Origin of the sequence: Paenibacillus lautus NBRC 15380 (genome assembly GCF_004000945.1) — a bacterium.
Taxonomy (GTDB): Bacteria; Bacillota; Bacilli; order Paenibacillales; family Paenibacillaceae; genus Paenibacillus_AQ; species Paenibacillus_AQ lautus.
On the sequence record NZ_BIMF01000003.1, the window covers coordinates 57672 to 113689 of the forward strand.

Annotated in this window: 69 protein-coding genes and 1 pseudogene (2 of these 70 cut by a window edge); 10 read left to right on the forward strand and 60 right to left on the reverse strand. The window is 47.2% G+C overall.

What is annotated here, in order from left to right:
- The 10 genes from PLA01S_RS07260 to PLA01S_RS07300 all read right to left on the reverse strand — a co-directional run.
- A protein-coding gene (locus tag PLA01S_RS07260; protein WP_127591205.1) for a class I SAM-dependent methyltransferase crosses the window boundary here: on the reverse strand, positions 1-467 show its 5' portion. 220 nt of this gene lie to the left of the window's left edge; the window shows 467 of its 687 coding nt (coding positions 1-467); it begins with the start codon at positions 465-467; its stop codon lies beyond the left edge, outside the window.
- Between the two features lie 21 nt (positions 468-488).
- A complete protein-coding gene (locus PLA01S_RS07265) occupies positions 489-995 on the reverse strand; it encodes a hypothetical protein (protein ID WP_246059403.1) in 507 nt (168 codons plus the stop codon).
- 23 nt (positions 996-1018) lie between these two features.
- Positions 1019-1456, reverse strand: coding sequence for an alpha/beta fold hydrolase (locus PLA01S_RS32455; protein ID WP_246059376.1), 438 nt, complete (start codon positions 1454-1456; stop codon positions 1019-1021).
- Between the two features lie 27 nt (positions 1457-1483).
- Positions 1484-1900, reverse strand: coding sequence for an alpha/beta fold hydrolase (locus PLA01S_RS32460; RefSeq protein ID WP_246059377.1), 417 nt, complete (start codon positions 1898-1900; stop codon positions 1484-1486).
- 36 nt (positions 1901-1936) lie between these two features.
- Complete coding sequence (locus PLA01S_RS07275) at positions 1937-2623, reverse strand: HAD family hydrolase (RefSeq protein WP_127591209.1); 687 nt, start codon at positions 2621-2623, stop codon at positions 1937-1939.
- Positions 2624-2640: 17 nt separating this feature from the next.
- The gene (locus PLA01S_RS07280) at positions 2641-3108 is read right to left on the reverse strand and encodes an NUDIX domain-containing protein (RefSeq protein WP_127591211.1); all 468 of its coding nucleotides are present in this window, start codon (positions 3106-3108) and stop codon (positions 2641-2643) included.
- Positions 3109-3147: 39 nt separating this feature from the next.
- Positions 3148-3588: an NUDIX hydrolase gene (locus tag PLA01S_RS07285; RefSeq protein ID WP_127591213.1), complete on the reverse strand. Its 441-nt coding sequence runs from the start codon at positions 3586-3588 to the stop codon at positions 3148-3150.
- A gap of 6 nt (positions 3589-3594) precedes the next feature.
- Complete coding sequence (locus PLA01S_RS07290) at positions 3595-4134, reverse strand: YfiT family bacillithiol transferase (protein WP_246059378.1); 540 nt, start codon at positions 4132-4134, stop codon at positions 3595-3597.
- Between the two features lie 249 nt (positions 4135-4383).
- Entirely contained in the window at positions 4384-4764 is a 381-nt protein-coding gene (locus tag PLA01S_RS07295; RefSeq protein ID WP_246059379.1) for an NUDIX domain-containing protein, read from the reverse strand.
- 160 nt (positions 4765-4924) lie between these two features.
- Entirely contained in the window at positions 4925-5326 is a 402-nt protein-coding gene (locus PLA01S_RS07300) for a hypothetical protein (RefSeq protein WP_246059380.1), read from the reverse strand.
- A 178-nt stretch (positions 5327-5504) separates the two neighbouring features.
- Between PLA01S_RS07300 and PLA01S_RS07305 the strand changes: the two genes are divergently transcribed.
- Positions 5505-6989, forward strand: a complete 1485-nt coding sequence (locus PLA01S_RS07305) for an endonuclease/exonuclease/phosphatase family protein (protein ID WP_127591217.1) — start codon at positions 5505-5507, stop codon at positions 6987-6989.
- A gap of 54 nt (positions 6990-7043) precedes the next feature.
- Here the strand turns inward: PLA01S_RS07305 and PLA01S_RS07310 are convergent, their stop codons facing one another.
- Both PLA01S_RS07310 and PLA01S_RS07315 read right to left on the reverse strand, forming a co-directional pair.
- Positions 7044-7517, reverse strand: a complete 474-nt coding sequence (locus PLA01S_RS07310) for a DinB family protein (RefSeq protein WP_127591219.1) — start codon at positions 7515-7517, stop codon at positions 7044-7046.
- Between the two features lie 40 nt (positions 7518-7557).
- On the reverse strand, positions 7558-8235 hold the full coding sequence (locus tag PLA01S_RS07315; protein WP_127591221.1) for a class I SAM-dependent methyltransferase: 678 nt from the start codon (positions 8233-8235) through the stop codon (positions 7558-7560).
- 303 nt (positions 8236-8538) lie between these two features.
- Here PLA01S_RS07315 and PLA01S_RS07320 point away from each other — a divergent pair, with 303 nt between their 5' ends.
- Entirely contained in the window at positions 8539-9747 is a 1209-nt protein-coding gene (locus PLA01S_RS07320) for an S-layer homology domain-containing protein (RefSeq protein ID WP_127591223.1), read from the forward strand.
- A 71-nt stretch (positions 9748-9818) separates the two neighbouring features.
- On the opposite strand, the gene PLA01S_RS07325 is transcribed toward PLA01S_RS07320, so the two are convergent.
- From PLA01S_RS07325 to PLA01S_RS07345, 5 genes and pseudogenes are all read right to left on the reverse strand, one after another.
- Positions 9819-10277 (reverse strand): NUDIX domain-containing protein, encoded by a 459-nt coding sequence (locus PLA01S_RS07325; protein ID WP_127591225.1) that lies wholly within the window; start codon positions 10275-10277, stop codon positions 9819-9821.
- A gap of 39 nt (positions 10278-10316) precedes the next feature.
- The gene (locus PLA01S_RS07330) at positions 10317-10760 is read right to left on the reverse strand and encodes a GNAT family N-acetyltransferase (RefSeq protein ID WP_127591228.1); all 444 of its coding nucleotides are present in this window, start codon (positions 10758-10760) and stop codon (positions 10317-10319) included.
- Positions 10761-10799: 39 nt separating this feature from the next.
- Positions 10800-11225, reverse strand: coding sequence for a GNAT family N-acetyltransferase (locus tag PLA01S_RS07335; RefSeq protein ID WP_127591720.1), 426 nt, complete (start codon positions 11223-11225; stop codon positions 10800-10802).
- Positions 11226-11261: 36 nt separating this feature from the next.
- Positions 11262-11720: pseudogene (locus tag PLA01S_RS07340) on the reverse strand (GNAT family N-acetyltransferase); the annotation flags it as partial.
- A 113-nt stretch (positions 11721-11833) separates the two neighbouring features.
- A complete protein-coding gene (locus tag PLA01S_RS07345; RefSeq protein ID WP_246059381.1) occupies positions 11834-12217 on the reverse strand; it encodes a nuclear transport factor 2 family protein in 384 nt (127 codons plus the stop codon).
- A 131-nt stretch (positions 12218-12348) separates the two neighbouring features.
- Here PLA01S_RS07345 and PLA01S_RS07350 point away from each other — a divergent pair, with 131 nt between their 5' ends.
- A complete protein-coding gene (locus tag PLA01S_RS07350; RefSeq protein WP_100538343.1) occupies positions 12349-12612 on the forward strand; it encodes a hypothetical protein in 264 nt (87 codons plus the stop codon).
- A gap of 53 nt (positions 12613-12665) precedes the next feature.
- On the opposite strand, the gene PLA01S_RS07355 is transcribed toward PLA01S_RS07350, so the two are convergent.
- The 5 genes from PLA01S_RS07355 to PLA01S_RS07375 all read right to left on the reverse strand — a co-directional run bounded on the left by PLA01S_RS07355 (position 12666) and on the right by PLA01S_RS07375 (position 18237).
- Positions 12666-13565: a phosphotransferase family protein gene (locus PLA01S_RS07355; protein ID WP_127591230.1), complete on the reverse strand. Its 900-nt coding sequence runs from the start codon at positions 13563-13565 to the stop codon at positions 12666-12668.
- 299 nt (positions 13566-13864) lie between these two features.
- Positions 13865-14554, reverse strand: a complete 690-nt coding sequence (locus PLA01S_RS07360; RefSeq protein ID WP_127591232.1) for a stalk domain-containing protein — start codon at positions 14552-14554, stop codon at positions 13865-13867.
- 72 nt (positions 14555-14626) lie between these two features.
- Positions 14627-15835 carry a WD40 repeat domain-containing protein gene (locus PLA01S_RS07365; RefSeq protein WP_127591234.1) on the reverse strand — a complete coding sequence of 403 codons (1209 nt, stop codon included), beginning with the start codon at positions 15833-15835 and terminating at the stop codon, positions 14627-14629.
- A gap of 174 nt (positions 15836-16009) precedes the next feature.
- A complete protein-coding gene (locus PLA01S_RS07370) occupies positions 16010-17545 on the reverse strand; it encodes a sensor histidine kinase (protein WP_127591236.1) in 1536 nt (511 codons plus the stop codon).
- Entirely contained in the window at positions 17542-18237 is a 696-nt protein-coding gene (locus PLA01S_RS07375) for a response regulator transcription factor (protein WP_127591238.1), read from the reverse strand. Before PLA01S_RS07375 ends, PLA01S_RS07370 begins: the two co-directional genes overlap by 4 nt.
- Before the next feature lie 175 nt (positions 18238-18412).
- Here PLA01S_RS07375 and PLA01S_RS07380 point away from each other — a divergent pair, with 175 nt between their 5' ends.
- The 5 genes from PLA01S_RS07380 to PLA01S_RS07400 are packed head-to-tail and all read left to right on the forward strand — an operon-like array spanning position 18413 to position 22539.
- A complete protein-coding gene (locus PLA01S_RS07380) occupies positions 18413-19357 on the forward strand; it encodes an ABC transporter ATP-binding protein (RefSeq protein WP_127591240.1) in 945 nt (314 codons plus the stop codon).
- A 1-nt stretch (position 19358) separates the two neighbouring features.
- Positions 19359-20093, forward strand: coding sequence for an ABC transporter permease (locus tag PLA01S_RS07385; RefSeq protein ID WP_127591242.1), 735 nt, complete (start codon positions 19359-19361; stop codon positions 20091-20093).
- Positions 20090-20776 (forward strand): ABC transporter permease, encoded by a 687-nt coding sequence (locus PLA01S_RS07390; protein WP_127591244.1) that lies wholly within the window; start codon positions 20090-20092, stop codon positions 20774-20776. The genes PLA01S_RS07385 and PLA01S_RS07390 overlap by 4 nt, the downstream gene beginning before the upstream one ends.
- A 51-nt stretch (positions 20777-20827) precedes the next feature.
- Positions 20828-21934 (forward strand): sensor histidine kinase, encoded by a 1107-nt coding sequence (locus tag PLA01S_RS07395; protein WP_127591246.1) that lies wholly within the window; start codon positions 20828-20830, stop codon positions 21932-21934.
- Positions 21931-22539 carry a response regulator transcription factor gene (locus PLA01S_RS07400; RefSeq protein WP_127591248.1) on the forward strand — a complete coding sequence of 203 codons (609 nt, stop codon included), beginning with the start codon at positions 21931-21933 and terminating at the stop codon, positions 22537-22539. The genes PLA01S_RS07395 and PLA01S_RS07400 overlap by 4 nt, the downstream gene beginning before the upstream one ends.
- A gap of 60 nt (positions 22540-22599) precedes the next feature.
- Here the strand turns inward: PLA01S_RS07400 and PLA01S_RS07405 are convergent, their stop codons facing one another.
- From PLA01S_RS07405 to PLA01S_RS07435, 7 genes are all read right to left on the reverse strand, one after another.
- The gene (locus tag PLA01S_RS07405) at positions 22600-23142 is read right to left on the reverse strand and encodes a histidine phosphatase family protein (RefSeq protein ID WP_127591250.1); all 543 of its coding nucleotides are present in this window, start codon (positions 23140-23142) and stop codon (positions 22600-22602) included.
- Positions 23143-23150: 8 nt separating this feature from the next.
- Entirely contained in the window at positions 23151-24074 is a 924-nt protein-coding gene (locus tag PLA01S_RS07410) for an alpha/beta fold hydrolase (protein ID WP_127591252.1), read from the reverse strand.
- Positions 24075-24128: 54 nt separating this feature from the next.
- On the reverse strand, positions 24129-25016 hold the full coding sequence (locus PLA01S_RS07415) for a class I SAM-dependent methyltransferase (RefSeq protein WP_127591722.1): 888 nt from the start codon (positions 25014-25016) through the stop codon (positions 24129-24131).
- Between the two features lie 21 nt (positions 25017-25037).
- On the reverse strand, positions 25038-25562 hold the full coding sequence (locus PLA01S_RS07420) for a GrpB family protein (protein ID WP_127591254.1): 525 nt from the start codon (positions 25560-25562) through the stop codon (positions 25038-25040).
- A gap of 42 nt (positions 25563-25604) precedes the next feature.
- A complete protein-coding gene (locus PLA01S_RS07425) occupies positions 25605-26084 on the reverse strand; it encodes an NUDIX hydrolase (protein ID WP_127591256.1) in 480 nt (159 codons plus the stop codon).
- Between the two features lie 49 nt (positions 26085-26133).
- Complete coding sequence (locus PLA01S_RS32465; RefSeq protein WP_246059382.1) at positions 26134-26397, reverse strand: Rossmann-fold NAD(P)-binding domain-containing protein; 264 nt, start codon at positions 26395-26397, stop codon at positions 26134-26136.
- A 232-nt stretch (positions 26398-26629) separates the two neighbouring features.
- On the reverse strand, positions 26630-27109 hold the full coding sequence (locus PLA01S_RS07435; RefSeq protein ID WP_127591258.1) for a GNAT family N-acetyltransferase: 480 nt from the start codon (positions 27107-27109) through the stop codon (positions 26630-26632).
- Between the two features lie 224 nt (positions 27110-27333).
- On the opposite strand from PLA01S_RS07435, the gene PLA01S_RS07440 reads away from it, so the two are divergent.
- On the forward strand, positions 27334-27837 hold the full coding sequence (locus PLA01S_RS07440) for a VOC family protein (RefSeq protein WP_127591260.1): 504 nt from the start codon (positions 27334-27336) through the stop codon (positions 27835-27837).
- Between the two features lie 77 nt (positions 27838-27914).
- Here the strand turns inward: PLA01S_RS07440 and PLA01S_RS07445 are convergent, their stop codons facing one another.
- The 17 genes from PLA01S_RS07445 to PLA01S_RS07525 form a co-directional block, all read right to left on the reverse strand.
- A complete protein-coding gene (locus tag PLA01S_RS07445) occupies positions 27915-28358 on the reverse strand; it encodes a GNAT family N-acetyltransferase (RefSeq protein WP_246059383.1) in 444 nt (147 codons plus the stop codon).
- A gap of 65 nt (positions 28359-28423) precedes the next feature.
- Positions 28424-28726: a hypothetical protein gene (locus PLA01S_RS07450; RefSeq protein ID WP_127591262.1), complete on the reverse strand. Its 303-nt coding sequence runs from the start codon at positions 28724-28726 to the stop codon at positions 28424-28426.
- Positions 28727-28948: 222 nt separating this feature from the next.
- Positions 28949-29761, reverse strand: coding sequence for a class I SAM-dependent methyltransferase (locus PLA01S_RS07460; RefSeq protein WP_127591264.1), 813 nt, complete (start codon positions 29759-29761; stop codon positions 28949-28951).
- Between the two features lie 64 nt (positions 29762-29825).
- Entirely contained in the window at positions 29826-30221 is a 396-nt protein-coding gene (locus PLA01S_RS07465; protein ID WP_127591266.1) for a DUF1801 domain-containing protein, read from the reverse strand.
- A 52-nt stretch (positions 30222-30273) separates the two neighbouring features.
- Positions 30274-31047, reverse strand: a complete 774-nt coding sequence (locus tag PLA01S_RS07470) for a class I SAM-dependent methyltransferase (protein ID WP_127591268.1) — start codon at positions 31045-31047, stop codon at positions 30274-30276.
- Between the two features lie 91 nt (positions 31048-31138).
- A complete protein-coding gene (locus tag PLA01S_RS07475) occupies positions 31139-31939 on the reverse strand; it encodes a transglutaminase domain-containing protein (protein ID WP_164817352.1) in 801 nt (266 codons plus the stop codon).
- 237 nt (positions 31940-32176) lie between these two features.
- On the reverse strand, positions 32177-33070 hold the full coding sequence (locus PLA01S_RS07480) for an aminoglycoside phosphotransferase family protein (RefSeq protein WP_127591724.1): 894 nt from the start codon (positions 33068-33070) through the stop codon (positions 32177-32179).
- Between the two features lie 160 nt (positions 33071-33230).
- Entirely contained in the window at positions 33231-33776 is a 546-nt protein-coding gene (locus tag PLA01S_RS07485) for an NUDIX hydrolase (protein ID WP_127591272.1), read from the reverse strand.
- Positions 33777-33809: 33 nt separating this feature from the next.
- Positions 33810-34292 carry an 8-oxo-dGTP diphosphatase gene (locus PLA01S_RS07490; RefSeq protein ID WP_127591274.1) on the reverse strand — a complete coding sequence of 161 codons (483 nt, stop codon included), beginning with the start codon at positions 34290-34292 and terminating at the stop codon, positions 33810-33812.
- A 71-nt stretch (positions 34293-34363) separates the two neighbouring features.
- Positions 34364-34936 (reverse strand): hypothetical protein, encoded by a 573-nt coding sequence (locus PLA01S_RS07495; protein WP_127591276.1) that lies wholly within the window; start codon positions 34934-34936, stop codon positions 34364-34366.
- Between the two features lie 93 nt (positions 34937-35029).
- Entirely contained in the window at positions 35030-35182 is a 153-nt protein-coding gene (locus tag PLA01S_RS31890) for a hypothetical protein (protein WP_164817354.1), read from the reverse strand.
- A gap of 32 nt (positions 35183-35214) precedes the next feature.
- Positions 35215-35526 carry a hypothetical protein gene (locus PLA01S_RS07500; protein WP_127591278.1) on the reverse strand — a complete coding sequence of 104 codons (312 nt, stop codon included), beginning with the start codon at positions 35524-35526 and terminating at the stop codon, positions 35215-35217.
- A 58-nt stretch (positions 35527-35584) separates the two neighbouring features.
- A complete protein-coding gene (locus PLA01S_RS07505) occupies positions 35585-36016 on the reverse strand; it encodes a DUF4830 domain-containing protein (RefSeq protein ID WP_127591725.1) in 432 nt (143 codons plus the stop codon).
- A gap of 125 nt (positions 36017-36141) precedes the next feature.
- A complete protein-coding gene (locus PLA01S_RS07510) occupies positions 36142-37233 on the reverse strand; it encodes a Gfo/Idh/MocA family protein (RefSeq protein ID WP_164817356.1) in 1092 nt (363 codons plus the stop codon).
- Between the two features lie 114 nt (positions 37234-37347).
- Positions 37348-38238 carry a serine hydrolase domain-containing protein gene (locus tag PLA01S_RS07515; RefSeq protein WP_127591282.1) on the reverse strand — a complete coding sequence of 297 codons (891 nt, stop codon included), beginning with the start codon at positions 38236-38238 and terminating at the stop codon, positions 37348-37350.
- Positions 38239-38382: 144 nt separating this feature from the next.
- On the reverse strand, positions 38383-39159 hold the full coding sequence (murI, locus tag PLA01S_RS07520; protein WP_127591284.1) for a glutamate racemase: 777 nt from the start codon (positions 39157-39159) through the stop codon (positions 38383-38385).
- A gap of 244 nt (positions 39160-39403) precedes the next feature.
- Positions 39404-40954, reverse strand: a complete 1551-nt coding sequence (locus PLA01S_RS07525) for a tetratricopeptide repeat protein (RefSeq protein ID WP_127591286.1) — start codon at positions 40952-40954, stop codon at positions 39404-39406.
- Between the two features lie 255 nt (positions 40955-41209).
- Between PLA01S_RS07525 and PLA01S_RS07530 the strand changes: the two genes are divergently transcribed.
- Complete coding sequence (locus PLA01S_RS07530) at positions 41210-42004, forward strand: lipase family protein (protein ID WP_246059384.1); 795 nt, start codon at positions 41210-41212, stop codon at positions 42002-42004.
- 81 nt (positions 42005-42085) lie between these two features.
- On the opposite strand, the gene PLA01S_RS07535 is transcribed toward PLA01S_RS07530, so the two are convergent.
- The 14 genes from PLA01S_RS07535 to PLA01S_RS07600 form a co-directional block, all read right to left on the reverse strand.
- Positions 42086-42922 (reverse strand): PIG-L deacetylase family protein, encoded by an 837-nt coding sequence (locus PLA01S_RS07535; protein WP_127591290.1) that lies wholly within the window; start codon positions 42920-42922, stop codon positions 42086-42088.
- Positions 42923-42970: 48 nt separating this feature from the next.
- Positions 42971-43393 carry a VOC family protein gene (locus PLA01S_RS07540; protein ID WP_127591292.1) on the reverse strand — a complete coding sequence of 141 codons (423 nt, stop codon included), beginning with the start codon at positions 43391-43393 and terminating at the stop codon, positions 42971-42973.
- 196 nt (positions 43394-43589) lie between these two features.
- Positions 43590-44129 (reverse strand): hypothetical protein, encoded by a 540-nt coding sequence (locus tag PLA01S_RS07545; RefSeq protein WP_127591294.1) that lies wholly within the window; start codon positions 44127-44129, stop codon positions 43590-43592.
- Positions 44130-44190: 61 nt separating this feature from the next.
- Complete coding sequence (locus PLA01S_RS07550) at positions 44191-44667, reverse strand: hypothetical protein (protein ID WP_127591296.1); 477 nt, start codon at positions 44665-44667, stop codon at positions 44191-44193.
- Between the two features lie 97 nt (positions 44668-44764).
- Positions 44765-45436 carry an HAD family hydrolase gene (locus PLA01S_RS07555; protein ID WP_127591298.1) on the reverse strand — a complete coding sequence of 224 codons (672 nt, stop codon included), beginning with the start codon at positions 45434-45436 and terminating at the stop codon, positions 44765-44767.
- A 92-nt stretch (positions 45437-45528) separates the two neighbouring features.
- Positions 45529-45924 (reverse strand): DUF6508 domain-containing protein, encoded by a 396-nt coding sequence (locus tag PLA01S_RS07560; protein WP_127591301.1) that lies wholly within the window; start codon positions 45922-45924, stop codon positions 45529-45531.
- 14 nt (positions 45925-45938) lie between these two features.
- On the reverse strand, positions 45939-46868 hold the full coding sequence (locus PLA01S_RS07565; protein WP_127591303.1) for a DUF7638 domain-containing protein: 930 nt from the start codon (positions 46866-46868) through the stop codon (positions 45939-45941).
- A 180-nt stretch (positions 46869-47048) separates the two neighbouring features.
- A complete protein-coding gene (locus PLA01S_RS07570) occupies positions 47049-47525 on the reverse strand; it encodes a DinB family protein (RefSeq protein ID WP_127591305.1) in 477 nt (158 codons plus the stop codon).
- 151 nt (positions 47526-47676) lie between these two features.
- Positions 47677-48558 (reverse strand): carbohydrate ABC transporter permease, encoded by an 882-nt coding sequence (locus PLA01S_RS07575; RefSeq protein ID WP_127591307.1) that lies wholly within the window; start codon positions 48556-48558, stop codon positions 47677-47679.
- A 17-nt stretch (positions 48559-48575) separates the two neighbouring features.
- Entirely contained in the window at positions 48576-49475 is a 900-nt protein-coding gene (locus PLA01S_RS07580) for an ABC transporter permease (protein WP_127591309.1), read from the reverse strand.
- A gap of 112 nt (positions 49476-49587) precedes the next feature.
- Entirely contained in the window at positions 49588-51270 is a 1683-nt protein-coding gene (locus PLA01S_RS07585) for an extracellular solute-binding protein (RefSeq protein WP_127591311.1), read from the reverse strand.
- Positions 51271-51364: 94 nt separating this feature from the next.
- On the reverse strand, positions 51365-53056 hold the full coding sequence (locus PLA01S_RS07590) for a response regulator transcription factor (RefSeq protein WP_127591312.1): 1692 nt from the start codon (positions 53054-53056) through the stop codon (positions 51365-51367).
- Positions 53022-54827 carry a sensor histidine kinase gene (locus tag PLA01S_RS07595; protein WP_246059385.1) on the reverse strand — a complete coding sequence of 602 codons (1806 nt, stop codon included), beginning with the start codon at positions 54825-54827 and terminating at the stop codon, positions 53022-53024. The genes PLA01S_RS07590 and PLA01S_RS07595 overlap by 35 nt, the downstream gene beginning before the upstream one ends.
- A gap of 171 nt (positions 54828-54998) precedes the next feature.
- Positions 54999-56018 carry the 3' portion of a glycoside hydrolase family 3 N-terminal domain-containing protein gene (locus PLA01S_RS07600; protein WP_127591314.1) on the reverse strand. It continues 1272 nt past the right edge of the window, so only the last 1020 of its 2292 coding nucleotides appear in the window; the start codon falls outside the window, past its right edge — the gene reads right to left on this strand; its stop codon occupies positions 54999-55001.

Genomic DNA, 56018 nt, shown 5'->3' on the forward strand with positions numbered 1-56018 from the left:
GTCTCCGTTCCTGTTCCCTTCGTTTCTAGAATCAAGATCGTCCCGCCTGGTCTCAAAACTCGCTGCAGCTCTGTCATGACAAGTTCAAGATTCTCACGCCAATCGTCATGACTCGAATCGGCCAGATAACTAATGCTCCAGCCCGATACGATCAGATCTACACTCGATGAATCAATCGGCAGGCTGCGATGATCAGCGACTACGGTCGTCCAATTACGAGAATCATAGGCTTCAGAACATTTATCATCCAAAATATCCAGCATCGGCTGCGCTATGTCAGTACATATCAAAGATCTGGCGTCTCCGGCTAGCAGCATGGATAATCGTCCTGATCCTGCCCCCAAGTCAAGTACATCCAGCCCCTCGAATGGTCTTTTTTCATAAATAACTCCCGATAAATCAGGCTGCTTGCTAATCATGGCCTCATAAGCTTCGGCCTGCTTATCGTAAATCCCGTTTGTCGACATAACATGCTCCTCCTATCTGAGCTAATTCTTCGCAGAGGTTCCTTGACTTCTGTTCATGAGTCCTTGGATCAACTTGTACCCGAAACACAATAGAAGCGAGAAGGCCACCATCATGAAGTACGTGTTTACATTAAAGAATTGATTATTCATATGGATCGATAAAATACCGGACGTGATGGATTCGATATGAGCCCAATCGACTTTACCATATTCCGATTCGAATGCTTCCGCTTGAATTTGTCTATAGATTTCGAGTCTTCGGAGCTGATATACATAACCCGCTATGATATAGCCAGCCAGGGTAAAGATCAACAAACTTAACGAGCTGAGGGACATCTTCACATCTTTGAAGACACGAATCCATTGATTGACCAGAACAAGAAAAAGTATGCTCAGAGGGATGAACAGCAGGATGGCAGGATTGCCATTACCCGAACTGGTGCCGAGTTTAGGTGTCATCGCATTCCCGAATAGAACCACGAGCAGACAGATTAATGCACTTATAAACAGCCAGGTGAATCGTTTCATCTTCAATGATCATCCCCCTCCCCTCAAGCTTCCCTGCAAAAGCCTGTAATCTCTTCATGAACGAGCTCCGGCATCTCATGATTGATCGCGTGACCCGCGCCATTAACGATGCGGTAACGCATCCCATTCGCCTCCAGTCTGGCAACCGCCTTCGGATAATAACTGAGCAAATCTTGCTCGCCAATAACGAACAAGGACTTGCTGCGAATAACCTGAATGTCGGCAGACGAATGGATGGTAATGGTATGCTTCATCATGGACCGATTATTGAAATACTTCAACAGATAGAACCAGTGTTGCAACAGCTCCGGGTTGTTCTCAAATGCATCTACATTCGTGCCGCACAGCTTGCGTAGCAGTTTACGCACACTCCGTTCTGAAGGGAACAGGGCTTCCGGCAGAAAAGCCCGCATCATTTTGCCCATCAGCTCAGATTGACTTCCGGCAATGCCGCCAGCCAAGCATACAATCTTTTTGACCCGATCCGGTCACGCGATGGCGTAGTGGTAGGCCAAATAAGCTCCATAGGATACGCCGGCGATATAGACTGCATCTACATTCATAGCTTCAAGGATCTCGTCCAACCATTTTGCCTGATTAAAGTCATGTGCATACCGATCGTTCGGCTCGCTTTTCCCCGAACCTCCGATATTATCCACGGCGACGATATGGAATTTCCGGGATAACTCCGCCACATTATATATCCACATCATGGCGACGTTATCGCCCGTTCCATGCAATAACAGCAGCGGGGGGAGGTCCGATGAACCTGCCGTTATTACGTGAGTTATCCCGTACGAGGTGGTTATTTTATGCTGCTGGTAAGGTACCGTCCATCCCGCCATCAGGCGGTCATAGGATTCATAGACGAGCTTTTGTCCATTATCACTTTTAAATCGCTTCAATAGATGCACCTCCGACACAGGACTCTACCTTCATTGCTAGCTTTTATGGTGTTCGGTATAAATACGAATCAATTCTTCCAGCTTATGTATGGACCTATACGGCTTTACTCCTTCGGAGTAGTCCCAGCTTCCATCTCGCGTAAACCATATGGGTTTGATACCGCATTGCGCTGCTCCGATGATATCGTTATGCGGATGGTCGCCGACGAACCACGTCTCTGATGGCAGTACGTTAAGCAGATCTAAAGCCCTCATATAGATTCTTGGATCCGGTTTTTTGACGCCAACCTCTTCGGAAATCACGATGGAATTGAAGTACTTGCGTATACCCAGTTGACGGATCTTCCCCTCTTGAACTTGGACGGTTCCATTGGTGATGATCCCAAGCCTCAGCCCCTTAGACTTCAAATGACGCAGTACGGGAAACAGCTGATCCATCGGCTGGATGCAAAGCGGGATTTCTTCCCTGAAAAATGTCAGGTATTCATCGGCCGTCGGCGGATTCACCCACTGAAGATGCTCGACCAGCATCTCATACACCTCCCGCTTATCCCGGTAGCCGTTATGATCCGCTTCCTTAAATCGCTTGGCTATCCTAAGCTGAGTATCTTCATCGGAATCCGGGAAATATCGGGCAATTAATCGCAGAATGAACGAGTCAATGGCAGCCCTTCTGTCCGTCAACGTCTCATCCAGATCAAAGATTATCGCTTTTAACGTCATAGGGGACCTGCTTTCTGTCAGAAATGAGCCCGCTCTCCATTCGCTTTGATGAAAATATGCTCGGGATATTTTAAAGCCGTGGGCGGAAGTTGATGCTCTGGAAAGAATACGAGTTCGGCAAACTCGTCATTCTCACGATCCAACTCACCCGAAATGATGCGGCACTCGAACACAATCGTGAGGTACTCCACTTGATGTCCGTTGCTGTACGTATATCGGCGTTCTTTTCCACCATATACCCCAAGGATTCGTTCAGGTACGATATCTAGCCCGGTTTCTTCCTTCGCTTCGCGAACCATTGCCTCTGCAGGGGATTCTCCCAGCTCGATGGCACCGGCCACTAGTCCCCATACATCTTCGCGATGCTTTCTTCCAAATAAAATAAAATCCTGATCATTGCGGATAATGCCAGCAACGGACGGCATAAATATTAACTGGTCTCCGATCTTTTCTCTTAGATCCTTATAGTAATCTGACATTCCCATATTTGAAAACTCCTTTGGATTCCAAGCAAAATGGATGATTTAGAACCTGTTCTCTATGATCAATGCCCTCATCGTATGTATCGCGCTGATTAAAGCATCTGTATCGCGCTGCCTACCTTTTGGGCTTGATGTTAATTCTATCATTTCAAGGGCCTGCTCCACGCTGACCCACTTGATTTCCTGCGTTTCCCCATCATAATGGGCGCTCCACACATCCGGCCTCATCAAAAAATACTTCGTCACGCATGTACCCGATTCATATTCACCCGGAATGGCTGCGATAATGCTGCATGTATAACCTGTCTCCTCTAACACTTCCCGGATTGCGGTTTCTTCCGGGGAGCTATCGCTTAATTCAGCACCGCCTTTGGCGAAGGTCCAAACATAGCCGCCCCAATGGCCGCTCGGACTTCTCATGAGGACCTCTTGATTCTGATTGAACACAATGCCTCCATAAGCATACTTGGATCTCCAGCTCAATTGGGCTCACTCCTTATGTAACTTCGCGTTTTCACGGTTTAATATGGATGTAATCTGCGCGATATGATGCTGGTTGTGCCACACAAATCGCTGCAGCGCGATATCCAGGGTAATGCTGCCGAGCACTTGAGTTCTCATGGTTCTTTTGAAATCCTCGGGCTGTAAGTCCTTAAGCAGGATAAGAAAACGAAAATGAAGTGTTTCCAGAAGCGTAAGCGAGTTCTCAATGGGAACCTCCGTGTAATCACTCAATTCAGCCCATAAATCCTCCCGGTACGAGTTTGCCGCCGGCTCCTCCTCGGTCAATGCACGTTTAAATCGCAAGTATGCGTTCATGTCGTTATCAGCCAGATGGTGCACGATTTGCTGAATGCTCCACCCTTGTTCACGATAAGGCATATGCAGCTGGGAAAGGGGGCATTTCATTATGATTTGCCGGAGCGTCGGTACGATTGAAGGTATCTGTTGTATAAACCTCTGCCTCTCCTCCAATGTCGGCTCCACCTTCGGCTCAAAGGAACCCAGGGGAAAACGGATACTGGCCACTTCCTTACCTCCTCGATACATCATCGTATTCTACAAATCCAGACAACAAACGATCTGTGTTTCTATTAAAACTCCGAAAAGGAATCCCGATAGGCTCATCCCTCTTTCACTCCTTTATTCAGAAAAAATACAAAATGACACGCTAAGAAATATGATTATGCGATTCGCTTGAAGTTAGAAGCAAAGACGGATGAAACAATTCAAGCGAGTGCTGAACGCCATTCTTGAGATTCTCCACAATCTGTCTCATCACGGCAGCATCCCGGAATTCCATGCTGTCATCCGCCAGGATATCGGGCAGCTTAACCCACCGGCTATCCTTAATCTCGCCAGCTCCCAATTGAAGCGAGCCCCCACCACTTCTCCGGTAAAATGAAACATAATAACAGGGTGATTCAAGCTGCTGATAAATGGATACACGCCTGTAGTGCTTGTCAACTGGACGTCATAACCCGTCTCTTCCTTCACTTCTCTTATAGCCGCCTCAAACATAGCTTCCCCAGGCTCGATGCGCCCTCCCGGGAAGGTCCAGGTATCCCGCACCGAAGGTTTATTTTCTTGGATGATGAGCACTTGATCCCCTTGAAAAAGGGTAACGCTGACCACAAGAACATTTCCATTTTCCGTCATATCCACATTCCTTTGCACATGATCATAAACAAACAGAACCCACCTTTGGCGTAAACACGAGGAGGGTTCTTGTATGAAATATTGGCTGATTAACATCATTCTACCGTTAACACACACAACGTGCAATCCGGCAGGGCCTTAGATCGTAATGATCGCAATATCAATATACCCTTCTTTCCCGTGTAGCCTCTTCAAGCCATGAGACAAGCCCCATTTTGCTAATATAGATTTCGTTTTGCACCACAATATAAGGAAACGGCGAACCCGCAGCAGCCCCCTGCCCTCTTTGCGCATTATCGGAGGAGATGATATTCTTCACCTGGTGCTCGGTAAGATCCAAGAATTCAGCGGTTTGTTCAAGAGTCATTAACGGACTTTCAGATTGCACCAAGTTGGCTTCATCCGTAACAGCTGGCACAGACTTTGAACCCTCAGTCCCCTGAAGTATAAAACTCGCCGCAACGATGGAAATCCCGATAATCAAAGAGCTGAAAATTGAACTGTAATTCAATGTCTTCAAACCATAATCACCTCGATTCATAATGGTATATTCCTGATACACTCAACCATTTCCTCCACGAATATCCAAAAGGAAAGCAAAAACCTAAAATATTGTAAATACGCAACCCGCTAAAAATAAGATATGATATGGGCAAATCAGGAAGGGAGGACAGGATAAACCTACTTAACACCCGCTTTAGAAGAAACATCATCTTGCACATGACGAAGGAGGAACTTTAATGAGAATCCCCAAAATCACCAGCCTGTTCATGATGCTTACATTTTTGACGTCGGCGTCGCTATCCGCTTCCGGCGAACTGGCAAGCACGGCCGAAGCATCGTCAGGACCTTTGCGCGTGATGAGCTTCAATCTGCGTTATGCCGCCAATGACAGTCAACCTTGGGAGAAGCGCCGCCCTGTCACGAAGAACCTGATTCTGGAGCATAAACCGGATGTCATCGGGACGCAGGAAGGACTTCACCGGCAAATCGTTGATATAGAGAACGATCTGCCGGGATATGACCGAATTGGAATCGGACGTGAAGGCGGGAACTTAGGGGAGTACATGGCGATTTTTTATAATACGGAGCGATTGAAGCCCTTGGAGCAGTCTCACTTCTGGCTGTCCGATACGCCGCAGACGATCAGCTCCGCCAGTTGGGGTAACCAGATTCCGCGGATGGCAACCTGGGTTCGCTTTCAGGATCTTCAGAACGGCAAAACCTTTTATATGGTCAACACGCATCTGGATCACCAATCCGAGGTTTCCCGGCAGAAGAGCGCCGCACTCATTGTCGACAAAATGAAGGCCTTTGCCTCGGATATCCCTGTGGTCGTGACCGGCGATTTCAATACCGTTCCGGGAAGCGATACGTATTCGATTTTTACAAGCAACGGGTTGTCGGACGGACATGTCACCGCCAAGAAACGCACCAACGATGACCTGGGAACCTTCCATAATTATAAGGACCCTACGGGCGGCGGCAGCGGAAACCGGATTGACTGGATTCTGCATAACCAAGACTGGAATGTCCTGCACAGCGAGATTATCAACTACAATGAAGACGGCCAATATCCGAGCGATCATTATCCCGTCATGATGGAAGGCATGCTGCAAAAGGCAAACAAAACCACCGAAGAAACCGTGCCCAAGCTGCCCTTGACCACGGCTCTGCACATCACTGAGATCGTCGCTAACTCGAACGAGCAAGGGAATTACAATTATGTGGAGATCTACAACCCGAATGACCGGGAAATCGACCTGGAAGGATATCAAATCTACTACTATTACGACCCTGCGCTTCCGTTCGATAAATCGAAGTCCAATCGCTGGACCATTACGAAGGATCGCTTCAGCACCGACACCATCATCCGCCCTAATGAAGCCAAGGTGATCTGGATCAAGAAGCAGCCTTGCTGTTATGACCTGAGTTTGGAGCAGTTCCTTGCCAACTATAGCGCCTCCGGAGATGAGCTCTCGCCTTCTCAACTGCTGGCCGTCTTCACGCCGGGGAACAATCAGGGGCTGAACGGAACCTCCACCAATGGACGCTCCTTGGGCATTTCGTCGCCATCCGGCACGCATCTTGTGGGCGTCCAGTTCAATAACGGTCAGCTGGATGCCGGAGTCAACGAATCGATCACGTATCTGGAGCCCGAACCGCTGACGAGCATTATGCAGAAAAAAGAGACCAACCAGGTCCCTTCTCCAGGTCAACCGTAAAATAAAAATCCCCCCTTGATCGCTGAAAGCGCCATCTAAGGGGGAATTACTTTATTAAATCGATGTGGATTTATATTGAACAGCCAAACACTGCTTCGCGATGTAAAAAATTTGACCCATATGCTCGGAATAATGCGTGGCGCATTGATGCAGGATGTCGAGATTGCTTCGTTCTTTACCGCGTACCGGTTGAACTTGTTCAAAGTCCTCGCTCGACATGGATTTTACCGTATCGATCAGGAATTGAAACCGGTTCTTCACGATCTGAATCAGATCATCCCGGCTGACAAATACCTGCGTCAACTCTTCCTCCCGGTTCCGCGTAACGTCTTGATGTAGAATCCCATTCATGACCCGCTCTTGAATGTTACCTTCAATGTGCCTGATCAACGTCGATATGCTCAGACTGGAATGGTTAGGCCGCCAATTGACTTGCTCATCGTTTAACTGCACCAACACTTTTAAGGTACGGCTGCGGATGTTTTCAAATTTGTCCTCCAGCCACTTCCGGTTGAACTCATGATCCATAACGCAACACTCCTTTTTCGGTATGATAAACGATTTGATGTCACACCTTCATCGCTTTCCAGATGTATTTGTGTTCACGGACTCCAAGCTGCCCGTCGATCTGATTCTCCCGCATCTTGGCCTCGAGTTCACCCTTCAATTCCGGCAAGGTGAAATCGGGATTTCCCGGCGCATCCGACAGAAACAATGCAAATTCTCGGGCATTCGGGAAGTACGTAATCGCTTCATTATACTCCTCAATCTCGACATTCATGTAGCCATTCTCCGACAATCGCCTTCGAACGGCAGTCACATCATTATGTATGCCGATAATGATGCCGCCTGAAGCTAATATCCTGGGATGTTCCAGGATCGAGGTGGGCCCTCTGCGGTCATAGATGAGATCAAACTGTCCGTCTTGAAAGGGCAACTCGGTTTTCGTTGTGGCATACACAAATTCCACATTCCCGATTCCGCTGCTCTCGAGCAAGGATTGGGAGATTCGGATCATCTCAGCGGAATTGTCAAAACCGATGATGTTCTCAGCATGCCTGGACATCCGGAGCGTGAACTCGCCATGCCCGCAGCCTGCGTCCAGCGCCGAATGAAACTGCGGCAGCATCTCCACTAACCGCTCCTCAAACACCTCTTCTGCCGACCTTCCGACTACGGTACACACCGCTCTTCCTTTGTAGCCACCATTCCTTCGTGCGATCATGTCATACCAAGCTATTCCCATACTTACCTCCTCCGCTGATAGGCTGCATTACATTCATCATCCAAGATAACAGAAACCTGTTGTTACATGATCCTCTATGGAAGCCGACAGGTACCCATTCAACCGATATATCTAATGACTTAAAATATTACCATTTTGTTCCGTAATGTCAACGGTTACATTGAAAAAAAATCCATCAAAATCATACCTTTATCTTTCAAAGTTCCCGATAGCATTCAGAAAAAACAATTGCTTTTGTCATAATTTGTCGTCTACAATGATGGGATATAAATCCAATACATAACTACATACAGGGGGATTCAAATGTTTCTAAGAAGGTGGAGTCGTTTATTATCTTTAACTCTTATTCTATCGTTGTGCATGACAACCATGGCAAGCGCGGCGGGATCCAGCCAAGCCAAATATGCCTGGGCCAATGAATCCGTTGATTTCCTGAGATCTCATGGGGTTTTTGAGAATATGGAGTATCGGACAAAAACGTTAGGCAAGATGGTGACCAAATCCGATCTTACCCTTATGGTTCACCGGTTGTTTACCGATTTCCGGGTCGAAGCCGATAAGAATATCAACATTCCCGGCGTCCCTGATGGGCACCCATCCTACCAGATCTTTAAGGATGTATACGGCAGTATACCTTCAGCGCCGAACGGATTAATCGGAGCCGCCGACAAAATCAATTATGGCAATGAAACCTTCAAGTATATACCGGAGAAAGTGCTGACTCGCTGGGACTTATTGATCACGCTGAATGCGCTGTTTGAAGATATTGGATATTCCTTGGAGTTATCGGACGGTGAGGAGGTTGCGAGACTGCGGGCGATTAAAGATCTCCCCAAGAGATATTTCAATTCCTACAAGCAATATGAACAATGGAAGTATGCCTATCAGCCGTTGGCACCCGAAATCGGATTGATGCAAGACAAAAAATGGGGGCCTTCCTTAGCCTCCGATCTCGATTACGTCAAAGCTTATGCCCTGCTCGGCTTTGCCGAGGCCGGCATCATGAAACCCGACGCGAAAGGGTATTTTCGTCCGAATCAAAAGGTAACGTTAGCCGAAACCGCAGTCGTCCTGCATCGTATTTACGATTATTATGAGGACAGCGACTATGTCCAGGAACCATCGGCAGATGATCTCATTCCGAATGGCACAAGAAACTTTATCTATGCGGGTTCCCCATCAGGGCACGGAGAAAGTCCGGTTGCTGACTTTGCTTTAGTGAATCCCGATTCCGTACCGGAATTCTATCTGGCCGTGAAGGCTTCAGAGAAAATCGACTTGCAGATCAACGTGAACGGGGAGCCTTCCTTTTATACTTACGAACAATTAAGCAACCCTAAGCAGCCTGTTCGTATAACCTTGAATGGCGCATCCTATGCGGAGTTCATTCCCATCATCCGAAGCAAGGGTCAGAAAGCCACCGATGAGAATAATAACATTAAAGTTATGTATTATTACGCTGATACATTTCAAGACTTTACTCAATTATTAGGGTATGAGACTGATCTCTAGTTAGGCTAATAAAGGGAGTGCACAACTGTTGGATACAGTTTGCACTCCCTTTTGTCATGGCACTAGTTACTTCAAGTTCTTAAAATGCTTGTCGTCCCGCTGCGCAGATCCTCAAATACCGGCCTTTGAACGGAGCTAATATCCTCTACATCAATCTCATGCAATGCCTTGAATTCCAACTGCAACGACTCGTTGTTCACATCGTGATGTATAAGTACTCTGCCTTGCTCCTCCGTCTTCCCTTCCAAATCCACCGTTACATTAAAAATAAACATGACAAACACGACTTCGTTTCCGTCCGGATATCGATACTGCATTCTTGGCCCGCTATAGACCGCATAGAGTTCATAATCGCGGACGACCAGCCCCGTTTCTTCGAGCACTTCCCGTCTCATCGTCTCTTCAACGGACTCTCCGGCCTCCATACCGCCGCCGGGAAGACCCCAGTTTCCATAGTCCGATCGTCTCTGAAGCAAAATGCGCCCTTGATGATCCCGGATGATGGCGCCGCCAGTCACGATGATTTTCATATCAGCATAATCCTCTCCACATACATATAGGCTGAGGGTTTACAGCATCAGCTTCGCTACGGATTCCCCCATAGACCACGGCATCACGCCGATTTCCTCAAAACCCGCTTTGACGTAAAGCTGTCTTGCCAGCTCGTTCTTCGGATCAAAACTTAGCATGAGGACATCCGTCCGGTCATGCTTGTTCCGGATTTCTTCGATTATGATTCGAAGTGCTTCTTTACCATATCCCTTCCCTTGATAATGCCCGTCGATCATGAAACGGTATATCCAATAGTTCCCGTCATCGGAGTCCAAGCCATACAACGCGAATCCGATCATCGTCTGACCATCATAAATCGCCATCGCTACAAAATGTTCAAGAAATTGAAACTGGGCAATCGAATATAGATTAGAGGCAATAAAGCCTTCTTGCTCCGGTTTCGCTTTCAGTTTAATGCATTCGGTCCAATTATCCTTATCAACGGGTTGCAGTCTAATCATGTCAAGCTCCTTCGGATGGTTGTTGGTTTTAACACTCGCCTACTCCAAATACTTAATAAAGTAATAATGCTGATGTCCCCTTGGGGCATCGTCAATACGAGTTATCTCTTGAAATCCATGTTTACGGTAGAATACCGGCGCTTGAAAGCTGAAGGTATTGAGCTTGATGAATGTGCACTGCTTTTCTCTTGCGATCCTCTCGATCTCCTGTAGCATTCTTGAGCCGTATCCCCGCCCCCGGAATCGATCATCGACCCATAGAATATCGACCTCAATCCAATTCCAGCAAAATACACTGTTGATACCGCCTGCGATTTCATCATTCTCATCTTTTATATGTAAGTTGATCTCCTTGTAATTCTGCTGCAAATCTTCTGCGATAAACTGTGCATTAAATTTAATCAAATTCGTCCGTACCGTTTGCGCTTCTTCAGAACTGCTTCGATGGATGTTGATCTGCGACATTTCGTCACGCTCCCTTCTCTTAACTTCTTGATTTGATAGAACATCCAGCTTCAGAACTTCCTCATCGCCAAACCAGTTTCCCGTTTCCGCAAAACCTAGATTGCTGTACAAGGTTTTCGCTATCCGGTTATCCTTATGTACGGTCAGGCGTATTTCTTCACATTGTGGAAATTGGCTTTGGATCCATGTAATCATCTGGAGTATAGCTGCTCTGCCATATCCTTTGCCCTGTTCTTTTGCATCTATTAAAAAGCCGTTGATCCAATAACCATCGGTTGTATTCACTTCATAAGCATGCATGATAAATCCGACCATTCGGTTCCCGTCATATATCGCAAAAGGAATGTATTCGACTTGTTCACCATCCGGCTTGATGTAGATCTTGGCTAGAGATACAGCTACCGCTGGCACAAACCCCTGCTGTGGGTCCAAAACCTGCAGTGCCAATGCTTCTTCCCAGTTCTTTCGATTGACCGGCTTTAACTCTATGTCCATATCATCGTCCTCCCAAGCGAGCGTACATTAAACCAAATAATACCATATGGAGTTGCGATATTCCTGGAATTAAACGACTTTATATAAACTCTTCCAAAATACATCCAGCCCAATCAACTATAATCCTCTATCACTGCTACCTTATCGTCTCTAAACGCAAATACGGAATTTCCCTTCATTTGAATTCTATCGCCGGCCTTCATACCGTTGGGCAGATCCTTAGCGAGAATACCCTCGTAGTCAATCTCAACCTGAGCTTTGTCATCTTCAAACGAATAACCAACGATAGTCTGACAGCGATAGGAGAATAACGACTTGGACTGTTCGGCTATTTCTCGAAATTTCCCGATTCCTTTTGTCTCCACATCCACCGATCCGCTAGAACTATTTCTGAATTCAATATCCTTATGCAGAAGAGCTACCATCCCCTCGACATCAAAAGAATTGTAGAGCCTCACATACTCTTCGATCATGTCCTTCATTTTTATAGGATTCACATTACATATCCCCTTTTGTCCGTTTTAGGTTACAACTCTAATTTTGTAAAACTCCGCTTTTTGCTTTGCACACTTCTCATCAACTTGTCATTTAATATACTGACTCTACTATAGTAAAAGAGGTGAATCGAATGGGGCGTGTCCGCGCTGTTCCTCAACCGGATTTAGTATTAATCAGCTGGTCAAGAAACCCTCTTGTTGCGGGCTCCGCGCGTAGAATCGTTGCTGCCCGTGTCATTGGCGATGCTTCTCCTTGCCGAGCTGATTTGACGCCGAATGCATTGCTAAGAACTGCCTTAGCCTGCTTATTAGATAATGATGTAGGTTTCAAAATCGTATTCCGCCAAAGAACATCCAATATTAGCGGATATCTGTTATTACAGCGTAATGCATAACCTATGATTAAGAGCAGCATTATCGCTGCTCTTTTTTGTCTCTTTTCTCGGGGTCATCTTATATATTCATCTAGTGAGTTTGTTATGCTCTTTAATTCATCGAGATTTTCATTTAAAAACGCCTTGTGTTTATCAATCCCTCGTTTGGCACACCATGCCACCCCACAAAATGAATCATATAATGAATAAAAGGGCAGTGTTCGCTTAAGATCAATTAACGTTTTAATGCTGTTATAACCTTCTTCAAATATTTCTCTTGTAGCTGGATTCCTCGCCCAGATATATCGATTCACTTTCGTGAAATCAATCTCTGATGACCCTCCTCTGGAGCTCTCAAAATCAATAATGCCTGTAATCTTATGATCTTGAACCAATAGGTTTCCCGGTCTAAAATCTAAATGCACAACACATGGAGGATCCGGTTCTGGAAGACTTGAATATGCTTTATCAAAATATGCGACACATCTCTCATATAGCCCCTGCTCCAATATGTCCAGGCATATTGGTTTACAATTTTCAAAATTCCTACGTATATAGGAACGCCAATTATTATCGGGTAAACCATAAAATCCGTCTGGCGTATCGTAACCGTACCCCGGCATGTTTACTGAATGCATTTGCGCTTGCAAAATTCCGATTTCATAGGCAAGTTTATCCGGGATAACGCCTGTTATGGGTAGGCCGGGAATGGATTCTAACAGCAATGCGCCGGTGACTTCATCATCTCCTTCCCAATAATGATGGACTCTTGGAACAGGCAGCTTCCCAGCCAATCGTTGCAACATAGCAAATTCACGATATAACTTCACCTTATTGAATGGGATCTTTAAATATACTTGTTGTTGATTCGACAGGGTTAACCGGTAGACCTCCGAGCTATAAGACTCCGGAACACCATCCATATGAATCACATTCAATTTAAATTTTTTAATGAATTTTTGTATGTTATTCATGGCGGCTCCCCTTTTCATATCATCCCATATTTCATATAACATCGAAATGGTAAGCCAATTCGAGTAAACCTATCATAATAAGATTTATTGATTACGTACATCCCTAATTTTCACTCCCTTCCGATTCCCCAGCTTTTTGCCAGATTAGATTGCCCAGGAAATATCTTTTCTCGAATAGCCTTTCATAATGAAAAAAGCTTGCAGGGTATCCATTCCCCTGCAAGCTTCCTCGTAAGAACCGCGATTTTCCTTTTTCATATCTAAGCCATATCTCTATTCCTTTTGGTTTGTCTCTATACTTATTTCAATTGGGCAACGCTTACTGCAACCTTCTCCAGCTGTGCTTTGCTTAAAGAATGATCCGGAGAGCTGATCGTCACGAACCGGTCATTGATCTGAAATCCCAACATGTCCGTATCATCCGGTGTATACCATTTTGCTTTGGTCCCATTGGACAGAGTTACCGGTTTGCTGTCATATCCATGAGAGTAGTCTCTTGGGGAGATATATACCGTCATGTGTTTGAACAGCATGTTAACGCCATCTGCCGATGCGCCCGTCTTCTGATACACATCGCCTTTTACCATCTGACTTGGTGCATACGGTGTTTGGAAACCATCAAATTTCGCGAATGCGCTTTTGATTTCTTTTAGTTGGGCATCGCTATATTTAACGGTGGTGAGCTCGATCGTCTGACCGTTTCCAGGATTACTTCCAATCAGCACCTGGTTATTCTTCGCATCGTATTGCACGGGTACATCCAGTACATCGGCAATCGCGCGAACCGGCAAGTACGTCGTATTCTGATACGTGATCGGAGTCAATTTCTTGCCCGTATTATACACGGTACCGTCCACTTTGAAGCCGATGCTGTGATTCAGGTAAGCCGAGATTTTCTCCAGGTTTGCTCCAGCATAGACACCAGCGGCTCCCGTTAACGTCATTCCCAGCACGGCAACTGCCACGATTGATTTTTTTAATTGTTTCATTTCATCCATTCCTCTCGTTGTCTCATCAACATCTCTAAGTCGATGAGTAATAGTATGAAGTACGATATACCCCTATTGAAAATCAATGACATGCGTCGCAATTAAATCTTCTTTATCGTCAATCGTAATTCCCAGTCTTTTTCCAGATGGACTCCAAGTCAGCGGATAGACCGGATGGGCCGCAGGATGCACCGCTGAATAATAAGGCGCCATCCAGCTTACTTTCCCGGAAGCCGTATCGAACACATACACGCCGTTCATCCCGCTCTCATTCTCTGAATACACATCGAAGGCTAATCTTGCGGAATCCGGCGACCAGGACAAGTATGAGATCAAATTGCCTTTTCCAATAAGAGATCCTTGCAAACTGCCGGCTGCGTCATAGATCAGCAGTTCGCTGCTCTGGTCCCCTCCTGTGTTGGTAGCTGTCGAGACGGCAATGTACTCGCTGTCCGGCGAGATGGTGAAGCTCCAAACATTTTCAATGAGATGTACCGGCTTCGACTGCCCCGGTTCAACGACCTTAAGCACCTGATTCACATCGGTATAATAGATCCGGCCTTTACTCGCTCCGAATTGGTTGTAAACTTCAACGTCCTCGTCCTCAATGGCGGTGGTGGTGTAAGTACCGTCCGTGGAAATGAGACGAATCTCCCCCTTGCCGCTCATGGAGCCTGCCGCGAGAACATAGGTGTCCGCATCGAGCCAACCGCCAATCTCCATGTAGTTGTCCCCTTTTACCGGTATGCTCTTGCCGGTACTCAAATCCTTCATGAAATTGTCTGCCGTGTACTTATCCCTCCATTTCTGTATAAAGCTATATTTACCGTCTGGCGAGATCTCTTCTTTGACAAGATGTTCGCCTGGATGCGTCTCTTCATGATTCGTCAGCTCACGCCGCTCACCTGTGCTTACATTCACTGCTTCGGAGGTATAATCATACTGCGGTTCTTCCGTTTCGGTCGCTTCCTTGATCAGCTTGGTTGTAAGCACCTTGACCTCATTCTCCGACAGCCATGCCTCAATGTTGGACGAGGCAATCCGGTGGGTCTGATTCACGACCACTTCCCGACCTGCCTGCCCGCTCGCCCCGTCAACGACCGTGAGCTTGCGTTCTCCCGGTGTCTTGCCCCCGGCATTCGATACAGGCGGCTGGCTGGCTTGACTGTTCCCCGGTTCCACAATCGTCAACCGATCCTGGGACTGGCAGGCCGTCAGGGCTGCAGCAACAGCAACAACAGACAGCAACTTGAACCCATACTTCCCAAATCTATTTTTCATAACAGGTTCCTCCTATGCATATCCCCCAAGGAGCTTCGGCAGCTGCAGCTAATGTGTCTAAGTATGCCGCCTCTTTCCCTGTTGAACTCAGTATAGAATGCAAATATCTCGATACGATATCGAGCTTGTAACGAACTTGTAAACAAAGATGCACATTTTAAAAAAAGCCCAGACCTATTCAAAGTCTGAGCTTTCTTCTGTCGAAATAACCTCTGACGATTGTGGCCGATTCATCGGCAAGACAATCACAAACGTAGAACCGCTGGGACCGGATTCCGCAAGCTGAACGGACCCATGCTGCTTCTCCGCCAAATTGCGTACCAGGGCTAGCCCCAGCCCAGTCCCTCCGTGAACCCTGGAGCGGTCGCTGCTCACCGTATAAAACGGATCAAAGATCCGTTCTCTGGCATCATCCGGGATTCCGATCCCGGTATCGCTTACCTTAATGACCATCCGATCATGGCCATGCTCATCCTGCTTCACTTCGTTCGAGAGCGTGACGGTCCCGCCGGGCCTATTGTATTTAATTCCGTTATCCAGCAGATTCAGAACCATGTGCATCAGATTCTCCGGATCGGCCCATACCTTACCCTCCGTTAGGGAGGATTGGATCGTAATGCCAGTTTGCTCTGCCTTGGCCTCTAACCGGGCTGCCGCCTCTTGCAGAATCGGCATGAGGTCTATGTGTTCTGCATGGGTTTCGAATTCATAAATATCCATGGACGATAACTGAAGCGCCTTCTCTACCAGGCGGTGTAGACGCTGTGCTTCCTTGCTGATCTGTCCTCTGGCTTCCTCGAGCAGCGCGGGATCGTCACGATACATTTCAAGCAGATCCGCATAAGCCAGTATCGAAGTCAGCGGCGTCTTTAACTCATGGCTGATATTCCCGATAAACTGCTTCTGCTGTTGTTCCAGCTCCTGCAGCCGTTCGATGGCATCCAGCAGCTTCAGCTTCTCCTCCGTCAGCTGGCTCACTGACGAGGAAATTCGCCCGCTCATTTCATATATGCCTTGTGCCAGCTCGCCGAGCTCATCGCTTCGCTTAACCGTCGGCTCGCTAAGATAGACGCCTTCGCCAATCTTCTGCGCAGCCTGGTTCAGCCTGCTGATGACATGCACCTGCCGCCAGACGTATAGAAAACCGATCAGGAAGCCGGCGGCCAGCACCGCAAGGCCTGTCACGATAAACAGGTTCTGGATTCGGTCATAGAAAGCGTGCTGCTCAGTTAGGGAAGCGTGGAATTGAATCGTTCCGATCGGCTTATCCATATTCCGAAGCGGGGCAAGATAGAGCAGCTGGTCACCATCGGTAATATAGGCGGAACGCCCTTGCGCCGTGTGTGCAAGCGCGTCTTGTACATCCATTTTCGGCTGAAACGGAAGAGAAGTCCCTGTAAATGTACCATCCAGCTTATACAGGGTCACCGGCATGCCGCTCTGGGTTCCAAGATCGACCGCTAGCCGTTGACCGACATTTTCCATAAAATCATCCGGCTGCGTTTGAGGATTCGTCAGTAATTCCTGATGAACCCTGAGATTGGCTGCTTCTGCTTCATGGGCGAAGGATTGCTCCAGGCGCACCCGCTGATCCTCCCGTATCCCGGCAAGAACCAATGCGCTTAGAACAACAACAACGGCGATCAGCAGCAAGGCCAGAAGAAGTGCGACTTTCCACTTTAAGCCGAAACGCACTTTTCTTTTGCTCATGATGGAATCTCCGTGCTTTTATAACCGATGCCATACACGGTCTGGATTACTTCATGCTGGTTCCCCAGCTTCTTGCGCAATCTCTGGACGTGAATATCTACCGTACGCGTACCGCCGGCAAAATCCATATCCCATACCTGTTCAAGCAAAGCCTCGCGCGAATATACCCGCTCCGGATTTCGCGCCAGGAGAGCCATAAGGTCAAACTCCTTCGGCGTCAGCTCAAGGGGCTTTCCTTCCGCGTGAATGGTGCGATTTAACAGGTTCATGGTAAGTCCGGCTATCCGGATCACATGCTGTTCCGGGGCTTGCTTCCCGACTGCTTCAGGAGTACGGTTTCTTCGGGACAATGCTTTTACCCTGGCGATGATTTCCCGCATATCAAAGGGCTTCGTCATATAATCATCGGCACCAAGCTCCAACCCAAGCACCTTATCCACAATATCGTCCTTCACCGTCAACAGCAGAATGGCGGGGCGCTGCCGATCCTCGAGCTTGCGACAAACATCGTACCCGCTAAGCTTCGGCATCATGACATCGAGCACCATCACGTCAGGATCAAACGACACCACACGCTCCAGCGCTTCCTGCCCATCCCCCGCCGTCTCAACCGTATATCCTTCCCTTCGCAGCGCATAAGCGACTGCGCTTGAGATACTGATCTCATCATCTACTACAAGTACCTTGGTCATCGCAGATACGACTCCTTTGTTGGCCGATTACACATTTGCTAATTCCATGATGGTAACGTATCCGGCATCATATTTCAACACGCGGTCCCCTGCCGATTTCATTACAATTGTAACTATGAACGCTTTCCCCCGGTTGCGATAATAAAACTAAGCACTCAAGCAAAGGAGGATTCGGATGACAATCGCTACCATGAACCATATCATTAAGCGCTATGGGCATCAGCTTGTCTTGGACCATGTCAATCTAGAAATCAGGCAAGGCGAAATACTCGGCCTTCTTGGACCGAATGGTGCAGGTAAAACCACATTAATCCATGCGTTATCCGGTTTAATTGGCATCGATTCCGGAAGCATCGAGCTGTTTGGTAAACGGCTAAGCGGCCCTATGCTGGAGGTCAAACGAAAAATTGGACTGGTCACGCAGGATGTCACCGTTTTTGAGGATCTTACCGCGCAAGAGAATCTCGCCTTTTTCGGTGGAATATATGGGTTAAGAGGCACTGAACTGAAAAGACAAATCACCGAAACGCTCCAGTTCGTTGGATTAACGGATCAAGCCCATAAACGCCCTTCCAAATTTTCCGGGGGAATGAAGCGGAGGCTGAATATCGCCTGCTCTATCATTCACAGGCCCAGGCTCCTGATCATGGACGAACCCACGGTTGGAATCGACCCCCAATCCAGAAATCACATCCTGGAATCGGTACGCGAACTGAAAAAAAGGGGGACGACCATTCTCTATACAACCCATTACATGGAAGAGGTACAGTCCCTCGCGTCCCGCGTCGTGATTTTGGACCAAGGCCACGTCATCGCACAGGGGACGATCGATGAGTTGGTAAAGAACATCCACCATGAAGAGAAGATCAAGCTGGAAGTCGTGGAGCTGACAGAGGATCTCATAAACAGCATTAAACAGCTAGACGGAGTCAAGCAAGTGATTTTGACAGGGACGCAAATTCAGATCTTATCTCGAGCAGGCGCCGGGAATCTGGATCGTATCCTGTCGTTGGCCAAAAGCGCGGGTGGCGTCATATCCATCCATGCAGAGAAACCCACGCTTGAAGACGTATTCCTTACGCTTACCGGTAAGCAATTACGTGACACGGAGGGGACTTAACATGCTTCTATTCAGGATGACGTACTTCTCCTTGCTTCGCCTGATTCGCGAACCCATCGGGCAGCTGCTTCTGGTGGTCCTTCCACTGGTCGTCATTACCGTGCTGGGTGTCGTCATTGGACCCTATGAAGGCATGAAGGGTGTTCCTCCGCTGGACTTGACAGTCGTTACGACCATTATGGGCGTTCAGTTTTTTGGCGGCACGTATTTGATGAGCTATTTGGATATGGATTTACTTAAAACCCGGAAATGGAGAATGTATTCGCTCCCTATTAACGTAACGGTCTATTCAAGCTCTCTTATTCTTGCCTGCACGCTCTTCAGTACCTTGCAAGGATTGGTCTTGGTGTTATTCACAACCTGGGTGTTCGGCGTCGCGTGGGGATCGCTCGGCTGGGTCTTGCTGGTTTTTATTATTTTTTCCTTGTTTGCACAGTCCGTACATCTGCTGCTGACATTATCCATCCATAACGTAAAATTGGCTGAAAGGGTATCTGAAATCCTCGGAATCGGCTTCATCCTCTTGACCGGATTCATGTTCCCTCTTCCGGATCATCGTCTCTTTGAGTTCATGTCGTCCTATGGAAATCCGGTAACCCTCGGAAAGATGGCCATCCTGGAGATGCTTGCCGATGGCGGGCAAGGGAAAGCGTATCTTAGCATCCTATTGCTGTTAGCCTTAACCGTGATATGCATGATGATCAGCGCATGGCTTGGGAGGAGGAAGCTCGCTTGACGATATTTAACTTTGCGCTCATTCGGAGCGTTCGCAGCCTGCCCAATCTTATTTTGCTGTTAGGCCTTCCCGCAGGCGTCGTTGTCCTCCCGGTGGGCGGTTGGCATGGCTTACCGCTAGGGTATCACTTCTATGGAGTACTGCTGTTATTCTCTGCCTCCAAACTAGTTCATATGATCATGGAGGATCGGAAGAATAAAATTCTGACCCGGATCGGCGTTGCACCGGTGACCCACTTCAAGTATTTATCGCTGAATCTGCTTGCTTTCGCTCTGCTGCTCGTAGGACAAAGTGCCGTGGTCACGATCGGCGCCTGGTTGCTGCATGCCGATATTTTTGGTAGTCTGATTCAACTCTTCAGTATGTTCAGTGTGTTCTCGGTCACCGCTATTAGCTTCTCTCTCGCTTGGTGCTCCATGTTCCGCCAGCCTGAATCCTCTACGGCCGTCATGCTGGGAATCATCATGGTCATGGCGTTGCTCGGAGGAACCTTATTTCCCATTCAGGCTATGCCTGCATTATTGCAGAAAATCGCCATGTTATCCCCGACCTATTGGCTCCATGAGGGAATCATGCTGGCTAGGAACGGGGGCTTGTTCGCGGAACAACTCACTCCGCTCGGGATCCTGCTGTTGTTTGCGATCGCTTTTATGCTGATTGGCAGCAGAAGGAAACTGGCTTGAAGAATATGTTACGATATGGGGAGTAGAGAACGTGTGCCATGGGAGGTTTTCATGAAAAGCTATACCGATTCGTGGTCCCCGAGCATAGCCGTAGTGATTTGGAGAATATTTGCCCTACTGCTTCTGGCCGCTCTTTGGTTTATGGGAGATGCCGGGACCGAAGGGTTCATCCTGATCTTTGCCTTAGTGATCCTGGCGTTAGCCCGATGGCGGTTTTCCCTTCCTTCATGGACAACACTGGTCGACCAGATTCTATGCATGTCCATCATTCCTTTCTGGCCGGAGGCTGGCTTCGGACTGGCTCTGCCGCTATTTGAGACCATGCTTGCCGGTCAACCGCTATTTTCCCTGCCTATTCTGGCAGCGCTTGTTATCGGCTATGTCGATCCTGACCTTCCGCTTCTTCTCATGCTCGTTCAAGCTTCATTTGCGGGATGGATCGTTTTATGCTGGTCTAAACAAATCCATCATTATCGGTTGAAGGCAGATCAGGAGCGTCGCGATCGCTACGAGTTGGAAATATTGAAGGGTGAGCTGCTTATGGCCAATGTGCAAGCGGCTCAGCTTGCAGAGCTGAGAGAGCGCCATCGTATCTCTCAGAAGCTGCATGATGAAGTCGGCCATGAATTAACAGCCGCGATGTTGGCCTTTCAAGCTTTCGAAACATTATGGAGAGAGAATGACCCGCAAGCGGAAGACATGTTTGCTCAAGCACAAATGCGATTGTCGAGCAGCGCCCTGGAGCTGCGGGAAACGGTCCACAATATGCAGCCTGTCCAAGCGACCGGTATCCGGAGTCTGGAGGAGATCTGCCGTAATTTCAAAGCTTTGCCCGTTCAGCTTCAAATCTATGGAGATACATCCCGTATAGCCGCACATCTGTGGGTCATCCTGAATTCTTGTCTGAAGGAAGCCTTGACCAATGCGGTTCGTCATTCCAAAACCAAACACGTTGAAGTATCGTTGGACGTCAATGAACATATCGTGCGGTTAAGCGTCCGGAACGATGGCGCTTTGGATTCATCCTCGCAGCCTGGAACGGGTCTCCGCAACCTAAGACAAAGAGCCCAGGCGGCAGGCGGCAATATATCCACAAATACTTCCAACGGCTTTCAATTGGTCTGCGTACTACCTATGGGAAAGGAAGGCATTCGATGAACATACTCATTGTGGATGATGATCCATTGGTATGCCAGAGTCTCCGGCTGCTTCTAACCAGAGAACCGGATATGGAAGTGACCGCCACCGCTAATGACGGTGCCGCAGCCATTCAATGCTGTGAAGAGGTCCTGCCGGATATTATCCTAATGGATATTCGGATGCCTGGTATGGACGGAATCCAAGCGGTGCGGCAAATTAAGCAGAAATGGCCCCAAGTGCGGATTATGATGCTGACCACGTTTCAAGATGAGCATAGTATCCGTTTGGCGCTGCTGGCCGGAGCCGAAGGGTACATGCTGAAATCGACGCAGGTCACCAGTATGGCACAACAGCTGCGTGCATTGGCTTCCGGCACTTCCGTTGTGGACGCCAATGTGCTGAAAACCTTGATGCTGCCCGAAAAAGAGAATCGTGCCGACCTTACCCCACGGGAAAACGATATTCTGGGGTTGGTTGCCTTAGGCTGCTCGAATCGAGAGATTGCCGAGCAATTATTTATCAGTGAGGGAACCGTTCGCAATACGCTCTCGATTATACTGGATAAGCTGGAGCTCCGGGACAGGACCCAATTGGCGATCTATTATTGGAGGCAATCGTTGTAGGCCTGTTCTTTTTCGTAAAGATTGATCATTCATTCTGGGTCTCATCAACGTTCTACCCGCTTATTTTTCAAAAATATACATGGCACCATTCCTAGGTTTTACAAATCCCTTGCCTCGATAACCTCTTCTGGACAATTCCTGAGTCAGCACTTTCATGAATGCGCCATGGCTAACCACTAATACGTTGCGATTGCGGTAACGTTCTTCAATCCAATCTAAAATCTCCTTAGCTCGATCCAAGGTCTCGGATCTCCTCTCCACTTGTGAGCTATGAGAAAAATACCAAGCCAAACGCCCCATCAGCAACCACATGTAGTAATGCAGCTTTAGATTTCCCAAAGGATGAATCGATTGAACCTCAATCTCTCTTAATCGATTCGTTGCGATGATAGGGCCTGGATATATCGTTTCCGCTGTCTGAATGGCTCGGGATAAATCACTGGATATGCAGACATTCCATTCCGAGAAGCTATCGTTAAGGTCTGCTTGTTCTATTTCAGCGTTGTTATAAGCCTCCACCCAAGAATTGAACTGGTCCGACGACACCCAATTCCTATCGAGTTGATGTATAACTTTAAAATGTCTTACCAATCCAATTTTCATAGGGCTCCTTAAATTCGATCATTGTTCACGTCATCTTTATCTGTAATAAATTTCAAAACCTCATATGTATATTTATCTGGCTCCTCTAATCTTGGGAAGTGTCCACTTCCTTCAAAAACAGCAACCTTACCGTTCTTAACTCTGTCACGATAAGCTTGTTGCTGTTCAGCACAACAAACAAAATCAAAAACACCTGTAATCAGAAGAGAAGGCTGAGTCAGTTTGGACAGATCAGGAATCAAGCTCTGCAAAAAACTCCCCTCTTCCTCTAATTTTGCTGCATGCCGATGATTCTTATCCCACATGCTTTCATCGGAGATCATATTATGAATGATCTCATTATATGTATCAGGGCGAATTCCATGGAAATACAACTCATCTCTTTTGTCCCCTAATCCTTTTCCGATACTACTCCATGCGCTCCATAGCTCACTTGCCGAATATGGGCCTTCAAGATATTGCTTACATTGCTTCACCCCTACCGAATCTTCTAACGAATGATAGAGTTTTAGTGCTCCCGAGATTAAGGCTCTCATCGAGCTTTGAGCATCAAAGCAAGGTGATTCAAAAATCACTTTATGAACGGAGTGAGGATACTGCAGTGCGTATCTCAATGCAACTAACCCTCCAAAAGAATGTCCTAACACCGTCCATTTTTTAATACCTAGCTGAATTCGCAAGGCTTCGCAATCTTCAATGATATCCTGTAGTTGAAAGGGTTCATCCGTTGCTAACGGATCAGAGCGGAGAACACCTCTTTGATCAAAAGCGACCACCCGAACATGAGATGCTAATGCCTCGGCTTGGTGATAGCAAAAATCAACACAGCTTGCACCCGGTCCTCCATGTAAATACAGCAATACTTTTTCATTGGAATCATTGTAATCCTCAACGTAAAGTTGAGTCCCACGCACCTGTAATCTCCTATTCATTCGTTGACCCCCATGATCATATCAGTGTTCACGCAACTCTCTCCTTATACGAAATCAATTCATTTCTCGACTAACCGTGCCAAAAGAAATCTTCATATTCGGCGCGTAAGTTAACCACGAGTCGCTAACAAACTCCTGAAACAACCTCTGTTCAGCTGCGTATTGCTCCTGCGCTTCCTCCGCTGTTAAACCTCTCTGTACCAGCTGCTCCATTATCATTGAAGGTTCATCGGGCTCTTGGCCGATCCCCTCTTCTCTTAGGGATTGATACAGCCGTTCTTTGCTGGCTGCATCCATATTCTGATCCAAAAAGTTCACCTTGTCACTTACTCGGCATTCCACATTCCGTAATCCCAGCTGACTTAGAAGAATAGGGAGCCTCATGCCGATGTTCCCGTTTTTGCCGCTGCGGCTGGCGTCCACTTCATACAGCTTCTGTAATATGCCGAGACGGACAACTTCAGAATGCTGGACCTCATCGAAGCCGTAATTCGCCGCATTGGCGATCCAATGGGGCTCAAAACAAATGATTCTGCCGCCGTCCAGTACACTGTCGATCATTTTCTGAAGGATATCCCGGGGACTCTTCATATGTAATAAAAACGCGTGACAGAACGCAATGTCATACTGACGGTGCACCTTGATTTCCTCTATATCTCCTTGAATAAACTCAACGGAATATGGCAGCTTGTCAAAAACCTCCCTTGCTTCCTTGATCAAATCTTCACCTTTGTCTATACCTGTGTAGGTTGACCCATCGGGTAAAAGCGGGAGCAGCTTCAGTCCAAGATACCCGTAACCACAACCGTAATCCACAATGTTAACGGGAGCATGCATTTTCCAGACCTTCTTAATCAAAAACTCCAGGTAGTCGTCATTGTAATATAACCATCTGGTATTCCTCAGGTAATCGATTTTGGAATCCCAGTAATATTCGGACATCATCTTTACTCCCTTTCAGCATCAAGATTCTAACTGTCTATCCAACCTTGCCTTTTGGATCACTTCACGAATGAAATCAGCCTTGCCGTTGGTATAGGCCACGCGGTCATGTTTATATTGGCTTTCCAGAACTTTTTTTAAGGCATAGTACTGATCCCTGGTGTCCGGATGGTTCTTTAAATATTCTCTGAATAAAATTTGGTCATTCCACTGCGGACCCTTGTATTTGTAAATATGTAGATGATGCGTCCCCGCCCGCCATGGCCCTCTTCGAAAGAAGAGTCGCTCCGGAAACTCCGGTTTAAACACGTATTCATACCCGAGTCTGGCCAGATTCTCTATATAATGTTCATTTACTGATGTTAAACTCAAAACACCAGCCATGATGTCAATGGTCGGTTTCGATCCTAAGCCCATCACTGACGTACTCCCGATATGTTCGATGTGTACGTCAAGCCCCTTCAAAGCCAACCTAATTTTATCTTGTTCCCGTTCAAACTCATTCTTCCAGTCCGGATTGTATGGTGTTACAATGACTTCTTCCATGCAAGTTTTCCTTTCGATACATGATTGACCATTACAAAGCCCTTATATATTCCGTCTCAGCTTAATTTCAAACTCCGGTTTCGTAATATATTCCATATAGACGACCTCTCGATTAAAATCCAAGTAAGCCTGAAATCGCGTTCGAATGGCCGGGGCCGTAATGTATTGGAGTACTTCATCCTTAGCGATCCAACGACTGTCCGTCGTTTCATCCGAAATGCTCAGTTCTCCCCCTGTAGGCTTACACACAAAATCCATCATCACTTTCGTTGGAACCACAGCGACGCCGCTATGTCCCGGATAGGTTGATGTATTGGAATAGACGCCGATCAGATGAGAAACGATGGTATCCATGCCGCTCTCCTCTTTGATTTCTCTTATCAATGCATCCACTAGATTTTCTCCGGCTTCCACCTGTCCACCTGGAAAAACCCAGCCGCTACGGTCCTTCACCAACAAAATTTCACCGCATTCATTCTCAACCACGCCGCCTACAGCGACGATATGGGTTGGCATCATCATGACAACAGCCTCCAATAGATAAGATATACCTCAACTTTCACAAGGTCCCTTAGATTTCGTCATAATTCACAATGCTTCCGGGTTCAAAATCCTTGTCGATGATATGTAACAGATGCATCCCGACTTCCTCTGTAGATAGGAGCTGTCCTGACTCAAACGCATGAGCGAAAGCCTTGGCCATTTCAAACTCCTGTTCATTTTTTCCTCTGGCCAGTCTTTGCATTTCCGTATCCACCATTCCAGGGTTGACCGCAATGATCTCCACCGGGTTCTGCCGGTTCTTTTGCTCGGCTCCAACACTCTGCGTAAACATGTTGATTCCGGCCTTCGCCGTGCAGTAGACACAAGCCCTGATGTCTCGCTCAGATTATACACATGGTGTCGGTAATTAGGGTAGCTGCTCAATCTCCCGGTCGTTCCTCTCGCTATCCCGTGCACGACATGGCCCTTCTCTAGAAGCATGTGGGCCAGCTGCTCGCCGATTCCTTTTGAAGTTCCCGTGATTATGAAATGACTTCCACTCATTGTTTTAACCTCCGTTATTCTTAAAAAGAAAGCTTGAGAATATATTCTTCCACTTCTTTACCACGAGCATGGGCATAACCCTTATCTTCCCCCCAGATGATGAAGCCGTTTTTTCCCAAAATCCGAATAGAGGCGGTATGATCTTTTACTGCACGTGCGTATAATGGACGTGTTTTGATATCTTTGAGAAATAACGAAAGGGCTCTAGTCGCTATGCCTCTTCCCCAGTATTCGCGCCCTATCCAGTAGCTGACCTCGGGCTGACCCATATGTTCGAAGAATACAATCTGCCCGGCTACTTGTCCCTCATATTGAACCGTCTTCTTGATGATGCTCTCATCCCCTAAGATTTTGGCCCAATGCGCATCAAAGGCTGCCTTATCCGAAGGATCTTTTGCTGTAAAAGCCGCCATGTAGTTCGCCTCCGGGTCCCGTTGTTGCTCGAAAAATATAGCAAGATCATCATCTTCGAATACATCTCGCAATAGCACCTCAATCATCACTAGTCACCCCAGTCGCCTATTGGTATTCATATATCGTCTATACCTAATGGATTTCACATGAGACTTCCGTTATCCTGCAACATTCACACAATTTCCTAAATGAATTGTTAAGTGAAATTCATAAGCAGCAGGAATAAATCGCAATCGGCAAGAAATCATGATAAGAAGGGTATGATACGATTGCATTACATTCTATTATCTGTGATGAAGGAGTTGGAATTATGAAGAATAGAGTCCAAAAGATTTCGCCAAACTTGTGGTTTGATCACCACGCCGAGGAAGCAGCCCAGCATTACGTCTCTATTTTTAAAGATTCGCAGATCGAACGTATCACGCGCTATGGTGCAGCGAAGAATGACAATCATGAATTTGCCGAAGGTGCAATAATGACTGTGGAATTCCTGTTGGAGGGACAACACTTCGTTGCACTCAACGGCGGTCCACATTTCAAATTCAACGAAGCCATATCGTTTATTGTGCATTGCGAGACACAAGAAGAACTGGATTATTATTGGGAGAAGCTGTCTGAGGGCGGGGACGAAAAAGCACAAGTATGCGGCTGGTTGAAGGACAAGTTCGGTGTATCGTGGCAGATTGTCCCGGCTAACTTAAGTGAAATGATAACCGATCCCGATCCGGCAAAATCGGAACGAGTTATGAAAGCTTTACTCCAGACGAGATCAAAAATCGACATGCAGACGTTACAGCAAGCATATGAGGGGTAAGGAAGGCTGCCTTCATGGCAGTCTTTCTTACCGTTGAAAGCTCTCTATCAGATCGCGGCGGGACATCAGTGATACCATCATAAATCAAGTTCATGCGTGACTAGTTCATCATCCGCAATTCCCTTAAAACCTAGATTCTTATAAAATTCAGCCGCCTTGGGATTGTCCGTTTTCAACACGAGTTTAGTGTAATGGCTGCTGGCCTTATGAATTACCGCTTCCACCAACCTTCTCCCGGCTCCAAGACGCCGAAATTCCTTTAACACATACAGTCTGCGAATCCTGCCTATGCTTCCGCCAGAATACGGATCACGATTTAACCCGCAAATGCCGATGACTCTATGACCAACCCGACATTCAAACAAGGCTTCATCTTCATGCTGAAACGTATTCATACCCTCATTATATTCATTCACTAGCCTATGGATATTCCTGAATCCTTCTTCCTTACTTTCAGTCAAGAGCTCGGTAATGTCTACTGCACCCAGGTCGGCAACTTCGTGAACGATCATGTTGTTCATGGTGTACGTCCCTTCCTTGTGCAAGATCACACCTCAAAATCTGGACTTGTAAAAATCGCATTGAATTAATGGGTGTGCTCATTTGCACTTTTCTCTATGTCGCTTCGTCGTTTGCTGTACTTGTAAAGTCTTATCAGTTCTTCCTCAAAAGCTCCCCATAAAATCACGACTACACCACTAATTATTAGAATAATAGATCCATTGATTGTTGCTACTGCTCCCATTTCTGCTAAGGCTGTACCTAGCCTACCAGGAGGAGTTGTCCAGCTGCCTAATTTAGAAGCGAATAATGCTGCCGGTATATGCACACTTAAGTAAAGTATAATTCCACTTATTAATAAAAACCCACCTGCAACTACCTTTTTCATCAACTATCCTCCTGAGTCATTCAACTAATATTCAAAAAAAGTATCAGGGACTTCGAGTACTCTGACACTCTATTCTTTAAAACTTCAATGACTTCTTCATCCATAAACGTGTACTCATCAGGAATATCAAGTCGAATAATTCTCTTACTGTTAAGCTCGCTGCTATATTTTTCTCGAAGTCTTCGCTCATGCTTCTTTTCCATTACAAATATTAAATCAGTCTTATCGTTTCTTCCCAATATACAATAAATGTGACGAGACTCCCAAAATGCTTGGATTCTCCGCTTCCTGGTAGATCAGGTTCATTACTTCTTGGAATTCCTCTTCCCCACGAGACCGCCAATAATCGAACTGCTCTACTTTGAAGGAACCTGCTATACTTGACGAACCTATCAATTTAATCGTCTCGAAGCCATGCGATTCCATGAACGGCTTAATGTCCTCCAAGTTGTAATAATACGCACCGGTAAATCTTCCTTCATCCCTATGATTGAATATCCCGGTCCTAACAAATTCTTTAATGCTGCTGATATTATCATTCGGTTTCCAATGTTCCGGAAATGATAATGAGGTCATCAGATGCCGAATTCGAGTCATGAATGCCACAAAGACGTAGCCTCCCGCTTGTGTAACGCGATACAATTCCCGGACAGCCGTAGACCGATCCTGTTCTGTCTGCAAATGATATAAAGGTCCCATCATGAGTGCGGCGTCAAACAACCCATCTTGAAATAGGCTAAGATCGTTGGCATTGGCACGGTGAAACCCTTTGAACTTGTCGGTTAACCTAAGTTCCTCGGCTTTTGCAGCCGCAATCTCGACTAATCTTGGTGTAAGGTCTGTTAAGGTCACATCGTAACCGTTCTTCGCTAATTCCATGGAATACTTCCCTGGTCCCGCACCGTTATCCAGCACATGCCCTTTCTCAGGCAACATACTGAGGATATGATGCAAATTGACAACAAACTCAATGGGCTCCCTATCCAAGCGCCCCCATTCATCAAAGGCATTATAATAATCTATCACTTTATTCAACGGAATCACCCCTTCACTTAAAAGCATCTTATAGCGTTAAAACGACAACCCCATAAATCCCTGCTTAATTACTCGTCGCTTCAATCCATCTAACGATGACTTTTCTTAATTGCTCTTTCTTCTCCTCCAGATCGTCTAAATTGAATATTTTCACGATTGCCCGATCATTAGAGGCCCATTCCAATAGAGTATCCTCAGGCATGGATCCCTTGATGTCATGATTTTGAACTTTTGGCCCACAATGAAAAATGATGCGAAAGAAGCCTTTCCCCTGCAAATTCAAAGTGATCCTGTCTTCTCCCTGAACGCAGAAGCTGGGTGCATTCCATTTGATCTGCTCGGATATGTGATCATCGACGCTTAATATGAAGCTTCTTACTTCCTCAATTTCAGCCTTGAGTGGATGCTCAAGATCGTGAAGATACTCCACGACTTGTTCGGGACCTGATAATTTAGCCATCCATAACTCCTCCTCATATATTGGAAACTCATTTTACCCAGGTGGGCTTCGTTCATGATTTCCTAGCCGTCACAATCGGTTGATAGAAACCTGATTCCGAAGGCATATGCCACCTGATATCGGCAAATCCCGCTTCCTCCAATATTGCACTTAATTCCGTTCTCAATAAAGCTCTATAGGATGTGCTGCTAACTTCAGTCCTCCATGAACCGTCAATCTCTTGCATAATAAATTGGTTGGTTATATAGTGATTCCCACCTTCAGCCCAATCCCACACTTGAAAAACGATACGTTTTCCTTTGTCCATGACTCTAGGGACGGTTGCACGCTGTTTGTTTTGAATGATGTCGTCATAGTCCCTAATGGACAATACAAGCAAGCCCTTGTTTCCAAGTTTGGCATACAGATTGCGGCATGCTTCTCTTAAATCCTCATCAGTCAATAGATGGGGAATCGCATTGTCAGCAGACAGAACAACATCAAATTGCCCAGAGATATCTTGCTCCAGCGAGCGGAAATCCGCGACGCCAAAATGAACATGAACCCCCAACTTGTCTGCTTCCTTTTTGGCTCGTTCAATGGATTTGGGACTAATATCCGTAGCCGTTACGGTAAAATCGTGCTGCGCTAATCCCAAAGCCTGTGTTCCTATCCCACATGATGCATCCAGGATATGAATCGGACCTTCCTGTTCCTCTGCGTATAACGAACGAATAAACTTATCGAAGAAAGCACCCTGCCATTGAACCGTCTCATGCCAATTCTTAAATATCAAATGATATGTATCCGCTAGCCCATCGTAAAATTCCAAGCTGGTATCTTTCAACCTTATCCCCTCCGATTTACGCAGCATGTTAGTATACGGTAATTGTTACGTTCATGTATCTAATGAACCAAGCCGTACCTTACCTCATATATCATCCATTATGTTGGTTAGGAATACTCCAAAAATTTTCCGGGTTTCTACTAATTTGTACGCTTTGCTTATCGGGTATTTCCCTCGTCAGTTCAATAGGAAGAAAGTGCTCCGGTAATAAGGCACCATATTTTTTCTCCAACCGAGCTTCATAATTATATTCACTATCCACAGGGCTATAAAACCAAAACATATTTTTGGCCATATAACCTTTGTAAAAAATACTCCAGTCCGTTTCAATCGATTCCCCATTAACCCAAACGGGTAGATTGGAAGAAAGGCGTTCCCGAAACTCCTCTAAACTAAGAAGAATACCTCTTTCATCGGTAAGATAACAATTCCACGAACCATCCATGCAGACCCATTTGTTAAGCGTATTTGAAAAAACAAGTGTTACCACATGGCTATCCAAATCATATGCATCATATGCTCTGCAGTGAACTCTGCGCGAATGGAAACCTAAACTCAAGAATACTTCATTCAATACAGTAGCAATAACATAGCAATTCATCTGGATGGGCTCTGAATCTGAAAGCGCTAAAACATATAGCGCATCAACGTGTTCTGGCGGCCTTACATTCCCATGCGGAAGGCGTTCATTCACCCATTGCGTTAGATTTTTAATTTGAGATAGCTCATCTCCCGTCCCTGCTACCTTTTCCAAATGATATTTTTCTCTCAAATGAATCAAATTCTCGTGTGAGCTAGATTGATAGCCAAACTCTATACGCTTCTCGTTAACTTCAACTTCGTATTCTGTCAATTGTAAGAGCTTCAGATAATATTCATTAAATTCCTTCATATAACCAAACAAGAACATCGCCTCATCTCTAAATAGAAAAAATTCCCTTTACCATATCATAGATGATTCGCACCAAAGAAGGAATCAAAAAAACCTCCGAATTAGGAGGTTCTTTTAGGTGTATACAATTGGATTTAGAGTCCATAGGATATGGGGACTAATACCCTTACAATAAATTTGCCCATTATGCTGATAATCTCCTTGGATTTCAGAATCCTTAACCAAGCTTCGTCTGACTTAAGGCCCCTTACAAATATGTTCCACACGATGGATGAACTCACATGCAAGTTCCAATTGTGAACAAGCGAAATCTATATCACCATGACCTAAAACGGCGTAATCGAAGTTACCTAATGTAGACATCAATATGCGTGCGGTCAACGCTAATCCAAAAGCTTTCCGGTCCGACACAACGTCAGAACGGTTGATCATAAACTGGAGCGTTGGCTCCTGCTCCCCTTTGAATAAAGCCAGGTTTGCCACAAATGAAGCCAGATCCCAATAACGAGGCATTAAGGATACGTCTTCAAAATCCGTCCAGAGCCAGCCCCTTGGGCTCGGTATTAAATTGTGGGCATGCGCATCCCCGTGGCTGGGAAATAACTGCTGGGATTCTGAACGCATCACTTGATCTATTTCATAAAATTTGTGGATTAATCGTTGTATCCGATCATCTGGATGATCGCTTAATCGCATAACCGATTGTTGAGTCCTGTCCCATGCACCCAGAATAGGGAGTTCTCCGGTATATTGCCCCATGGCAAGGGTCATTGTATTTACCATATTGACCGCTTCGCTCGGTGAAGGGAATGGAAGTGCTGTATGAGGAACGTACTCCCAGAACGTCATCCAGTGCCCATCCAGCTCAAATGGACCTTCATGCGAGAGATACACAGGCAGCAGCACTGGAACTCCCTCCTTGTGAAGATGAGAAGCTACGCGCAGCTCTTGTTCAAGTTTCTTGCCTATATGGGGATCTGGGTCGGGGGTAAACGCAGCAACCCGGGCAACGATCGGATGAGGGGCCAAGTGAATGATGATATTTCCACCACGGCTTAAGATCTTTGGCATAACTTCAGTGAGGCCGAAATTCGCTGTTGCAGATTGCAAGTGCGAACAAAGCCTATCCATGGCTGTCAAGGCAGCATCTCCTTTGAACGGTATTAGCATCATCTTAAAGTTCTCATCGTCTACTTCATTCTAATACCGCTACGACAATGATTACTGGGGTAACAACCTTCTTCAATCCGTTAAACACCTTTAGGATTTCTATTTCGCTATTCTAATGAGATTAAATCGTAACTCCCTCTTCCCGATACGGATCCAACAACGCCTCTCTCATCGCTTCATCCGTTTCAATCGAGGCACTGATCTGAATCGGGGTTTGTTCGACGAGCTTACCGTCCTTATATTTACAGCGATGATCGTAGCAATTCGGATCATATAGGATGAGTTCGAGCGAACCCGGTATATTAGCTGCAATTCCAACATTCGCATCGTCCGTTATCCATGTAACGGGTTTCCAATCCAATATGCCTTCAGCTGTCGTGATTGGAGTATGGTGGATGTAATTCTCAGGCACCTCTGCTAGATATAAATACATACCACCCGTAATAGAACCGTTGACGGACCAAGTCACTACGCCTTTAAAGGTTAGACTGTAGTCTTGTATATGTGTCTCTTCCTCCAGTTCGCGTAACATTGAGTCTCGCGGGGTTTCGTTCGCCTCCAGCTTGCCTCCCACGCCATTCCAGCATCCCATCCAGGGCGGGGATTTACGATTCAACAATAAAACCTCATCACCGCGCCGAACAAAACAAATATTGTATTTGATCATCCGAAATGAATCCCCCTTCCGCATCGGTTGCTCTTATGTTAAGTTTCGGATCTTCTCTTCGATTGGCTTCTGCCCATCTTCATCCCACACAATGGATATTTCAAAGGTTCCTTCTTCAAAAAACAATGGAAATCTTCGCTTGAACCAAGGCTGCATGGGCAGGTCCATCACTTCACGTATCGGTACCCATACGAGCTCCCCTTCCGGAGGATCCGCTAACAGTTCCCCTTCAAAAGAGTCAGCTATATAATTAAACACCATATAACGATAGTTCGTCTTGGGTACGACATATTCATCCAGTCCCTTATATTTCAAGTTGGTTACAATCAATCCGGTTTCCTCAAAAACCTCACGAACAGCACCTTCTGATATACTCTCAGGGAAATCCACTTTTCCCCCTGGACCAAGATAACCGGGAAAACCCAGCTTGTCCGGGCGATTCATTAATAACACTTTATCATCTTTCCGGATCAGGCACATTGTGTACATACAATAAGTTATAGGGGGTCTAGACATTCATTTTTCCTCCGTCCTGCAGCTGTAAGCTTGCGTTAGACATAACGACCTCTCTTATAGGTGTATAGCTGCTACCCCCTCGAATACAAGAGTGCTCCGCCAGACCCCAGAATAACGAAATGTTGACCAGACGGCGAAAAACCACTTTTTATTTCCCCATCCAGCCGATTCAAATCGATCATCACGGCGTGTTTGAGATATTCATAGTTAGGGACAAACACCTGATCCAAAACTACGGAAGCCCTTGGCCACCAGGGGTAAATGACTTCCAGCTTCCAGCCATCGTTCGTGATGTGAATCCCGTCCCCAGACTCAAATCCAAAAATAGAAATGTCCTGTCCGCTCTGCGGAATACGAAAACTCAAGTAGTTATCGCAAATATGATCATCCGTTACATTAGGATCCTGGTCTCTGTGCAGTCGATTCCCGGATCTGGCCTGTGTAATGCTGTAACCAGAGCTGCTGATCAGAACAAGGTTCTCATCGGCATCCCATCCGCACGCAATACACCCCGCAGCTGGAATGATAACCTCATGACTCCAAGGATGTGGTGGTTTCGTAGGTTCTTTGGCTTGTGCCTGGTGCAGCAAATCGATCTCAAACTTCGTTCTGATTTCTTTTTTTGAATGTTTAAAAGGGTTCATATCATACTCCCACATGGATCTGAATTAAGAACGAATACGCCCATTCCTTCTCTGCTGGTTAGCAAGACAAACCTCGCTCAATAAAAAACAATATCACTGTTTAGGATGATGGTTCATCTCTTGTATTCTTGTGTTAAGCTCATCCAATGAACGCTGCATACGCTCCATCCTTCTCAGAGCGGAATACTGATTGCTGATAATCCCGGCCAAGCCGACTATCAAAATGAAAACGATGAAAATGATCATGTATAGTTACATCCTTCCATCCTCTAAGTAATCTAAAAATACTTGTTATCAGGTATCATCGAAGCGTGAACCCATTCTTCAAAACTACTAAACATCAAGGTCTTCGGCCATTCCGCCGACTCTTCATGTTTCCAGGTTAAATGCACCTTCGCATACGTTCTCGGTTCATCTAATAAAGAAAACAAAAAATCATCCCGATCGCATCGTCTTGCGACAGTCTTCACTTGAACTCCGAACAGAATATGCTCCTTCGAGATTTCCTTATATAATTCTTCCGCGAATCTTTCCGAGGTCTCGGCTTCCCATGGCTCCAAGTAGATGAGGTCTTCAGGTATTGTTGTCATAGCAGCACCTCCCTTTGTATATCCTTCAATGCAATGCATCCTAATCTCAACTCGACGTTTACGAAGACGGATTACTACCTAACTCCTTGCGATGAAGAATAGGACTCATATCACTGTGATCGATGTGCAATGTTCCATCAGCTTGTTCTGCCTCATGATTAAATACCAAATACCCTCCAATGATTGCATCACCTGACTCCAGTATATATCCCACAATCTGATTGTGCTTCGTTGTTTTTTCTTGCAGAATATACCCTGTTTCGATGACCTCTTTATCCAAAAATGGGGTCATTTCCAAATGACCCACTTCTTTAATATCTTTCACATGCGAGTTAAATGATTGTAATGTATGAGCAGCGTATTTTGTTTCGGACGCAAATCTATCAATGCTCCATCCGTAATTATCCAAGTAATTAATATGCTGTTCTTTATGAATTTCTACGGCGACCTCATCATCCTCTTTATTACAACCAACAAGGATTACTAGCATTAGAATGAAGAATAACTTTAATTTCAATTCTCCGGTCCTTTCCTGCAACAGGATTATGTATCCGAATGAGAAGTCTTTACCATGGTTGGGACGGCTTTACCCATTTGTCATCCTCTTAATTCCTCCTATATAAAACGACTACGAGTATCCCATAGGTGTGGGTCCAATTTTACCGCTGGCGTGAAAGTTGTTGTCAATGAGTACCGCCCGCCGGATTCCGCTGATTGATAGGCACCAAACAGAATCTCGTGCACGTGCAGCTGCTGTTTCGCAGACTGGACGGGCTGTTCACCTGTACGAAGGCAGCGAACAAAATGGGCAATAACACCCTCATCACGTTGTTCCGTAATTCGACGATATGGCACATAACAGTTATCATTCCCCCGCCAATGGACTGGCTCCGCATCTGGAATGGAATCTCCTAATGTGTGAACAACCAAAGGATATCCTCCATCATTCAGAGCTATAGTGCCTTTTCGACCGTAGATCAGTGTATTATTCTGCTTGAAGGACATTCCCCATAACGAGCGAACAACGGCATGTTGCCCGCCTGTGAATTGAAGGATGAGGCTCGCATTATCATCCACATCGCTGTTCACTTTCTTACCATCGCCAACGAAACGATTGGGAATCAGCGTGTTGACTTCAGCCATCACACTTGTAGCGGGGCCCAACAAACCGATCAGACGGCTAACTGGATAAGCCAGGCAATCCAATACCGCACCCCCATGCGCTACAGATTTATCATAATACCAGTTATCGCGCCATGGGCCTGGAAGGGAGAGTTGTGCTTCCGCGCCTGTGATTTTTCCAATGTACCGCTCATCAATGTAATCAACAGCAGCTAGAAAGACGGGATTCAAGTCAAAAGGCAGGCTCATAAAAATCAGTTCATTCTCCTCTGCCAGCGTAACCATACGTTTACAGTCTTCAAATGTGGTCGCCATCGGTTTCTCGTTCAGAACATGCAATCCCCGTTCCAACGCAGCCAACACGGGCTCAGCATGCATGGAATGAGGGGTCGTAACCACTACGCCATCCAGATCTTCTTGCTCCATCATGAGTCGATAATCGTCATACCTTCCGGGTATTCCATATGCCGCTGCCTTCTTCTCCGCATTCTCCAAATGTCTGGAGTATGTTGCTACAATCTGCACACCTTCAAGCATTGCCGCCTGTTCAAAATAACGATTACTGACATGACCGCTGCCGATCATGCCAAGCTTAATCTTTTCATGGAAATCACCTGTATCTCTAATTTTTGGGTAATCCCGTAGATGGCACCTCCTGTATGACCGAGTTGTAGTTGGATTCATTAACAGGTATACCTTTTATAACCGCAAACACTCGTAAAATGTTTCATTAAACTTGGTCTGATCTTCACTATAATTCTCCGTATATTTGTTCAGCATTCGAACCCCTACCGCATTGAATTCAGGAATAACTACGCAATGACAGCCGGCGGCTCCGGAAGCATAAAACCATTTTTCTTGAAAATACCATCCAAAAATCCGGTGTTGATCTTGAGTTTCAGCTCTTAATTGGTTAATCAAACGAAATACTTCAGTAGATAGGAGTTGTTGGTTACGAACAGCTCCTTGCTGTAGATGCAGATATCCCCACATCGCCAAATCCTTAGCGCTGGCATACAAATTCCGGTCGTAACCTTCATCGGATTCTATTCGAATGGAAGCATACCCATCCGCAGCTTGAAAATCACATACCAAACGAGTTTGGGGCACAGACACCCACTCCGAATGGTTCAGCTCCAGTGGTTTAAATACCCGTTCTGTTATTAGTTGCGAGATCGTCTTGCCTGTTATAACCTTTATTAGTTTTCCTGCGACTTCCTCGCGTTCGATTGGCTGGGGCCCAAAGTATTTTGCATTAGCTTTTGTTGCTAAGTCTCGGATGGTTACTCCCTTTAAATCGCTTGTTGGCATATCCTTAATAATATCAGAGACAACCGTATCGATGGAGATGTTCCCTTCTGTAACCGCAATGGCAGTTGCCATGCCAACGTATGACTTTCTGATTGAATATAGATTAAACATCGAATTCCCGGTTACCGGCAATGCACCACTCTTAAAATGATGCTGTCCAGAATACCATTCCGTTACGGCATGACCATCTTGGATGATGAACAAAGCGGAAGCAGAAGCACCATACTTCTCCTGAGAGGCTTGTGTATATGAAACTAGTTTCTGGAACGGATTGCTCATAAAAAGCCCCCTTTCTAACGACAAAACCCGCCCTGTAGATCTTGCTCTGTTTAGGTCGGGTCAAGAGTGTCTTATTATTTTATTTCGTTGCATAAATCGATAACCACTGAGGAAGCGCTACAAGCTGGTTCAATCGCCAGTTCTCTACCCCTCTATTTCTCTATAAATGCTCAGCGCTTTCTCCATCTTGTCTGTGTATTCCGTGGATTGGCTAGAATTTAATAGCTTAACATCCTGACTCCCGCTGGAGCTGAGCAGATCATGGTCACTTAATACCTGAATGAGTCTGTTCACGGTTCCTTTACTGCCATCTATAATGCGAATGTGATCCGGCAGCAGATCCGATAAGATTCTTTTGTAAAAAGGATAGTGGGTGCAGCCCAAGACGATGGTTCCGTATTCATTCATATCGAAGGATTCGAATTGCTTGGTAAAGTAAGCATTCATGACCTTTTGATCGAAATTTAATGCCTCACAGTGCTCTACCAGCTCCGGCAGAGGCAGGGAGTCCACGATATGCATGCTATCGACTCGTCGAACCAAATCCCTGTACTTCGATTCCTTTAAGGTCAGCGGCGTGGCAAGCACCAGGATTCGCTTCCCGCTGGAACGGCTGATTTCGACGGCCGGCTTTACGGCCGGCTCCATCCCGATCACCGGGATCGGATAAGCCTTCCTCAGATCGGAAATCGCCATGCTTGTAGCCGTGTTGCATGCAACGACGATGGCTTTGACTTCTTCCTTCATGATCGTTTCCATCGCATGATGGATGTAAGATTTCACGTCTTCCTTGGCTTTGGTACCATATGGCACATGGAGGGTGTCCGCATAAAACAAAAAGTCTTCATTGGGCAGCTCCTTCATAGCCTCCGACAACACGGTTAAACCGCCTAAACCTGAATCAAAAAAAGCTATTCTCATGTTTTTCACCTATCGTTGTATGTTTTTCTGTCAGCATCATTACATTCATGTCCTTATACATTATACTCCACTACCCGAATCCTCGCAGGGCCATCTGTAGGAAGTGAATCGTAATTAGATCAGGTTCAAAATATAGAACGACCCAGCCTTATTGTAATCTCAGAGGCCGGGTCGTGTGCGTCGTTCCTATGCGATTCTGAGAAGAATACGTAAATTCCTTCGCGGACGTGAAGAAATACGTGTTTTACTCAAAACATTTCAACAGTGCCAAGGCCTCTTCATGATCAGGTTCCAGAACAAGCGCCTCACGCGTGTATTCCAGAGCCTCCTCGTCGAGACCAAGCTCATAGCAGCAGATCGCCAAGCAATATAAAACCGTTGGCACCGGCTCGTCTTCATCCGTTTCCACGGATTCCTTCAGGAAGAACCTCGCATCCTCGTACATATCCATCTCGAACAGCACCAGCCCCGCGTCCAATGCCAGATCATAACGCTGCTCCATTACATAGTACGATGACCACATCTTGTAGATGCCTGTTCGAATATCCAGCATTTCTTCGTCATTAGCATCCGGCAGCAAATTCGAAATACGCTTCGCGCTCTGAATGAAGAACTCGGCGTCATACCCGCCCAATCGCCAAAACGACAATATTTGCTGCATGCCCATGCTCTCAATATTCCGGTCGATCCATTCCTTCATGCAGAAGAATTCATCAGGTCCGAAGCGTTCGATAAATTGGCGGTAAGCGATCCGAGTATTCGTATAACTCATCGGTCCTTCCAGCATGAGGATACAGCCGATGTTAATATTTTTATAATGCTGCGTGGGGAAAATCGCCTGCGCGCCCCTTTGCTCAAACACATGCTGCAGCGCATGATAATTAGCCGTTAAAGAGAAGCTGCCATGGTAAATTAATTGCGGTGGTTCGGCGAACTTCCAATTATCGATACGATGATCTCCTTTATCCGCAGTGAGAAGCATGAAACCCGATGTTGATAACTGATTCAGTCGCTCCAGGCAGGTCAAACCAACCTCTGGAAACAGGATATGTGAATCCTCCAGCTCTTGCTGGTAATAGGCAATCACATCGCGGTACGGGTAGGTATCCTCCTCGTATCTGGGTGCGCGGCTGTGCTCGTATGCCAGTTTCATACGTTCCAGTGCTTCAGCCGGCTTGAGCTTGTCGTGCTGATCCGGAAATTCGATGACAACATCGCTCTCATAAATCTTGCCTTCTCCCACGTAGATCAATTCTTGCGGAATGCCGTCAAAAAAATAGTTAGCGACAACCAGCAGCGGCTGCTTCAGATCTCCAGGACGTATCGTTGTCTTCGATACCACCAGGTTCAATTCTGTATCATGCACGGCATCAAATCTCGCGAAGTCCAGCAGTCCCTGTTCAATATAGGATTGCATGGCAGGATGTTGATTCCATGCCGTAACATTTTTAATCGGCAGATCGGTCATGACATAGCGGAAAGGGGGCAGCGCTATACCCGCAAAATCTCTCAGCTCGCACAGCTTGTGCAGCACATGATAACCAAGGCGCCCGGCTCCGGCACCCAATTCCAGAATCGTTACCGTTTCGGTTAGATTGCCTTGATCCGCACGGTCCCGAAGGAATCCGAATATAATTTCGGCGTAAGCCGTTGCAATCATAGGGTTGCTCGTAATATACTGCGGAACCTGGTCATTATTCCAAGCCTTCATCCCCAGTTCTTCGTAATAAGTCCGTTGTAGTTCCCAGATGGGTGCTTCACTGAAACGGAAGCGTTGTTGAATATTGTCCGTCATTCTTTATAACCCTGCTCTCTATGTATCTTTAAAGTACAATCTGATGACGTGCATGCTGATGCACTTGTCAACCAAAAACGTCTATTGAATCGTACCATATAACTCGGTTCTACCCAAACCCTTCTGATAATAAAATCCGTGTATAAGCTTGGACTTGATGGTGGATTCGCTATTCTCAGGCGTATAGGCACCTTTCCTTCCACACCCTAATATAGTGTAGGAGAACAGAAGGGCGGGATGTGCATGGGTACGAGCATGGAACGAGAACAATGGGCCATTTTTCTGGCAGCGATCTGCGGACAGACCTATACACAATTCACCAATACGGACGGCTCATTTGTCCTTCCGCTAAATTATTCGCTTTATGACACCATTGAGGCGAACTCCTTAATCAGCGTGTCCGAGCGCTTTGGGTTTATTCTAGAATCACCGGACGAAATTATTATTGCCTTTCGGGGCACCAGTTCAACGACAAACTGGATCTCAGATGCCATCGCCTCCCAAAAAAACTTCAAATATATTAAGGACTCTTCTCTCACACACCGCGGTTTCACTAACATCTACGCCTCTGCTCGCGGCCAGGTGATGTCGGCGCTTAACCGACTTCCTACACACAAGACACTGTTCATTACAGGCCACAGCCTTGGAGGAGCACTCGCAACCTTATGCGCAGTCGATGTTGCCGCCAACACGGACCATCAATCCCCCTATGTGTTTACCTATGGGTCCCCTCGTGTGGGAGATCCCGATTTTGCCAAGGCCTTTGCCAAATATGTTCGAAGCAGCTCCCGTATTGCCAACCTGTTCGACGTTGTAACGCATGCTCCGCCTCATATCTACAAGATGCCGAAACGGGAGAAGAAGTACTATTACAGCCACGTGCATGCCCAATGGCCTTTGACCTTCCAGAATGGGTCGGTGAGCGGAAACCACGTGATCGGAAGTTATTATACGGAGCTTGCCAAGCTCCAGCCGCAATTTGCCGAACGCTTAAGTTCGACAAATCCCGAATTCTGTCCAGTTACAGAATCACCATTAGAGAAGGTGTAAGCTTATTATTCAGATCATATAAAGAAAGCGGACTTCCCTGATAAGGAAATCCGCTCTTTTTCTTATTTAACCAAGAATAGATTACTCATGAGCACCCATTAACATCGGGAACAAAATCTTCATTTCAGCCTCATTCGGTCTTCTGCCATAATCCGCAATTTCGAAAGGCTCTGCATATTGTACGCTGGCTGCATAATCTTGGCCATATTGCTTCGCAAGCGAAGGGAGCATTTCGTCCGAGACGCTCAGGAACCGATCCCAATACTTCAGAATAAAATCCCGCTTCTCTTCCCATGTATTCGGTACCGCATCCAAGAAACCGCCCTGCCAAGGTGCAAACTCGTAGAACTGGGAAGCATGGGCATCGCAGGCCAGCAATTTCTTCTCGATGACGGCTCCTGCATCGAACACAATATCCGGTTGATACGTCGCCCGTGCCGCATAATCCGGCATCAGCAAGAATATCGGGGATTTCTTCAATGACGGCACTTCAGGGACGGCATTAGGTACGTTCGCAACAAAATCTGCCGCATCCCGCACGACCTTCCCGACATTGCGGTTATCCACATGACCGGCTCCGTCCGGATGGAACGTAATGACGATATCCGCCTCCCAGCCACGGACTTGACGGATCACTTCCTTGCGTACTTCGAGCGTTGGCATCAATTCGCCATCGGGAATGGGCAGGACGACGTATTCCAGCACCCCAAGCCGCTTTGCTGCCTCATGAGCTTCTTGAATCCGACGTTCGACCAGCTGCTGCCCGCTCAATTCATGATGACCACAGCAGCCATCGGTTAGCGTTACGAACTTGACTCGATGCCCCGTCTCTGCGTAAGCTGCCGAGATCGCGCCTGCATAGATTTCAGGTTCATCCGGATGTGCAGCAATGACAATGATATTGAGCATATTAGACATCTGCTGCTTCCTCCTTGTAGTTTCTTGAGTATACGTTCTATATATCGATTACTTCGTTCGTTTCATCAATGGGTGATCTTCTTTCAATTCCAGCAAATCCCACAGATTGCCGTATAAATCCTTAAATACCGCCACCATGCCGTAATCCTGTTCTTTGGGCTCTCTTACAAACTCAATCCCCCGCGATACCATTTCACGATAATCTCTCCAGAAATCATCAGTATTCAAGAATAGGAACACCCTGCCGCCCGACTGGTTGCCTATAAATGGCTCTTGCTCTGGTTTGGACGCCCTGGCAAGCAATATCGTTGTGCCGACCGATCCCGGAGGTGCTACGACCACCCAACGTTTATCTTGTTCAGGCTGGTATGTATCTTCAATCAAGGTGAAATTCAGCTTCTCGGTATAAAATGCGATGGCCTCATCATAGTCCTTCACAACTAACGCGATATGGACAATGGATTGTATCATGTTCTCTCCCCCTCTGATATGATTTTTCAATTCCGTTTCTTATTTATCTTCTAGTACGATCATCATGATGTTCCCGTCCGGAGCTGTACATCTTCCCATAAGGACCGGATCCAAAAGGTCCGGAAGCCTTGAATACCATTCTACCGATTTTCCCATATGGTTACATCAATAAAAAATGAAGCTATCTTTTTCTGAATTAACGGGTTCCATTAGGTTCCAGCCGCTCAACCGAGTTAGCGGACTGAATGAATTCTTGCTTATCTAACTTAGGCTGACCTTCATTAAGAAAATATACAAATCTATACGTTAAGCCGTTATTTCTCCACCATAATGATTGACCATCATCATCTTCTTCATAATATCCTTGAATGCCATGTTCCAGAGCGTGGCTTGTCTTCCCTCTCGCAATGGATTGTTCACTGTATATCTGGTCAGTCTCATCATAAGTAATGATTAAATTATAAAGCTGCTGTTTATCATTATTCCTATGATGGTATACCACTTCCTGAAATTTCCCTTGCTTGGTTTCATACGATTCCAAAGAAGCGGTTTCTTCTGTCACATCAATCGGAATGTATATTGGAATCTCCGGAATGAATTCCAGTTTGGATTCAATAAGCTCAACCGGCTGCTCCGTTACATGCACATAATTTGTAGTTGAACCTTCAGAGTTGGTATTACATGATGTAATGACAATCAACATAAAAAAGATCAGAACGCGTTTTGCTACTTTCATGAAGCCCTCCAGATCGAAATTGGCATTAACGAGTCATTAAACCGGCGCCAAGAGTTTTTCTCTACTCTACCTTCCAATCATGTGCTAATTTTATGAGTTCTTCTTTGGCTTCTGCTTCACTGTCGCCTATAACTTCTCCTTCAATATAATAAGTTCTTATGAGTTCCTCCGACTTTTCTTTAACAGGTTTCTGAATGTATATCAAATAAAACACTTTATCCGGAACTGGATAAACTGCCGAACCACCATGTAGAAATCTAATCAATGTAGCCTGACCCATAGGCAGCTGTATACTCTCTTTGTTCGTTATTTCCGAATGATTTCGAATGCTTACATGTCCATCAGGACCATCTTGTTGCGCAACCGTGAGCTTAATAAGATCTTTCCAAATAACAGAGCTTGTATGTTCATCTAATGTCAGGGTAACGGAGTTATTAAGCACTTTCGTTGCATTGGATTTTTGTAGCAGAATAGAAATCATCAGAAATGAGATGAATAGAAATATTATACATAAGAGGATTGTAGATTTCTTGGTCATTGTGTTACCTTTCCTTAACCAGATTCGGTATGATTCGGTCTATTGATCAGCAATATATTTGTGACGCCTCTGTCTCGGTTTCCCACCTTTGAAATATCTAAATGATCCTTTCTAATTCCGTCAGCTTCTTTATGATGTAATCGGGCTCAATATGATCCGGCTTCACTTTGTTCATGCGATTGATCCAAACGGCTCGGATTCCCAATGTTTGAGCCCCTATAACATCACTTCTTAATGAATCCCCGACATGCAGTACCTCCGTATTCTTTAACTCATACCTTCGAAGTGCTTCTGCAAATATTTCCGACCTAGGTTTATATGATCTAACGTCTTCACTAGTGATCACGCCAGTGACCTTTAATTCGTGAAACTTTATGGCTGCCATCACATCTGATGTATCAATATTAGAAATGATATATTTGGGCAATTCACACGACGTCAGAAACGAGAGGGAATCCTCATATATGCCCGGCTTTTGCCAATGCTCAAATTGAACCTGTATGATCTCGTCGGCGAGGCAATTCGATTTGAAGTAATCTATCGTCATGCTTAAAGATGTTCTTCCCAGATTTCTTTGAGTATCAAAGTTTTCCCCGTAGCTTTCTTGAAACATCTTCGAGAATGATGTCCACCAGTATTGCCCTATTTCCTGAATGGTACAGTCCTCAGAGGAAGTCTTCTTGATTTTTTGGCATATTAAAGGAATGATCTCATCATCTTCATGAACCACAGTCCCATAAAAGTCGAGGAAAATCGCTTTGGTTGTCATTGCCATTACCCCCCATCTCTAACTTGCCTAAAGGTGACAAGTGTATGAGCAATTACGTTCACCTTTTTTTAATTTTTAATGTCACAACGTCATCATAGCAAACCCTTTAACGCTCTGAGTCGCAATAAAATTTCAGCAACATGTCCTTTCATACATACGCTGATGAATAACCCTTCATTGAATCGGTCACCGCGAACATAACTGGTCATCAATTTTCTAAGGGTTACCAGATCGGCGCAGCTAATGCTGATCCCAATATGGTTATTTAAATCTCGATAAACCTCGTTCTCCGCTAACCATTCGCTCCAGTTAAATACCATGAGGAAGCCGACATCATCCAAGGCTTTACGAAAACTTCGGATTTCCTGGCTTTCGCGTCGATATCCATTAACGTCGTGGTAAAAAACGGACCCGGGATATTGAAAATAATCGAGGTATGAGAGCAATCGCTCCACATCTGAAGCAGTTAAGTCTGAGTCATACGGCATACCATCACCTCACTTCATTTTCTGCGTAAGTTTCTTTCATCCGGTCGATAGAGGATTCTTTGGTAATCCCAATCTTTAGTATCCATATCGCCTAAGTACATTCTCTCATGCTCGGGTACCCGTTCATATTTCTCTCTTAAATGTTCCCTGTAGAACTCGGTGGGATTTTCTAGGTATAAATAATAAGCGTCCCTGCATTCTTCATGCGCGGATTTCTCCCCGTTCAATTTCCTGTGAATGTCGATAAGTTCCTTGAACTTCTCCTCAATGTCAGCCGCATACAGCGGTTCAGACAGCGTAACCTCGCCAAGTCCCGCTATGCTAAGAGGCAGCAAGCCATCGAATGTCGTGAATAGCGTCCCATCCTGAAACCATTCGTTTAACTCATCAAGACAGCTCCGGATGTCTAAGGGCAGGTCGTGGACCATGACTTGACCATCCTGGTACACATTCAAATAAACTAGATAATTCGCACCCTCATATTTCATGAACATGTGGAAGCCGTCACCCTCCACCGTTTGATAGAACATTTCGTCCTTCACATAAAAATCAGTGGAACGCGGGGAATGGGACACTCTTCTGGCTTCCCATTGCTTCTGCTCACGCTCTGAAACTTCATAGATATTCACGAATTCCGGATTCATCACGCGAATGGTCTGCTTGATATGTTCATAATAGCCGTCTGGATGGAATCTCCAGTTCGCTTCCTTGACTCGGAACGCACCCAGTCCATGGATCGACAGATTTTCGCCAAGCGGAACGACAGGCGTCAGCCAGTTCGAATCGATCTTGTTTTTTAGCTCTTTGAGGTCAACAAGCTCCCAGCAATTGATCATGCCGTCTTCATAGATATCTACGCCAATATAAAAGTACTGACCTCCGTTGCGGATTATTCCCGGTATGGAAGTACCTTCAACGATTTTGGATCTCCGAATCTTTTTCATATGAATCACCTTCCGATTATAGGTAGTATGAAAAACGACTCCCAATCTTCCCTCTTGTTAACCTGGCATTCTTATTCTATTTTACATCCTCATTTCCGTTTGGTAAAAATAGCAAAAGAACTCCCCGGCTCATGAGATTATCATGACAGCAGGAAGTCCCTATGTGTGGTTTCGTTTAAGCTACACTCTTAAAAAAGCAATATAATCCGTTATGATTCCTTTGTGTCCCAAATGCCGAAGCATGGTCGTGATATTGCCTCTATGGTAGGTTCCATGATTTACGACCTGCTGGAGAATCTCCGAAATCGAATTCTGAAATGCCTCACCTGCAGTGTTGTGATAAGTCACAACCTTCCCCATATCGCCAACCGACGCTAAATATTCATGGTGCTTGGTTTGGAGCTGGCTCAGGTATTGACGAGCTGCTTCCAAATTCGCGAACGGTCTCGCGGCAAGCGACGGAGGACTTTCTTCCTTGATCCGGGCAAACCAAACTTCCTCCGCAGCTGCAAGGTGACCGAAGACTTCGGCGATGGATTTAAAGCCCAGATTCACTTCCTGGAGAAACACGCCTTCTGGCAAGGATTGCAAATGATTCCATACTCTTTCGTTCGCCCACATGTGATAGTCGTACAATTGAAGATACGCTTCGTTCATTCTGCTCTCTCCTTACTTAATCGCTTTATCGGTAAGCTTGAGTTTACGATGCTAGCTATAACACCTAGCCCCTAGCACCTCGATAGAAAATTATACCATATATTGCGAAAAAGCAGGCTCGGAGATCAAACGAACATAACGCATATTCGGATTACTCTTTCACGCTTCCAAGCACGATGCCTTTGACGAAAAAACGCTGCAGGAAAGGATACAGCAGCAGAATCGGCAGCGAGCCGATGAATATTTGCGCAGCTTTAAAGGTTCGATTGGATACTTCGGAAAGCGCCGCGGCATCATCTGCATTGATCGACGTCAGGTTGGTCTGTACGATAACGGTCTGAAGATAACTCGACAACGGGTATTTTTCCGGAGAATTCATCAGTAACAGTCCGTCAAACCATTCGTTCCATTGGCCGACGATCGTAAACAGCGTAACGGTAGCCATGGCCGGCAGCGACAGCGGCGCGTATATTTTCCAAAGGCTGGTGATGTAGCTCCCGCCGTCAATGAAGCAGGATTCCTCCAGCTCCTTCGGCAGGCCGCGAAAAAAATTGAGCAGCAAAATCACGTTGAACACCGCTACAGCACCCGGGATGACCAATGCCCATATCGTGTCGATCAGACCTGTATCCCTGATGGTCATATACCTCGGTATCAACCCTCCGGAGAACAGGGTGGTGAACACGAAGAACCAGGCATACTGCGTGCGGAATTTAAAATCCCGCGGTTCCTTCGACAGGGGATAAGCGATGAGCAGGGTCAGCAGCATGCTGATCCCGGTCCCGAGAACGACACGCTGCACGGTGACCCACATCGCTACCATAAATTGCGGCTTGTTCAGCACGTACTGATAGGAGCTAAGCGTAAAATCGACGGGCCACAGCTTCACGATCCCCGCCGTCGCCGCGCCTTTGGAGCTGAGGGAAACCGCCAGAATATGAACGATGGGAAGAAAGCAGAGCAGCCCCAGACCGATCAGAAAAGCGTAGGTGAAGCCAAGAAAGAATTTGCGGCTGAGTGACGGTTTATGCATACGGGACACCTTCCTTCCTAAAATATTCTGTAATTGGCGAACTTGGATGCCAGGGCGTAGGACGTCACGATAAAGACGAACGAGATCAGGGATTTGAACAAGCCGATCGCCGTGGCCACCCCATACTGGGCACCCTGCATGCCGATCCGGTAAATAAACGTATCCAGAATGTCCCCGCTCTCATAGACCTGCGGGCTGTACAAGTTGAACACCTGGTCAAAACCGGCATTCAGCACATTCCCAAGCGAGAGGGTCGCCAGCAAAATAATGATCGGCATCATGCCGGGAAGCGTGATGTGCCAGGTCTGTTTCCAGCGGTTTGCGCCATCCACCGTAGCCGCTTCATACAGGGAAGGATTGATGGAGGTTAACGCAGCCAAATAGACGATGGTGCTAAAGCCGAATTCCTTCCAGATGTCCGTTATGACGAGGGTATAAGGAAACCATTGGTTGCTGCCCAGGAAAAAAATCGGCTCGATGCCGAACCAGCCCAATACTTGGTTCACGATCCCGTTTGTCGGCGACAAAATGTCGATAAAAATTCCCCCGAGGATGACCCACGATAAAAAATGCGGCAAATATACGAGCGTCTGCACGCCCCGTTTGATCAGCTCGTTCCTCAGCTCATTCAGCAGCAGCGAAACCAGGATCGGCACGACCAATCCCCCGATGATTTTCATGAAAGCGATAAACACCGTATTCCAAATGATTTGGCTGGTTTCCGGCAAATCGAACACATAACGGAAATTGTCCAGCCCAATCCAATCCGAGCCGAAAAGGCCTTTGAACGGAACGAATTTCTGAAAGGCCATGGCGATGCCGATCATCGGCCAATAGCTGTAGATCAGCACGATGACGATGCCGGGCAAGATCATCAGATGAAGCGGCCACTGCCGCCGAAACTTATTGCTTAACATGGCGATCCTCCTGTCTGTCAATGTATATCCCATTCGCCTTCAGCAGGTGGTGAAAAGAGAACAGGGGCGGGTGTCAGAAACCTCCCTCCCCTGTGCCCGTTACCCGAACTCCTTATCTGGCGGCCTTCCATGCATTAACTTCTTCGGTAATCTTGTCGCCGCCGAGCTTCTTCCAATTGGCCACGAACTCATCAAAGGCGTCGATGCTTGCCTCGCCCAAAATGATTTTGATGAACGTTTCCTGCTCCAGCCGGTCGAGCGTCGCTTTTTTGTCGGCCATGGTCTCGGTCGGAGCGCCGACATAACCGTTCGAGATGACTTTGTCCGCATCGTTCAAATCGCGAAGCTGCTTCATGGAGCCTTCCGGCCCATTGGCGGCATAGCCGGACCAGCCCATCGGATTGTTGCCTGCGAGATATTCCTGGAACTCCTTGAACATGATCTTCGTTTCGGCGCTGGTGATGTCCGCGTCGCTTTCGGATTCCAGCGCTTTGGCCAGCTCCTCCTGCCGGATCAGGTCTTTGTTCGGATTGACAACCTCAACCAGCGAATATTTGTTCACCCCGATGGATACGCCGTCTTCGATGATTTGGCCGTACTTGTCAAATTCCGCATTGTCGCTGTACAGCTTCTCATAATACTGGTTAGCCAGCTTGACGATGACCTCGGGATGCTCGTACCCCTTTTTGACCACGTAATATTGGGATACGGCAAAAGGCATCTGCACCGTCGCCGGACCGCCATCCAAAGACGGGATCGGGTAGGACTTCCAATTCACCGATTCATCTTCTTTCACCATGTCCCAGAAAGGCCATGCCGGATACCAGCTCGGTCCGATCAGCATGCCGATTTTGTGGGTGGTCACGGATTCAAAGACCTTGACGGTATCCTTTACGCCGAACTCCGGATCGATCAGCTTGTTCTTGAACATGTCCTGCAGCTTGGCCAGCGCTTCCTTCATCTCCGGCTGAATGCTGCCGAACTTCAATTGTCCCTCTGCGTCTTCGGTCCAAATTTGCGGGAAACCGCCGAAGCCGTTAAAGAATCCTACTGAAGAGCTGTTTAATCCGATATCCTTGGTCAGCGCAAGTCCATAAGTATCGGCCTTGCCGTTCCCGTCCGGATCCTGCTTGGCAAACGCCTCCGCAATGGCCACAAGGTCATCCATCGTGTTCGGTTCAGGCAGATTCAGCTTCTTCATCCAATCCTCCCGGACCCACAGCAGCGGAGCCGAGCCGCCGATGACCGGCTGGGTGGACGGGATCGCCAACAGCTTGCCGTCAAACGTCGCGGAAGGGAGCGCGTTTTTCTCGATCTCCATGACCTGCTTCAGGTCATCGCTGGCGTAATTCTCGAAAGCGGGCGTCAAGTCCGCCAATTGCCCGGCGTCCGCAAGCTGGCGCAGCTGCTCCGGCGTCACCTGCATGATATCCGGGAGGTCATTCGAAGCAATCGCGATATTCATTTTGGATTCATACTGCTCCTGGCCCGTCACCACCCATTTATAGTTGAGGTTGATGCCCATTTCCTTATATAGGTCGGTCCACACGTTGTTTTTAATATCCTGTCCGGACGGGAACTTCACTTCTTCTCCCACAAACCGGACGGCATCCAGCTGAATGGGGGGATCATACTTGCCGAACGGGTCGCCCGGCTCCAAGGCCGAGGCTTCGCTATCGGCGGATGAACCAGGCGCGCTGTTTCCGCCTTCTTCCCCTTTGCTGCAAGCGCTTAAAATAAACACGAAAGCCAGCATACTGATCCACAATACGGACAAGATCTTATTTCTCTTCATGTTTGCGACCTCCTTGAATTCGATGTTTGTTTAGAGTATAAGGGAACAAAAAAAGAGCTATCTACTCCAAGCTCTTTACTTTGATATCTTCTCTTTACATGTTGTGAAGTTCTCTGTATTCCTGCGGCGTCAAATGGGTGGTTTTTTTGAAAAAGCGGTAAAAATACGGCGGAGAACTGAAGCCCACCGCAGCGGCGATGACATGGATTTTGTCCGTGGTCTCCTTCAGCAGCTGCTTCGCTTTGGCCAGCCGTGCCGCATTGATCGACTCGGACAGCCCCTCCCCGGTCACTTGTTTATACAATCTGGACAAATACGAAGGGTTGTGTCCCACGGCCTCCCCGATTTGCGTCAAGGACAGGTCGCCGCTTAAGTGATCCTCGATATACCGTTGAACTTTGGCGATCACCTCATGCTGCTGATCCTGCTTCCCCTGCTCTCTCCGGTTGAAGATGATGTCCGCCAGCCTTTCGAAATATTCGGCTGCCTCCGTCCAGGAATCATGCTCCTCCAGATGAGTCAATGTAATATAATCCACCGCCCCTTCCCCTTCCACGTTCTGGCAGAGAGCTTCCATATCCACCAGGGACGGCATCATTACGGACACCAGGCCGTAATATACCTCCATCTTCAGCAAATATTCAATCTCCGGCGGGAAGGAAGAGGTATCGGTCACCTCCTGGAACAGCTGCATGAATTCCTCCCGGTCCCCATTGTCAAGACAGCCGCGTAGCAGCTCCATCCGCTTCAGATGCGAGCGAGAGCGCCGCACAAAATTCCCAATACGATCCGGGCGGTTGCGCTCGCCGGTTTCGGTCAGCAGAGATTCGTGGCCGATCCCGAGGCCGCTGTCCAGCAGCTGCTTCAGCCCTTCGAATTTGTCCGGCAGCCGCTCCCAATCGACCCATTCGCCAGCCATGGCAAACGAAGTCTTCAATTTCAGAAGCGTTTTGCAAACGTCCTGAATTTGTTCCAGCATCCCGTGAACAAAACGCCGGACCCGTTCGGCCGCCGGACTTTGAACCTCCTCCGGATGCTCCTCCCCCTCCTCTTTGCGCTGCAAAATCCAGATCATCTTGGCCCTGCCGAACTCCACGGCCATGCCGTCTGTCATCGGGCCGAGCAGCTCGCCGATGATGTTCTGGACCGCGTACAGCATCAGCGATTGGGCCGATGGACTTTCTTGCCTTTGCCAGCCGTCCAGCCTGCATAACAGCAGAAGGCAAGGCTTGCCGGGATCCAGCTTCATCTCCAGCTCCGCAAAGCGCTGCTCCAACTCCTCTCGCCGAATATGTCCAGGTGCTTTTTGCATCAGGTCCAGAACGTACTGCTGCTGTAAAAACGGCAGCGCCATGCTCATAGTGTCCCTCGCTTTGGCAATCAGACTGCCCTCTTCCATCTCCTGGTCAAGCAGCTCCACGGTTTTCTCGATTGCGCTCAGCACGGCATCGTTACCCTCGGCCTTAAGAACGTAATCGACGCTTCCTTGCCGGGTGGCCTCCTGGATATAAGAAAAGTCGTCGTATCCGGTCAAAAAAATCACTTTGCAATGGGGCCACTGCCTGGATATTTCCTTCTGCAGGGCAAGACCGTTTAACCCCGGCATTTTGATATCTGACAAAACGATGTCCATTTTCGCACGTTTAAGCCAGCCCAAGGCTTCCGAAGAGGAATAAGCCTTATACACCTCAAGCTTGAGAAATTCCGCGCCAAGGCACAATTCCTCAAGCCCGTTCACGATAAAAGGTTCGTCATCCACAATTAGTATTCTGTACCTGCTCTTCATTCATCTCGCTCCTTTCTTGCTTTGGCAGTGTCATATCGATTCTCAAACCGCCTAATCGGCTTCTCGAAAAGGCCAATCCACCCGCAGGCCCGAATTTTAATCGAAGGCGTCGATGCACGTTGGATAAACCCGTGATCTCTCCTTTCACGTCCGAATTCGCGATCATGGATTGCAGGTTCCGCAGCTTTTCGTCCGTCAACGTCTCCCCGTTATCCTCCACGATGATATGCAGGACATGCCGCTCAGCGACCATGGTCACCCGGATTTGCCCATCCGCTTCCTTCTCCTCAAGTCCGTGCTCGTATGCATTTTCGATTAAGGGCTGCAGGATGAGCAGCGGAACGTCCAGTTGCTCCCAATCACCGGGGATGTCATTCCAATAAGCCGATATCCGGTTATGGAAACGGATGGACTGAATGTCCACGTAAGCCTTGGCATGCCCCACTTCAGCCTTCAACGAAACTTCGTCGGCTGCGTTGCGGGTGATGAACCTGAAGTATTCCCCCAAATGCCTCGTAAAACGAACGATATTCTCGTAATCCTGCATCTCTCCCATCTGATGGAGCGTAAAGAAGCTGTTATATAAAAAATGGGGGTTGATCTGGGATTGGAGCTGCTTCAGCTCGGAACGCTGCGAGCGGATTTTCTGCTCAAACACTTCGTGGATCAGTACCTGCAGGCGCTTCACCATATGGTTAAACTGCTCGTACAGATAGTGGAACTCGTCATAATGCTTATGGCGCAGCTCCACCCGGGGACTGTCGAAATCGATGTTGCGGAATGCCCTCACCATCCGCTGAAGCGGCTGATGAATTCGGCTGTAAATCCAGCCCGAGAACAGAATAACCACCAGCAGGGAGAAGCCCGACAGTCCGAAAAAGATCATGCGGTATTTCCCGAGCGGGCCCAGAAATTCGGCTTCAGGCACATACACCACCAGGTCGGCATTCAAAAAGGCGGAGCGCTCCACGCTAACCCAATAGTTGGCCCCATCCGCCTTTACCTTCGTGTTGTAGGGAAGCTTTGAAAACTCGGTGCTTGTTAGCGCTTCCAAGTCAATGTGCTCGGCCAACCGGGGACCGATGCCGCCTCCGTCCTCCTGAGTCAGGACCCAGCTGTTGTCGACGCCGATGAGAACGGCGCCCCCGTCCCCCGTTGCCAGCTGCAGGAGCGCCGTTTGCATTTTCGGAACGGAGAGCTCCGCCGCAATCGCAAAATTAGGCGGGTGACCGTTTCGCAATCGTTCCGGGTATACCATACCCAGCAGAAGCTTGTTCTTCCATTCAAAAATGACCCGATCGGGATGCTCCTCAAGCGCCTTCATCTGTTCCGGCGGCATGGCTCCTTCGTACGACACCTGCTCAATCGTTTTCTCAATCAGCGGAATATACGTTTTGGCCTCCTGAACGTATTGATTGGAGCTTTGCAGCAGCCTCATTTTGCCCTGAAGGCGGTTGATCGCCTGAAAATATTCGGAACGGCTCATGGCGGGCGCGATGGTGCTTAGCTTTTGCAGGTCGGAGTCCTGCGACAAATCATTCATCAGCAGCACCGTTGATCGCAGCTCCTGCTCCAGCGTGCGCATGAAAAAATTAGTCCTCGCATTCAATGACTGGGTAATTTCCTGCTCCACGCTCGCAAGCCCGGACTCGTTCATGTACAAGGCAGCGGCGTAAACCGGCAAAATGGCCAACAAAAAGCCGGCCACGATTTTGGGATAAATCGATTTGAACCACAGCAGCTTCATCGTTTGCCTCCACTTCGTTACCATGATCGCTTCTCCTAACCGATGAACAGAATGAAAACGGACAATAACGGTTATGCCTCTTTTCACGACTGGTTGGCCCGGCTTAAGCAAGGAATGCCATCATCTTCAGCACATCCGCTTTCACCGGGTTGTACCAATCGTTAAGATTCTTTATGTTTGGGGAGGACGGACCGGTTAGCCTTGCACCATCAAGCTTGCGATCTCTCCTCTCGTCGAGTCGGGACCGACCTGAATGCGGAACTCGCCGGGCTCCACCACCGGCTTCAGGTCAAGGCCGATCAATTCCAGCTGCTCGCTGCCGATGGTGAACGTTACTTCCTGCGTCTCCCCGGCCTTCAGGAACACCTTGCGGAACCCTTTCAACGCCTTCTCGGGACGGGTAACGGAGGCGGCCAGATCCGAGACATACAGCTGAACGACTTCCGCGCCGTCCCGTGCTCCCGCGTTGGTCACGTCGATCCGGACCGTGGCTTGGCCGCCTATGGGGACGACGGCCGGCTCGACCGTCAGACGGCCGTAGCGGAATTCCGTATAGCTTAAGCCGAAGCCGAACGGATACCGCGGCGCAAGATCCGTCTCCAGATAACGCTTGCCCCGGGTCCGTCTGGCATTGTAAGGGATCGGCAGCTGGCCAACCTCCTTCGGAATGGACAGCGGCAGACGGCCGGACGGGTTGATATCGCCAAACAGCATGTCCGCGATCGCGTTGCCTCCCTCCTGACCGGGATACCAAGCTTCGATGATCGCCGGAATAAACTCGTCGATCCACGGCTCCGTAATCGGCCGTCCGTTGATATAAACGACGATCACCGGCTTGCCGAGCTTATGGAGCTCCTGCAGCAGCTCCAGCTGCACGCCCATCAGCGTCAGGGTCGAGCGGTCAATCCCTTCCCCGCATTCCATATCGCTCCCGGCATCCCCGCTCACGACCGAGGCACCGGTTCTCAGATCAATGGTGCCCTCCCCGAAATCCCGTGCGCTGGAGCCGCCAAGCACCATCACGATGACATCAGCTTGCTCGGCGCACGCCAGCGCCCGAGGGAAGCCTTCCCTTGAATTGCCTTGAATGCGACAGCCCGGGGCATACAGAACGCGGCTGTCTCCCAGCCGTCGGCGGATGCCGTTCAGCACCGTTACGATCTGCCCCGGCGGCTGAGGGGAGGTATAATCGCCAAGCTGATGGTACGGCGCATG

What these genes read in the sequence shown, in the direction of transcription:
- PLA01S_RS07265 (WP_246059403.1), bottom strand. Translation starts at nt 995, where the DNA reads ATGAAACGATTCACCTGGCTGTTTATAAGTGCATTAATCTGTCTGCTC.
- PLA01S_RS07275 (WP_127591209.1), bottom strand. Translation starts at nt 2,623, where the DNA reads ATGACGTTAAAAGCGATAATCTTTGATCTGGATGAGACGTTGACGGAC.
- PLA01S_RS07280 (WP_127591211.1), bottom strand. Translation starts at nt 3,108, where the DNA reads ATGGGAATGTCAGATTACTATAAGGATCTAAGAGAAAAGATCGGAGAC.
- PLA01S_RS07295 (WP_246059379.1), bottom strand. Translation starts at nt 4,764, where the DNA reads ATGACGGAAAATGGAAATGTTCTTGTGGTCAGCGTTACCCTTTTTCAA.
- PLA01S_RS07305 (WP_127591217.1), top strand. Translation starts at nt 5,505, where the DNA reads ATGAGAATCCCCAAAATCACCAGCCTGTTCATGATGCTTACATTTTTG.
- PLA01S_RS07310 (WP_127591219.1), bottom strand. Translation starts at nt 7,517, where the DNA reads ATGGATCATGAGTTCAACCGGAAGTGGCTGGAGGACAAATTTGAAAAC.
- PLA01S_RS07315 (WP_127591221.1), bottom strand. Translation starts at nt 8,235, where the DNA reads ATGGGAATAGCTTGGTATGACATGATCGCACGAAGGAATGGTGGCTAC.
- PLA01S_RS07320 (WP_127591223.1), top strand. Translation starts at nt 8,539, where the DNA reads ATGTTTCTAAGAAGGTGGAGTCGTTTATTATCTTTAACTCTTATTCTA.
- PLA01S_RS07325 (WP_127591225.1), bottom strand. Translation starts at nt 10,277, where the DNA reads ATGAAAATCATCGTGACTGGCGGCGCCATCATCCGGGATCATCAAGGG.
- PLA01S_RS07330 (WP_127591228.1), bottom strand. Translation starts at nt 10,760, where the DNA reads ATGATTAGACTGCAACCCGTTGATAAGGATAATTGGACCGAATGCATT.
- PLA01S_RS07335 (WP_127591720.1), bottom strand. Translation starts at nt 11,225, where the DNA reads ATGTCGCAGATCAACATCCATCGAAGCAGTTCTGAAGAAGCGCAAACG.
- PLA01S_RS07350 (WP_100538343.1), top strand. Translation starts at nt 12,349, where the DNA reads ATGGGGCGTGTCCGCGCTGTTCCTCAACCGGATTTAGTATTAATCAGC.
- PLA01S_RS07355 (WP_127591230.1), bottom strand. Translation starts at nt 13,565, where the DNA reads ATGAATAACATACAAAAATTCATTAAAAAATTTAAATTGAATGTGATT.
- PLA01S_RS07360 (WP_127591232.1), bottom strand. Translation starts at nt 14,554, where the DNA reads ATGAAACAATTAAAAAAATCAATCGTGGCAGTTGCCGTGCTGGGAATG.
- PLA01S_RS07365 (WP_127591234.1), bottom strand. Translation starts at nt 15,835, where the DNA reads ATGAAAAATAGATTTGGGAAGTATGGGTTCAAGTTGCTGTCTGTTGTT.
- PLA01S_RS07370 (WP_127591236.1), bottom strand. Translation starts at nt 17,545, where the DNA reads ATGAGCAAAAGAAAAGTGCGTTTCGGCTTAAAGTGGAAAGTCGCACTT.
- PLA01S_RS07375 (WP_127591238.1), bottom strand. Translation starts at nt 18,237, where the DNA reads ATGACCAAGGTACTTGTAGTAGATGATGAGATCAGTATCTCAAGCGCA.
- PLA01S_RS07380 (WP_127591240.1), top strand. Translation starts at nt 18,413, where the DNA reads ATGACAATCGCTACCATGAACCATATCATTAAGCGCTATGGGCATCAG.
- PLA01S_RS07385 (WP_127591242.1), top strand. Translation starts at nt 19,359, where the DNA reads ATGCTTCTATTCAGGATGACGTACTTCTCCTTGCTTCGCCTGATTCGC.
- PLA01S_RS07395 (WP_127591246.1), top strand. Translation starts at nt 20,828, where the DNA reads ATGAAAAGCTATACCGATTCGTGGTCCCCGAGCATAGCCGTAGTGATT.
- PLA01S_RS07400 (WP_127591248.1), top strand. Translation starts at nt 21,931, where the DNA reads ATGAACATACTCATTGTGGATGATGATCCATTGGTATGCCAGAGTCTC.
- PLA01S_RS07405 (WP_127591250.1), bottom strand. Translation starts at nt 23,142, where the DNA reads ATGAAAATTGGATTGGTAAGACATTTTAAAGTTATACATCAACTCGAT.
- PLA01S_RS07410 (WP_127591252.1), bottom strand. Translation starts at nt 24,074, where the DNA reads ATGAATAGGAGATTACAGGTGCGTGGGACTCAACTTTACGTTGAGGAT.
- PLA01S_RS07415 (WP_127591722.1), bottom strand. Translation starts at nt 25,016, where the DNA reads ATGTCCGAATATTACTGGGATTCCAAAATCGATTACCTGAGGAATACC.
- PLA01S_RS07420 (WP_127591254.1), bottom strand. Translation starts at nt 25,562, where the DNA reads ATGGAAGAAGTCATTGTAACACCATACAATCCGGACTGGAAGAATGAG.
- PLA01S_RS07425 (WP_127591256.1), bottom strand. Translation starts at nt 26,084, where the DNA reads ATGATGATGCCAACCCATATCGTCGCTGTAGGCGGCGTGGTTGAGAAT.
- PLA01S_RS32465 (WP_246059382.1), bottom strand. Translation starts at nt 26,397, where the DNA reads ATGTTTACGCAGAGTGTTGGAGCCGAGCAAAAGAACCGGCAGAACCCG.
- PLA01S_RS07435 (WP_127591258.1), bottom strand. Translation starts at nt 27,109, where the DNA reads ATGATTGAGGTGCTATTGCGAGATGTATTCGAAGATGATGATCTTGCT.
- PLA01S_RS07440 (WP_127591260.1), top strand. Translation starts at nt 27,334, where the DNA reads ATGAAGAATAGAGTCCAAAAGATTTCGCCAAACTTGTGGTTTGATCAC.
- PLA01S_RS07445 (WP_246059383.1), bottom strand. Translation starts at nt 28,358, where the DNA reads ATGAACAACATGATCGTTCACGAAGTTGCCGACCTGGGTGCAGTAGAC.
- PLA01S_RS07450 (WP_127591262.1), bottom strand. Translation starts at nt 28,726, where the DNA reads ATGAAAAAGGTAGTTGCAGGTGGGTTTTTATTAATAAGTGGAATTATA.
- PLA01S_RS07465 (WP_127591266.1), bottom strand. Translation starts at nt 30,221, where the DNA reads ATGGCTAAATTATCAGGTCCCGAACAAGTCGTGGAGTATCTTCACGAT.
- PLA01S_RS07475 (WP_164817352.1), bottom strand. Translation starts at nt 31,939, where the DNA reads ATGAAGGAATTTAATGAATATTATCTGAAGCTCTTACAATTGACAGAA.
- PLA01S_RS07480 (WP_127591724.1), bottom strand. Translation starts at nt 33,070, where the DNA reads ATGGATAGGCTTTGTTCGCACTTGCAATCTGCAACAGCGAATTTCGGC.
- PLA01S_RS07485 (WP_127591272.1), bottom strand. Translation starts at nt 33,776, where the DNA reads ATGATCAAATACAATATTTGTTTTGTTCGGCGCGGTGATGAGGTTTTA.
- PLA01S_RS07490 (WP_127591274.1), bottom strand. Translation starts at nt 34,292, where the DNA reads ATGTCTAGACCCCCTATAACTTATTGTATGTACACAATGTGCCTGATC.
- PLA01S_RS07495 (WP_127591276.1), bottom strand. Translation starts at nt 34,936, where the DNA reads ATGAACCCTTTTAAACATTCAAAAAAAGAAATCAGAACGAAGTTTGAG.
- PLA01S_RS31890 (WP_164817354.1), bottom strand. Translation starts at nt 35,182, where the DNA reads ATGATCATTTTCATCGTTTTCATTTTGATAGTCGGCTTGGCCGGGATT.
- PLA01S_RS07500 (WP_127591278.1), bottom strand. Translation starts at nt 35,526, where the DNA reads ATGACAACAATACCTGAAGACCTCATCTACTTGGAGCCATGGGAAGCC.
- PLA01S_RS07505 (WP_127591725.1), bottom strand. Translation starts at nt 36,016, where the DNA reads ATGCTAGTAATCCTTGTTGGTTGTAATAAAGAGGATGATGAGGTCGCC.
- PLA01S_RS07510 (WP_164817356.1), bottom strand. Translation starts at nt 37,233, where the DNA reads ATGATCGGCAGCGGTCATGTCAGTAATCGTTATTTTGAACAGGCGGCA.
- PLA01S_RS07515 (WP_127591282.1), bottom strand. Translation starts at nt 38,238, where the DNA reads ATGAGCAATCCGTTCCAGAAACTAGTTTCATATACACAAGCCTCTCAG.
- murI (WP_127591284.1), bottom strand. Translation starts at nt 39,159, where the DNA reads ATGAGAATAGCTTTTTTTGATTCAGGTTTAGGCGGTTTAACCGTGTTG.
- PLA01S_RS07525 (WP_127591286.1), bottom strand. Translation starts at nt 40,954, where the DNA reads ATGACGGACAATATTCAACAACGCTTCCGTTTCAGTGAAGCACCCATC.
- PLA01S_RS07530 (WP_246059384.1), top strand. Translation starts at nt 41,210, where the DNA reads ATGGAACGAGAACAATGGGCCATTTTTCTGGCAGCGATCTGCGGACAG.
- PLA01S_RS07535 (WP_127591290.1), bottom strand. Translation starts at nt 42,922, where the DNA reads ATGTCTAATATGCTCAATATCATTGTCATTGCTGCACATCCGGATGAA.
- PLA01S_RS07540 (WP_127591292.1), bottom strand. Translation starts at nt 43,393, where the DNA reads ATGATACAATCCATTGTCCATATCGCGTTAGTTGTGAAGGACTATGAT.
- PLA01S_RS07545 (WP_127591294.1), bottom strand. Translation starts at nt 44,129, where the DNA reads ATGAAAGTAGCAAAACGCGTTCTGATCTTTTTTATGTTGATTGTCATT.
- PLA01S_RS07550 (WP_127591296.1), bottom strand. Translation starts at nt 44,667, where the DNA reads ATGACCAAGAAATCTACAATCCTCTTATGTATAATATTTCTATTCATC.
- PLA01S_RS07555 (WP_127591298.1), bottom strand. Translation starts at nt 45,436, where the DNA reads ATGACAACCAAAGCGATTTTCCTCGACTTTTATGGGACTGTGGTTCAT.
- PLA01S_RS07560 (WP_127591301.1), bottom strand. Translation starts at nt 45,924, where the DNA reads ATGCCGTATGACTCAGACTTAACTGCTTCAGATGTGGAGCGATTGCTC.
- PLA01S_RS07565 (WP_127591303.1), bottom strand. Translation starts at nt 46,868, where the DNA reads ATGAAAAAGATTCGGAGATCCAAAATCGTTGAAGGTACTTCCATACCG.
- PLA01S_RS07570 (WP_127591305.1), bottom strand. Translation starts at nt 47,525, where the DNA reads ATGAACGAAGCGTATCTTCAATTGTACGACTATCACATGTGGGCGAAC.
- PLA01S_RS07575 (WP_127591307.1), bottom strand. Translation starts at nt 48,558, where the DNA reads ATGCATAAACCGTCACTCAGCCGCAAATTCTTTCTTGGCTTCACCTAC.
- PLA01S_RS07580 (WP_127591309.1), bottom strand. Translation starts at nt 49,475, where the DNA reads ATGTTAAGCAATAAGTTTCGGCGGCAGTGGCCGCTTCATCTGATGATC.
- PLA01S_RS07585 (WP_127591311.1), bottom strand. Translation starts at nt 51,270, where the DNA reads ATGAAGAGAAATAAGATCTTGTCCGTATTGTGGATCAGTATGCTGGCT.
- PLA01S_RS07590 (WP_127591312.1), bottom strand. Translation starts at nt 53,056, where the DNA reads ATGAAGAGCAGGTACAGAATACTAATTGTGGATGACGAACCTTTTATC.
- PLA01S_RS07595 (WP_246059385.1), bottom strand. Translation starts at nt 54,827, where the DNA reads ATGGTAACGAAGTGGAGGCAAACGATGAAGCTGCTGTGGTTCAAATCG.